The 56233-nt window shown below is 73.2% G+C and carries 49 protein-coding genes and 2 tRNA genes (2 of these 51 cut by a window edge); 30 read left to right on the top strand and 21 right to left on the bottom strand.

What is annotated here, in order from left to right; genetic code table 11:
* Nucleotides 1-164 carry the 5' end (the start) of a hypothetical protein gene (locus AB0A65_RS05085; RefSeq protein WP_359946461.1) on the bottom strand. Its footprint begins 433 nt before the window's first position, so the window shows 164 of its 597 coding nt (coding positions 1-164); it begins with the start codon at nucleotides 162-164; its stop codon lies off the left edge, out of view.
* Between the two features lie 200 nt (nucleotides 165-364).
* On the opposite strand from AB0A65_RS05085, the gene AB0A65_RS05080 reads away from it, so the two are divergent.
* The gene (locus AB0A65_RS05080; protein WP_359946458.1) at nucleotides 365-3166 is read left to right on the top strand and encodes an AAA family ATPase; all 2802 of its coding nucleotides are present in this window, start codon (nucleotides 365-367) and stop codon (nucleotides 3164-3166) included.
* On the opposite strand, the gene AB0A65_RS05075 is transcribed toward AB0A65_RS05080, so the two are convergent.
* On the bottom strand, nucleotides 3163-4536 hold the full coding sequence (locus tag AB0A65_RS05075) for an MFS transporter (protein WP_359946455.1): 1374 nt from the start codon (nucleotides 4534-4536) through the stop codon (nucleotides 3163-3165). The genes AB0A65_RS05080 and AB0A65_RS05075 overlap by 4 nt on opposite strands.
* 227 nt (nucleotides 4537-4763) lie before the next feature.
* Between AB0A65_RS05075 and AB0A65_RS05070 the strand changes: the two genes are divergently transcribed.
* Nucleotides 4764-5366, top strand: coding sequence for an NAD(P)H-dependent oxidoreductase (locus AB0A65_RS05070; RefSeq protein ID WP_359946453.1), 603 nt, complete (start codon nucleotides 4764-4766; stop codon nucleotides 5364-5366).
* Between the two features lie 74 nt (nucleotides 5367-5440).
* Nucleotides 5441-8176, top strand: coding sequence for an AAA family ATPase (locus AB0A65_RS05065; protein WP_359946450.1), 2736 nt, complete (start codon nucleotides 5441-5443; stop codon nucleotides 8174-8176).
* 13 nt (nucleotides 8177-8189) lie between these two features.
* On the opposite strand, the gene AB0A65_RS05060 is transcribed toward AB0A65_RS05065, so the two are convergent.
* Entirely contained in the window at nucleotides 8190-8957 is a 768-nt protein-coding gene (locus AB0A65_RS05060) for an alpha/beta fold hydrolase (RefSeq protein WP_359946447.1), read from the bottom strand.
* Between the two features lie 60 nt (nucleotides 8958-9017).
* Between AB0A65_RS05060 and AB0A65_RS05055 the strand changes: the two genes are divergently transcribed.
* Nucleotides 9018-9383, top strand: a complete 366-nt coding sequence (locus AB0A65_RS05055) for a MerR family transcriptional regulator (RefSeq protein ID WP_359947186.1) — start codon at nucleotides 9018-9020, stop codon at nucleotides 9381-9383.
* On the opposite strand, the gene radA is transcribed toward AB0A65_RS05055, so the two are convergent.
* On the bottom strand, nucleotides 9380-10780 hold the full coding sequence (radA, locus tag AB0A65_RS05050) for a DNA repair protein RadA (protein ID WP_359946444.1): 1401 nt from the start codon (nucleotides 10778-10780) through the stop codon (nucleotides 9380-9382). The two genes, AB0A65_RS05055 and radA, sit on opposite strands and share 4 nt — an antisense overlap.
* 205 nt (nucleotides 10781-10985) lie before the next feature.
* On the opposite strand from radA, the gene AB0A65_RS05045 reads away from it, so the two are divergent.
* The 4 genes from AB0A65_RS05045 (at nucleotide 10986) to AB0A65_RS05030 (ending at nucleotide 14789) form a co-directional block, all read left to right on the top strand.
* Nucleotides 10986-11852, top strand: coding sequence for an HAD-IB family hydrolase (locus AB0A65_RS05045; protein WP_359946441.1), 867 nt, complete (start codon nucleotides 10986-10988; stop codon nucleotides 11850-11852).
* Nucleotides 11853-11886: 34 nt separating this feature from the next.
* Nucleotides 11887-12906 carry a LacI family DNA-binding transcriptional regulator gene (locus AB0A65_RS05040; protein ID WP_359946438.1) on the top strand — a complete coding sequence of 340 codons (1020 nt, stop codon included), beginning with the start codon at nucleotides 11887-11889 and terminating at the stop codon, nucleotides 12904-12906.
* A gap of 525 nt (nucleotides 12907-13431) precedes the next feature.
* Entirely contained in the window at nucleotides 13432-13791 is a 360-nt protein-coding gene (locus AB0A65_RS05035) for a metalloregulator ArsR/SmtB family transcription factor (protein ID WP_091033022.1), read from the top strand.
* Nucleotides 13792-13946: 155 nt separating this feature from the next.
* Entirely contained in the window at nucleotides 13947-14789 is an 843-nt protein-coding gene (locus AB0A65_RS05030; protein WP_359946436.1) for a hypothetical protein, read from the top strand.
* On the opposite strand, the gene AB0A65_RS05025 is transcribed toward AB0A65_RS05030, so the two are convergent.
* Nucleotides 14786-15967, bottom strand: a complete 1182-nt coding sequence (locus tag AB0A65_RS05025) for a hypothetical protein (protein ID WP_359946433.1) — start codon at nucleotides 15965-15967, stop codon at nucleotides 14786-14788. The genes AB0A65_RS05030 and AB0A65_RS05025 overlap by 4 nt on opposite strands.
* 224 nt (nucleotides 15968-16191) lie before the next feature.
* On the opposite strand from AB0A65_RS05025, the gene AB0A65_RS05020 reads away from it, so the two are divergent.
* From AB0A65_RS05020 to AB0A65_RS05010, 3 genes are all read left to right on the top strand, one after another.
* A complete protein-coding gene (locus tag AB0A65_RS05020) occupies nucleotides 16192-16938 on the top strand; it encodes a DedA family protein (protein ID WP_359947183.1) in 747 nt (248 codons plus the stop codon).
* 439 nt (nucleotides 16939-17377) lie between these two features.
* Nucleotides 17378-17803 carry a hypothetical protein gene (locus tag AB0A65_RS05015; RefSeq protein WP_359946430.1) on the top strand — a complete coding sequence of 142 codons (426 nt, stop codon included), beginning with the start codon at nucleotides 17378-17380 and terminating at the stop codon, nucleotides 17801-17803.
* Between the two features lie 310 nt (nucleotides 17804-18113).
* Nucleotides 18114-19109, top strand: a complete 996-nt coding sequence (locus AB0A65_RS05010) for a chaplin family protein (protein WP_359946427.1) — start codon at nucleotides 18114-18116, stop codon at nucleotides 19107-19109.
* A gap of 110 nt (nucleotides 19110-19219) precedes the next feature.
* On the opposite strand, the gene AB0A65_RS05005 is transcribed toward AB0A65_RS05010, so the two are convergent.
* Both AB0A65_RS05005 and AB0A65_RS05000 read right to left on the bottom strand, forming a co-directional pair.
* Nucleotides 19220-19738, bottom strand: a complete 519-nt coding sequence (locus tag AB0A65_RS05005) for an SRPBCC domain-containing protein (RefSeq protein ID WP_359946424.1) — start codon at nucleotides 19736-19738, stop codon at nucleotides 19220-19222.
* On the bottom strand, nucleotides 19735-22248 hold the full coding sequence (locus AB0A65_RS05000; protein ID WP_359946421.1) for an Hsp70 family protein: 2514 nt from the start codon (nucleotides 22246-22248) through the stop codon (nucleotides 19735-19737). Before AB0A65_RS05000 ends, AB0A65_RS05005 begins: the two co-directional genes overlap by 4 nt.
* Before the next feature lie 118 nt (nucleotides 22249-22366).
* On the opposite strand from AB0A65_RS05000, the gene AB0A65_RS04995 reads away from it, so the two are divergent.
* A complete protein-coding gene (locus AB0A65_RS04995) occupies nucleotides 22367-25456 on the top strand; it encodes a glycoside hydrolase family 3 C-terminal domain-containing protein (RefSeq protein ID WP_359946419.1) in 3090 nt (1029 codons plus the stop codon).
* A 52-nt stretch (nucleotides 25457-25508) separates the two neighbouring features.
* Here AB0A65_RS04995 and AB0A65_RS04990 read toward each other — a convergent pair whose 3' ends face one another.
* Together AB0A65_RS04990 and AB0A65_RS04985 are read right to left on the bottom strand one after the other, a co-directional pair.
* Nucleotides 25509-26387, bottom strand: a complete 879-nt coding sequence (locus tag AB0A65_RS04990; RefSeq protein ID WP_359946417.1) for an NUDIX hydrolase — start codon at nucleotides 26385-26387, stop codon at nucleotides 25509-25511.
* Nucleotides 26387-28435, bottom strand: coding sequence for an RNA degradosome polyphosphate kinase (locus AB0A65_RS04985; RefSeq protein ID WP_359946414.1), 2049 nt, complete (start codon nucleotides 28433-28435; stop codon nucleotides 26387-26389). The genes AB0A65_RS04990 and AB0A65_RS04985 overlap by 1 nt, the downstream gene beginning before the upstream one ends.
* 187 nt (nucleotides 28436-28622) lie before the next feature.
* On the opposite strand from AB0A65_RS04985, the gene AB0A65_RS04980 reads away from it, so the two are divergent.
* Complete coding sequence (locus AB0A65_RS04980; RefSeq protein WP_359946411.1) at nucleotides 28623-28889, top strand: hypothetical protein; 267 nt, start codon at nucleotides 28623-28625, stop codon at nucleotides 28887-28889.
* A 47-nt stretch (nucleotides 28890-28936) separates the two neighbouring features.
* On the opposite strand, the gene AB0A65_RS04975 is transcribed toward AB0A65_RS04980, so the two are convergent.
* Together AB0A65_RS04975 and AB0A65_RS04970 are read right to left on the bottom strand one after the other, a co-directional pair.
* Nucleotides 28937-29011: transfer RNA gene (locus AB0A65_RS04975), tRNA-Asp, on the bottom strand.
* A gap of 87 nt (nucleotides 29012-29098) precedes the next feature.
* Nucleotides 29099-29171: transfer RNA gene (locus AB0A65_RS04970), tRNA-Glu, on the bottom strand.
* Nucleotides 29172-29371: 200 nt separating this feature from the next.
* On the opposite strand from AB0A65_RS04970, the gene pheA reads away from it, so the two are divergent.
* The 4 genes from pheA (at nucleotide 29372) to AB0A65_RS04950 (ending at nucleotide 33210) form a co-directional block, all read left to right on the top strand.
* Nucleotides 29372-30289 carry a prephenate dehydratase gene (pheA, locus tag AB0A65_RS04965; protein WP_359946408.1) on the top strand — a complete coding sequence of 306 codons (918 nt, stop codon included), beginning with the start codon at nucleotides 29372-29374 and terminating at the stop codon, nucleotides 30287-30289.
* A gap of 59 nt (nucleotides 30290-30348) precedes the next feature.
* Complete coding sequence (locus tag AB0A65_RS04960; RefSeq protein ID WP_359946405.1) at nucleotides 30349-30987, top strand: GPP34 family phosphoprotein; 639 nt, start codon at nucleotides 30349-30351, stop codon at nucleotides 30985-30987.
* Nucleotides 30988-31229: 242 nt separating this feature from the next.
* On the top strand, nucleotides 31230-31787 hold the full coding sequence (locus tag AB0A65_RS04955; RefSeq protein ID WP_359946402.1) for a helix-turn-helix domain-containing protein: 558 nt from the start codon (nucleotides 31230-31232) through the stop codon (nucleotides 31785-31787).
* A 121-nt stretch (nucleotides 31788-31908) separates the two neighbouring features.
* On the top strand, nucleotides 31909-33210 hold the full coding sequence (locus tag AB0A65_RS04950) for an MFS transporter (protein ID WP_359946399.1): 1302 nt from the start codon (nucleotides 31909-31911) through the stop codon (nucleotides 33208-33210).
* 65 nt (nucleotides 33211-33275) lie between these two features.
* Here AB0A65_RS04950 and AB0A65_RS04945 read toward each other — a convergent pair whose 3' ends face one another.
* The 5 genes from AB0A65_RS04945 to AB0A65_RS04925 form a co-directional block, all read right to left on the bottom strand.
* Nucleotides 33276-34334, bottom strand: coding sequence for an ABC transporter ATP-binding protein (locus AB0A65_RS04945; protein WP_359946396.1), 1059 nt, complete (start codon nucleotides 34332-34334; stop codon nucleotides 33276-33278).
* A complete protein-coding gene (locus AB0A65_RS04940) occupies nucleotides 34331-35134 on the bottom strand; it encodes an ABC transporter permease (protein ID WP_359946393.1) in 804 nt (267 codons plus the stop codon). The genes AB0A65_RS04945 and AB0A65_RS04940 overlap by 4 nt, the downstream gene beginning before the upstream one ends.
* Before the next feature lie 22 nt (nucleotides 35135-35156).
* The gene (gene modA / locus AB0A65_RS04935; RefSeq protein ID WP_359946390.1) at nucleotides 35157-35927 is read right to left on the bottom strand and encodes a molybdate ABC transporter substrate-binding protein; all 771 of its coding nucleotides are present in this window, start codon (nucleotides 35925-35927) and stop codon (nucleotides 35157-35159) included.
* Between the two features lie 24 nt (nucleotides 35928-35951).
* Nucleotides 35952-36335: a TOBE domain-containing protein gene (locus tag AB0A65_RS04930; protein WP_359946387.1), complete on the bottom strand. Its 384-nt coding sequence runs from the start codon at nucleotides 36333-36335 to the stop codon at nucleotides 35952-35954.
* A 94-nt stretch (nucleotides 36336-36429) separates the two neighbouring features.
* A complete protein-coding gene (locus AB0A65_RS04925) occupies nucleotides 36430-36771 on the bottom strand; it encodes a metallopeptidase family protein (protein ID WP_359947180.1) in 342 nt (113 codons plus the stop codon).
* A gap of 65 nt (nucleotides 36772-36836) precedes the next feature.
* Here AB0A65_RS04925 and serS point away from each other — a divergent pair, with 65 nt between their 5' ends.
* A complete protein-coding gene (gene serS, locus AB0A65_RS04920; RefSeq protein WP_359946384.1) occupies nucleotides 36837-38096 on the top strand; it encodes a serine--tRNA ligase in 1260 nt (419 codons plus the stop codon).
* A gap of 66 nt (nucleotides 38097-38162) precedes the next feature.
* Here the strand turns inward: serS and AB0A65_RS04915 are convergent, their stop codons facing one another.
* On the bottom strand, nucleotides 38163-38528 hold the full coding sequence (locus AB0A65_RS04915) for a DUF488 family protein (RefSeq protein WP_359946381.1): 366 nt from the start codon (nucleotides 38526-38528) through the stop codon (nucleotides 38163-38165).
* Nucleotides 38529-38657: 129 nt separating this feature from the next.
* On the opposite strand from AB0A65_RS04915, the gene AB0A65_RS04910 reads away from it, so the two are divergent.
* Entirely contained in the window at nucleotides 38658-39512 is an 855-nt protein-coding gene (locus AB0A65_RS04910) for an HAD family hydrolase (protein WP_359946378.1), read from the top strand.
* An 80-nt stretch (nucleotides 39513-39592) separates the two neighbouring features.
* Nucleotides 39593-40420 (top strand): HAD family hydrolase, encoded by an 828-nt coding sequence (locus tag AB0A65_RS04905; RefSeq protein WP_359946375.1) that lies wholly within the window; start codon nucleotides 39593-39595, stop codon nucleotides 40418-40420.
* 216 nt (nucleotides 40421-40636) lie between these two features.
* Here AB0A65_RS04905 and AB0A65_RS04900 read toward each other — a convergent pair whose 3' ends face one another.
* Nucleotides 40637-42274: an ATP-binding cassette domain-containing protein gene (locus AB0A65_RS04900; protein ID WP_359946372.1), complete on the bottom strand. Its 1638-nt coding sequence runs from the start codon at nucleotides 42272-42274 to the stop codon at nucleotides 40637-40639.
* Nucleotides 42275-42359: 85 nt separating this feature from the next.
* On the opposite strand from AB0A65_RS04900, the gene AB0A65_RS04895 reads away from it, so the two are divergent.
* The gene (locus AB0A65_RS04895) at nucleotides 42360-42515 is read left to right on the top strand and encodes a hypothetical protein (RefSeq protein ID WP_359946369.1); all 156 of its coding nucleotides are present in this window, start codon (nucleotides 42360-42362) and stop codon (nucleotides 42513-42515) included.
* Nucleotides 42516-42544: 29 nt separating this feature from the next.
* Nucleotides 42545-43465, top strand: coding sequence for an AraC family transcriptional regulator (locus AB0A65_RS04890; protein WP_359946366.1), 921 nt, complete (start codon nucleotides 42545-42547; stop codon nucleotides 43463-43465).
* A gap of 1 nt (nucleotide 43466) precedes the next feature.
* Here the strand turns inward: AB0A65_RS04890 and AB0A65_RS04885 are convergent, their stop codons facing one another.
* Entirely contained in the window at nucleotides 43467-44393 is a 927-nt protein-coding gene (locus AB0A65_RS04885; RefSeq protein WP_359946363.1) for an SAM-dependent methyltransferase, read from the bottom strand.
* Nucleotides 44394-44520: 127 nt separating this feature from the next.
* Between AB0A65_RS04885 and AB0A65_RS04880 the strand changes: the two genes are divergently transcribed.
* From AB0A65_RS04880 to AB0A65_RS04845, 8 genes are all read left to right on the top strand, one after another.
* Nucleotides 44521-45423: a DUF2520 domain-containing protein gene (locus tag AB0A65_RS04880; protein ID WP_359946360.1), complete on the top strand. Its 903-nt coding sequence runs from the start codon at nucleotides 44521-44523 to the stop codon at nucleotides 45421-45423.
* The gene (gene panC, locus AB0A65_RS04875; protein ID WP_359946357.1) at nucleotides 45420-46262 is read left to right on the top strand and encodes a pantoate--beta-alanine ligase; all 843 of its coding nucleotides are present in this window, start codon (nucleotides 45420-45422) and stop codon (nucleotides 46260-46262) included. The genes AB0A65_RS04880 and panC overlap by 4 nt, the downstream gene beginning before the upstream one ends.
* Entirely contained in the window at nucleotides 46259-46681 is a 423-nt protein-coding gene (gene panD / locus AB0A65_RS04870) for an aspartate 1-decarboxylase (protein WP_359946354.1), read from the top strand. Before panC ends, panD begins: the two co-directional genes overlap by 4 nt.
* 11 nt (nucleotides 46682-46692) lie before the next feature.
* A complete protein-coding gene (locus tag AB0A65_RS04865) occupies nucleotides 46693-48168 on the top strand; it encodes a peptidase S10 (RefSeq protein ID WP_359946351.1) in 1476 nt (491 codons plus the stop codon).
* A 435-nt stretch (nucleotides 48169-48603) separates the two neighbouring features.
* Nucleotides 48604-50418: an L-aspartate oxidase gene (locus AB0A65_RS04860; RefSeq protein ID WP_359946348.1), complete on the top strand. Its 1815-nt coding sequence runs from the start codon at nucleotides 48604-48606 to the stop codon at nucleotides 50416-50418.
* Nucleotides 50415-51314 carry a carboxylating nicotinate-nucleotide diphosphorylase gene (gene nadC / locus AB0A65_RS04855; RefSeq protein WP_359946345.1) on the top strand — a complete coding sequence of 300 codons (900 nt, stop codon included), beginning with the start codon at nucleotides 50415-50417 and terminating at the stop codon, nucleotides 51312-51314. Before AB0A65_RS04860 ends, nadC begins: the two co-directional genes overlap by 4 nt.
* 4 nt (nucleotides 51315-51318) lie before the next feature.
* A complete protein-coding gene (locus tag AB0A65_RS04850; protein ID WP_359946342.1) occupies nucleotides 51319-52080 on the top strand; it encodes a type III pantothenate kinase in 762 nt (253 codons plus the stop codon).
* A gap of 72 nt (nucleotides 52081-52152) precedes the next feature.
* Nucleotides 52153-52527, top strand: coding sequence for a hypothetical protein (locus AB0A65_RS04845; RefSeq protein WP_359946339.1), 375 nt, complete (start codon nucleotides 52153-52155; stop codon nucleotides 52525-52527).
* Nucleotides 52528-52680: 153 nt separating this feature from the next.
* On the opposite strand, the gene AB0A65_RS04840 is transcribed toward AB0A65_RS04845, so the two are convergent.
* Both AB0A65_RS04840 and AB0A65_RS04835 read right to left on the bottom strand, forming a co-directional pair.
* Nucleotides 52681-55416 carry a BTAD domain-containing putative transcriptional regulator gene (locus AB0A65_RS04840; RefSeq protein ID WP_359946336.1) on the bottom strand — a complete coding sequence of 912 codons (2736 nt, stop codon included), beginning with the start codon at nucleotides 55414-55416 and terminating at the stop codon, nucleotides 52681-52683.
* Nucleotides 55417-55633: 217 nt separating this feature from the next.
* Nucleotides 55634-56233: the 3' portion of a 4-(cytidine 5'-diphospho)-2-C-methyl-D-erythritol kinase gene (locus AB0A65_RS04835; protein WP_359946333.1), read on the bottom strand. The gene runs 333 nt beyond the window's last position; 600 of the gene's 933 nt are visible here — the last part of the coding sequence; its start codon lies off the right edge, out of view; it ends in the stop codon at nucleotides 55634-55636.

Below are 56233 nucleotides of genomic sequence, written 5' to 3'. Positions count from 1 at the left end.
GACGCGGTGTGGAACTCCGCGGCGGCGTCGGCGGCGAGGAACGCGGTCACCGCACCCGACCCGAACGCGACGGCCTGGGCGTACGCCGCCCACAGCGCGGTCGCCCAGCGCCGGGGTGCTGAGCGGCGCCGGGCCGGTGCGGGGGTTTCGACGGTTGCGGTCATGGTTCGACCGTAGGCGCGCGAACGCGCTTGCGCCCCAGTCGATCGACCGGGCCGGGCGACCGGTGTCCGGACCCGGTCGGACCGGTCGCCGCCCCAGGTCGCGCGGGGCGACCCCCACCCCAGTCGAATGACAGATGCGACCGGGGCGCGGGCGCGGATACGCTGGAAGCGTCCCCGGTCGTCCTGAGGATGGAGTCGCCTTGTCGCCCGCTTATGGCCCCGCACCGCAGTCCCTGCGCGACAGCCAAGTGGCGTACGGGGAATCTCCCGCGCCCGCGCAGCGCGCCGTCCTCTACGGTCGCGACCGTGAGCTCGACTCGATCCAGGCGCTCCTGGACGGCGCCCGGGTGGGCCACGGCGGCGCGCTCGTCGTCCGCGGCGAGCCGGGCATCGGCAAGTCCGCGATCGTCGACGCCGTCATCCCCCGCGCCGAGGGCTTCACCGTCCTGCGCACCCTGGGCGTCGAGGCCGAGCACACGTGGTCCTATGCGGGGCTCCAGATGCTGCTGCACCCGCTGCTGCACCGCCTCGACCGGCTGCCCGCCGCGCAGGCCGACGCGCTGCGCACGGCCCTCGGCATGGCGGACGGCACGGGCCGGGCGCACTCGCTCCAGGTGGGGCTGGCGCTGCTGAACCTCCTCGTGGACGCGTCCGCGAAGCAGCCGGTGTACGTGGTCATCGACGACGCGCACTGGCTCGACCGCGACTCCACGAACGCGCTGCTGTTCGCCGCGCGGCGCCTCTCGACCGAGTCGATCGGGATGGTCCTGGTCGTGCGGGACGGGTTCGCGCCCGACTTCCCCGCACCCGGCATCCCGGAGCTGACGCTCGGGCCGCTCGACCTCCCTGCGTCGCAGGCGATCCTGGACATGCGCGCCGACGAGATCCCGTTCACCAGCCGCGACTGGATCCTGCGGATGTCGGAGGGGAACCCGCTGGCGCTCCTGGAGCTGCCGGCCGCCGACAACGAGGAGTCGCTGCTGCGCGCCGACACCTCCAACAGCCGGTACTCCACCACGTCGCGAATCAAGCAGGCGTTCACCGAGCGCATCATCGCGCTCCCGGACCGCACGCGCACGATCATGCTCCTCGCGGCCGCCGAGGAGACCGGCGAGACCGCGGTGATAGCGGAGGCCGCGGCCCGCATGGGCTCCAGCCTCGCCGACCTCGAACCGGCCGAAGTGGACGACCTGCTGCGGTACCACCGGGGCCGCATCGAGTTCGTGCACCCCCTGATCCGCTCCACCGCCTACCACTCGGCGCCGCGGGCCCGCCGCATCGAGGCCCACCGGGCCCTCTCGGAGGCGTTCGGCGACGGCGACATCCGCGCCGCCCGCCACCTGGCCGCCGCCACCACGGGCCTGGACGAGAAGGCCGCCGCCGCCCTCGAGGCCATCGCGTCGTACGAGGCCGAGCGCGGCGGCTGCGTCGCCGAGATGGCGGCGCTCGAACGGGCCGCGAGCTTCTCGCCCGACCCGCACCGCCGCGCCCGCCGCCTCGTCGAGGCCGCCCAGTGCGCGTACGCCGCGGGCATGACCGAGAAGGCCGTGGAGCTCGCCGAGGACGCCGAGCGGCTCACCGACGACCACCTGCTCCTCGCCCGCACCGCGCTCATCCGCGCCACGATCCACTCCTGGGCCGGCCACTCCAAGGGCTTCGACGTGTGGATGGAGTCGGCCGAGCACTACGCGGCCACCGGCCACGAGAACACCGGCTACCCCCTGCTGCGCGGCGTCTGGAACGCCTGGGAGACAGGGGACTTCGCGAAGGTGAAGTACGCGTCCGGGCTCGCCTCGAAGTACGGCGGCACCAACAACGCCTGGACGCGGCGCCTCGCCCGCGCCGCCGCCGGGCTCAACCGCCAGCCCGGCGACACCGCGGGCGAGGCGGTCGACGCGCTGCGGTCCCTCTACGACTACTACCAGCCGCTGCACGAGGACTTCAAGGCGTACGACCAGGTCCTCGCCGCGCGCTGGCGGCTCCTCGCCGGTGACGTGCACACCGCGTACCAGGCCGCCGCCGAGCAGGTCCGCGACTGCCGCGAGCGGGGCGCGCTGAGCCCCTTGGTGTGCGCGCTGCTGGTGCAGGCCCAGACGCAGCTCCACTACGGGCGGTACGCGGACGCGCAGGCGGCCGCGTCGAGCGCGATCGAGCTGGCGCACGAGCAGAACGACCGCCGCGTCCTCATGCAGGCCCGGATCTGGGTGCTGCTGCCGATCGCCGCGATCCGCGGCGAGGAGCGGCGCTGCCGCGAGCTCGTGGCCGCCGCGATCCAGGACGCCCCGGAGGACTCGGTGGTCCCCGCCGACACGGCGCTGGGCCTGATGGAGCTGGGGCTGGGCCGGTACGAGGCGGCGTTCGACCGGCTGCTGCGCATCGCCGAGGGCGTCACGCCCATGGAGGTGCTCACCCAGGTCCCGACGCTCGTGGAGGCCGCGTTCCGGGCCGGGCGGCTCGCGGAGGTCAAGGAGGCGTTCGACTGGTTCGCCGACTGGGCCGACGCGACGGGCCGCTCCTACTGGGAGGCGCTCGTGGAGCGCTGCCGGGCGCTCATGGCGACCGAGGCGGAGGCGGGGACGCACTTCGCGCGGGCCGTGGAGCTGCACCGCGCCGACGACATCGACCCGTTCGAGCGGGCCCGCACCGAGCTCGTCTACGGTGAGTGGCTGCGCCGGGTCCGCCGGATCAACGAGGCCCGCGCGCACCTGCGCGAGGCCACGGAGGTCTTCGAGCGCCTCGGCGCCGCCCCCTGGACCCAGCGGGCCCAGGGGGAGCTGCGGGCCGCGGGCGACTCGACGGCCGTCGAGTCCAAACCGGACCTCGCCGAACTGCTGACGCCGCAGGAGCTCCAGGTGGTGCGCCTCGCGGCCGACGGCCTGACGAACCGCCAGATCGGCGAGCAGCTGTTCGTCAGCCCCAGGACGGTCGGCTACCACCTGTACAACGCGTACCCGAAGCTCGGCGTCTCCTCCCGCACGGAGCTCGCCAAGCTCGACCTCTAAGCGGCCGCGGGGGTCCGCCACGGCTTCGTGGTGGCCTGGAGCAGCGCGCCGGCGACGAGCATCGCCGCGACGACCCACGCCGAGAGCCGGTAGCCGTCGACCGCGGTCGCCCCGAGGCCCCACGCGAGGGCCGCGAGGACCGGGCCCAGGGAGGACCCGATGGTGCGGGTCGTCGCCATGAACGCGCCCGCCGTGCCCGACTGCTCGGGCGGGGCCGACGCCAGCAGGTACGTGTTCATCGGGCTGTTGAACACCCCGTACGCCAGGCCCAGCAGGCCGATCCGCGAGGCGAGGCCCACGAGGCCGGAGTCCTCGCCGACCATGATGAGCGGCACGATCGCGCCGACCACGAGGACCGCGCCGACGAGCGACACCCGGCCGGGCCCGAACCGGTCGGCGAGCCAGCCCGCGACGGGCGTCATGGCCGCGACGCCGCCGATGAACGCGAGCATCACCGTCGACACCAGCTCCGGGCGCGCCCCCTGCACGTCGGTGAGCAGGTACGGGAGGCTGAAGTTGAGCAGGCCCGTCACCCCCGACAGGAGCGTGAGGCTCAGCAGGGCCCCGCCGAGCTGCGGTGACCGCAGCAGCCCCACCGTCGGCGCCGACGACGGCTGGCGCACCCACGCGGTCGCCAGGAGCACGCTGACCGCGAACGCCCCCACCGCGATCCACGGCGTGGTGTCCACGTACTCGAACGCCAGCAGGAACGACGCGATCGCGCCGCCCGAGGTCGCCGTGTCGACCAGGAGCGCCCGGTCCGGGCGCGGCAGGCCGGTCCCGTTGGAGGGCACCGCGACCGCCACCGCGGCCACCGCGGCCGCGCCCATCACGGCGAACACCCAGAACAGGCCCTGCCAGTCGAACGCGGCGACGACGAACCCGCCCGCGCCCACCATGCCCATGCCGCCCACCGTCATCATCAGCGCGATCGCCGACATGGCCCGGCCCCGGTGCTCCGGCGCCGAGGAGGTGACGACGATCCGCCCGGTCATCCCGAACAGCAGCCCGCCGAGGAGCCCGCCGACCGCGCGCGCCGCCAGCAGCAGACCGAACGAGGGCGCCAGCGCCGCCGCGACCGACGCGACGGTCAACGCCGCCATGGAGAACACGGCCACCGCGCGCAGGTCCGCGCGGTCGGCGAGGCGGCCCGCCGCGATCGCGACCGCACCCACCGGGAGGGCGTACGCGAGGAGCACCCACGCCGTGGCGGCCTCGGACACGCCGAACTCGGTGCGGATGAGCGGCAGGGCGACGGCGATGCTCGACATCGCGCCCGCGACGACGAGCTGGGAGAAGCCGACGGCGAGGATCGCCCCCCACCGGGTGGCGGTGGCGGCCTCCGGGGCCGCGTTCGTTGCAGTGGTCATGGCCGCAACCGTATTGACCGGCCGACCGGCCGGGCATCCGTCACGTGACCGGAAACGGCGCGGTCACCGCCGCACCGGGCCGGACCGGTCGCGCCCGCACGCCGTGCCCCGGTCGGCGCCGCCTTCCGTCACGTGCGGTTCCAGTCGGCGGCCAGTCGGTCGACGGATGTGGGCCCCGTCGGTCCGTCCGTAGCTTCGTCCGGGAAGCACACGAGACCGGAGGAACCGTGAACGACAAGCTGAACCTGGGCGTCATCATCGGATCGACCCGCGAGGGCCGCTGGGCCCCCGCCCCCGCCAACTGGATCGCCGGCGTCGCCGGGCAGCACGGCGGATTCGACGTGGACCTGATCGACCTGCTCGACGCCGACCTGCCGCAGCACCTCGCCGAGCACGACATGTGGTCCACCCCCAGCGACCCGTCCGCCGCCGTGGCCGCGCTCGCCGAGCGCCTCGACCGCGCCGACGCGTTCGTCGTCGTGTCGGGCGAGTACAACATGTCGATCCCCGCGGCCCTCAAGCACGCCGTGGACTACTACATGAACGAGTGGGCGGCCAAGCCCGTCGCCATGGTCACCTACGGCGGCAAGGTCACCGGCGGGCAGAACGCCGCCCAGCACCTGCGCCAGATCTTCCCCGAGCTGCGGACCATGACGATCCGCAACTCCATCGCGTTCCCGCGGTTCTACCAGCACTTCGACGAGCGCGGCGAGTTCACCAAGTTCGACGAGTCCGAGCCCGCGGCGAAGACCCTCCTCGACGAGCTGCACTGGTGGGCCCGCGCGCTCGCGAACGCCCGCGCCGCGACCCCCATGCCGAGCCCCTTCTGACCGGCGCTACCGGACATTCCCGCCCAGTGGCCGCGCCAGGGGCGAACCGGGCGGGCGGCGGTACCGTTGGAACCGTGCTGTACGGACGCGACACGGAGACCGCCGCCCTCGCCGACCGCCTCGCCCGGGCCCGCGCGGGCGGCGGATCGGCGCTGGTCGTGCGCGGCGAGGCCGGGATCGGCAAGTCGAGCCTCCTCGGCAACGCCGCGGCCGCCGCCGACTTCACCGTGCTCCGGTGCACCGGCGTCGAGTCGGAGCACTCCTGGTCCTTCGCGGGCCTCCAGGCGCTCCTGCTGCCGCTCACCGGGCACCTCGAATCGATCCCCGAGCACCACGCGTGCGTCCTCTCCCGGACCCTCGGCCTCGAAGCGGTCCCGGACAAGGCCGCGCCGCCCGGGGACCTGCGGTTCACCGTCGGCCTCGCCGCGCTGAGCCTCCTCGCCGCCGCCGCTGCGGACCGCCCGGTGCTGTGCGTCGTGGACGACGCGCACTGGCTCGACCCGGACTCCGCGGCCGTCCTGCTGTTCATCGCCAAGCGCCTCGCGGCCGAACCGGTCGCGATGGTCCTCGCCGTGCGCGAGGGCTACGCGCCCGACTTCCCCACGCCCGGCCTCGACGAGATGCGCTTGGGGCCCTTGGACGACGCGGCCGCCGGGGCCCTCGTCTCCGCGCGCCTGTCGGGCCTCCCGGCGGACGCGCGCGCCCGCGTCCTGCGCACCGCCGAGGGGAACCCGCTCGCGCTGCTGGAGCTGCCCGCGGTCGAACCCGACACGCGGTCGGCCGTCGACTGGACCGGCGCCCGGTCCACCACGACCCGGCTCACGCAGGTGTTCGGCGACCGCATCGACCGGCTCCCCGAGGCCACGCGGACGCTCCTGCTGCTCATCGCCGCCGACGAGACCGCCGACCCCGCGCTCGTGCTCGACGCCGCCGCGAAGCTCGGCGCGCAGCTCACCGACCTCGCGCCCGCCGAGGCCGACGACCTGGTCCGGTTCCAGGGCGGGCGGTTCGCGTTCGGGCACCCGCTCATCCGCTCCGCGGCCTACCAGGGCGCGCCCGTGTACCGGCGGCTCGAAGCGCACCAGGTCATGGCCGACGTCATGGACCCGACCGACCACCGGCGGCCCTTCCACCTCGCGGCGGCCGCGACCGGGCCCGACGAGGCCATCGCCGCCGCCCTCGAAGCGTCCGCCGAGTGCGCCTCCACGTGCGGCGGGCACGGCGTCGAGTACGCCACGTTCGAGCGCGCCGCCTCGTTCACTCCTGAAGGGCCCGAACGGGGCCGGAGGCTCCTGCGGGCCGCCGAGGCCGCCGCCGCGGCGGGCAACGGCCCCAAGGCCCGCGAGCTGACGTTCCAGATCTCGCGATCCACCGGGGACCGGGCGGTGCTCGCCCGCGCGACGCTCATCGCCGCGATGGTCGCCGCGTGGGACAACGACGTGCGCGAGTCCTACCGGCTCTACATGGAGGCCGCCGACCACTACACGGCCGCGCAGCCCGAGGCCGCCGGGTACCCGCTGTTCCGCGCCGTCGAACTCGCCTGGCAGGCAGGGGACTTCTCGCGCGCGGAGGTCGCCGCCGAGCACGCCGAGCGCCTCGCGATCGACCACTCCCCGTGGGTCCGCGACCTCGCCGCGGCCACCGCCGGGTTCAACCGGTCCTGCGCGGTCACCGTCACCGAAGCAGTCGCGGCCCTGCGGCGGCTCATCGCGATCCACGTCGGGTTCGGCGAGGCCGTCAACCCCGAGAACCGGGCCATGGTCGCCTGGTGGCAGACCCTCGTCGGCGACATCGCCGCCGCCGAGCAGACCGCCGCGGGGGCCGTCCGCGCCGCCCGCGAGTCCGGCGCCGCCGGGGCCCTCCCGCGGCTGCTGACCTTGAACGCGCTCACCGAGTTCCACCGCGGCCGCTGGAACGACGCCCAGGCGCTCGCCGCGAACGCCGTGGACCTCTCCGTGGAACTGGGCCAGCGCATCGGGCCGGTGAAGGCCCGCGCGTACGTCCTCGCGCCCGTCGCGGCCCTGCGCGGCGACGCCGACCTGACCCGGGACCTGGTCGAGGCCGCCGTGCGCGACTCGCCCGGGAACAACCTCGTCCCCATCGACGTCGCCACCGCGCTCCTCGACTTCTCCATGGGCCGCAACGAGGAGGCGCTCGACCGGCTCGCCGCCCACCTCGACTCCGCGGCGCCCGGCGACGCCCTCGGGTACGTGCCGGTGGCCGTCGAGGCCGCCGTCCGCGCGGGCGAGCCCGGGCGGACCGAGAAGGCGTTCGGCTGGTTCGCCGAGTGGGCCGCGGCCGACGGCCAGGACCACTTCGCGGCGCTCGTGGAGCGCTGCCTGGGCCTCCTCGCCGCGGACGCGGAGGCGGGCGCCCACTACGAGAGGGCCGCGGGCCTCCACCGCGCGGCCGAGCTCGCCGGGAACGCGTTCCCGTTCGAGACTGCCCGCACCGACCTGCTCTACGGAGAGTGGCTGCGCCGCGCCCGCCGCGTCAACGAGGCGAAGTCGCGGCTGCGTTCGGCCGCAGCGGTGTTCGAGCGCCTCGGCGCCGAGCCGTGGACCGAGCGGGTCCGCCGCGAACTGCGCGCCGCGGGCGACGCGGGCCCGGTCGAGGCGGCCCCCGACCTCGCCGGGAGGCTCACTCCGCAAGAGCTGCAAGTGGTCCGCCTCGCGGCCGCGGGCCTGAGCAACCGCGAGATCGGCGAGCACCTGTACCTGAGCCCCCGCACCGCCGGGTACCACCTGTACAAGGCGTACCCGAAGCTCGGCGTGGCGTCCCGGACGGAGCTCGCGAAGCTCGGCCTCTGAGTCGACCGGGCCGCTAGAGCCCGTGGCGGCCGAGGAAGTCGAGCACGAGCCGGTGCCACTCCTCCGGCCGCTCGGCCATGAGCACATGGCCCGACTCGACTTCGGCGTACTCGGCCCCCGGGATGCCCTCGGCGAGGGACCGGTGGTTGGCGGCGTCCACCAGGAGGTCGCCGGTCGCGGCGACGGCGAGGGTCGGGACCGCGACCCGGGCGAGGTCGGCGGTGGTGTCGACGCGCCGGATCAGGTCGAGCTGGGCGAGGGCCCCGCCGGGCTCGCGTCCGGCGATCCCGGCGACCGTCGCCGCGACCGCCTCCGGCGGGAGGCCGTTGGTGAACGCGGGGCTGAAGGCCGCGTGGAGTGCGAAGCGCGCGAACGACTCCCGGTCGTCCTGCCCCAGGAACGCGGCCCAGATGTCGAGGGCCAGGCGGGTCCGGTTGTCGGCCTTGGCGATCCCGGCGGCGAGCACGAGGCCGGCGACGCGGTCGGGGTGGCGGACGGCGGCGCGGACGGCGACGGCGGTGCCGAGGGAGAAGCCGATGAGCGTGAACCGCTCGGTGGCGGCGTCCGCGACGAGCGCGTCGGCGAGGGCGTCGAGTTCGAGGTGCGTGTCGTCGGCCGGGTAGTCGGAGCCGGTGACCGTGTGGCCCGCGGCGAGGAGCGGGATGAGCGACCCGAAGTTCGACTCGATGCTCCCGGTGCCGCCGTGGGCGAGGACGACGCCGGGACCGGTGCCGGTGACGGTGGTGGACAGGGCGATCGGGTTCGTGGAAATGTTCGTCATGTCCCGGACGTTATGGCTTCACACCAGTGTGAAGGTCCACTGAACGTGATGGAGGCCACGATGCTGATCGGCGACCTGTCGCGGCGCACCGGGGTGAGCGCCCGGCTGCTGCGCTACTACGAGGAGCAGGGGCTCCTCGTCCCGCAGCGCGACGCGAACGGCTACCGGTCCTACGCCGACGACGCCCCCGCCGCGGTCGGGCAGATCCGCGCGTTCCTTGACGCGGGCCTGACGACCCGCGCGATCCGCGAGCTCATGCCCTGCCTGTGCGAGAAGGGGATGCGCCACTGCGACCACTCCCGCGAGATCCTCGACGACGGCCTCACCCGCCTCGAAGAGCAGATCGCGGCCCTCACCGAGAAGCGCGACCTCCTCGCCGGACAGGTCGAGGACGTGGCGAGCCGCCCCTTCCGCCCCGGCCCTTAACCGCGGCGGGCCCAGGTCCGGGCGGCCGCCTGCTTGGCGTCGTTGATGGTCTCGACCTCGACGACCTCGATGCGGTGGCGCTCGGACACCGAGTTCTTCGGGACGATCGCGGTCTTGAAGCCCAGGCGCGCGGCCTCGGAGACGCGGCGGTCGGCGTTCACCGTGCGGCGCACCTGGCCCGTGAGGCTCACCTCGCCGATCGCGACCAGGTCGGCGCTCACGGCGATCTCCTGCTCGGCGCTCACCAGCGCCAGCGCGAGCGCCAGGTCCGAGGCGGGCTCGCGGACGCGGATGCCGCCGATCGTGGTCGCGTAGACCTCCCGGTCGAGCAGCCGCATGCCGCCGCGGCGGGTGAGCACCGCGAGGATCATGTTCAGGCGCGCCTGGTCGAGGCCGGAGACGGTGTGGCGCGGGATCGCGCCGTCCTTCACCGACTTCCCCACGAGCGCCTGCACTTCCACCGGTACGGCGCGGCGTCCTTCCATGGTCACGGTGACGCAGGTGCCGGGCGTGGGCTCGGCGGGCGCGTCGTCGAGGAACAGGCCGGAGGGGTCGGCGAGGGAGACGATGCCGTCCTCGGTCATCTCGAAGCAGCCGACCTCGTCGGAGGGGCCGAACCGGTTCTTGACGCCGCGCAGCAGCCGCAGCATCGAGTGCCGGTCGCCCTCGAAGTGGACGACGGTGTCGACCAGGTGCTCCAGTGCGCGCGGCCCGGCGATGCCGCCGTCCTTGGTGACGTGGCCGACGAGGATCACGGCCATGTTGCGCGCCTTGGCCTCCTGGGTGATGGCGGTGGCGACGGCCTTGACCTGGGTGACGCCGCCGGGGACGCCGTCGGTGTCGGGGGCGATGACGGTCTGCACGGAGTCGAGGACGAGGAGGCCGGGCTTGACGTCCTCGATGTGCCCGAGGACGGCGCCGAGGTCGGTCTCGGCGGCCAGGTACAGCTCCTCGGAGAGGCACCCGGTGCGGTCGGCGCGGCGGCGGACCTGGGACGCGGACTCCTCGCCGGTGGCGACGAGCGCGCGCCCGTACCCGGCTTCACCGAAGCGGTGGGCGACTTCGAGGAGGAGCGTGGACTTGCCGACGCCGGGTTCGCCGGAGATGAGGGTGACGCCGCCGGGGACGATGCCGCCGCCCATGACGCGGTCGAACTCGCCGATCCCGGTGGGCAGGCTCGCGGCCTGCTCGGCGGAGACGGTGCCGATCTTCAGCGCGGGCATCGCGGGGCGGCGCGCGGCCGACCCGGCCGCGGAGGGCCCGGCGGCCTGCCTGGGCGGCGCGGCGGTCTCCTCCATGGAGCCCCACTCGCCGCATTCGGGGCACTGCCCCACCCATTTGGGGACCCGTGCCCCGCATGCCCCGCAGGAGTAGGCGATTCGCTGGCTCTTCGGCATGGCGCCCAGCTTACGGCCCGCCCCCGACAACCCGGTGTTCGAAGCGCCACGCGACCGGTCCTGTCGGACCCGCCTGGCACGATTGCTGACCGGGGGCCCACCCCTGGGGGCCGTGCGGCTCTCGCCGTGCCCGGCGGCCGACACGTCCGCATATCGGTGCGACAAGTGGCCGAAAGGGGTTTGCCGCGCTGTCTACACTTGCGGCATGAACGCAGCGGCGCACCGCGACGGCTCACCGGCACTCGCGCTCGAACCGGCCCCGGCGCCGGCCCGGTCGCAGGGCGGCGCGGTCTTCTTCGACCTCGACAAGACGATCATCGCCAAGGCGAGCAGCCTCGCCTTCTCCCGCCCCCTCTACCAGGGCGGGCTCCTCGCGCGCCGCGACGTCCTCAAGGTCGCCTACTCGCACCTCCTCTTCCGCCTCGGCGGCTCCGCCGACGAGGCGCAGATGGCGCGCACCCGCGACTCCGTCGCCGAGCTCTCCCGCGGCTGGCCCGCCAACGAGGTCAAGGCGATCGTGGAGGAGACGCTCGACGAGCTCATCGCGCCCGCCGTGTACGCCGAGGCCGCCGCGCTCATCGAGGCGCACCGCTCCGCCGGGCGCGCGGTGGTCCTGGTCAGCGCGTCCGGGGAGGAGATGGTCGCGCCGATCGGGCGGATGCTCGGGGCCACCGACGTGATCGCCTCGCGCATGGTCGTGGGCGCCGACGGCCGGTACACCGGCGAGATCGACTTCTACGCGGCGGGCCCGGCGAAGGCCGAAGCCATGCGGCTGTTCGCGGCCGAGCGCGGGATCGACCTGGACGCGTCGTTCGCGTACTCCGACTCCATCACCGACGAGCCGATGCTCCGCGCCGTGGGCTTCCCGCGCGCCGTCAACCCCGACCGCGGGCTGCGGCGCCTCGCGCAGGAGGAGGGGTGGCCGCAGCTGACGTTCCGGCGCCCCGTGGCCCTGCGCCCGCAGCTGTCCGGGCCGAGTCCGCTGAAGGTCGCGGTCGCGGGCGTCGGTGTTGCCGCAGTTGCGTACGTGGTCTGGCGAGTGTGGAGGGACCGGCGCCTCCGGACCGCTTGAGCAGCGCTTTCCGCAGATGAGTAGCCTCAGCGAGATGGAACGCAAACAACCGGCCCGTCTGGCCGACGTCGCCCGAGCCGCCGGTGTCTCGGTGGCCACCGCCTCCCGCGTGCTCAACGGCTCCCCGCACCGGGTGAGCGACCAGCTCAGCGAGCGGGTCCGCGAGGCGGCGCGACGGTTGCGGTACGCCCCCAACGTCGGGGCGCAGGTGCTCGCGCGCGCGACCTCGCAGACCGTGGCCCTGCTGCTCCACGACGTCACCGACCCGTACTTCGGGCAGATCGCGGGCGGCGTCCTCGCCGAGGCGGCCCGCCGGAACGTGCGCGTCCTCATCGCCGACACCGGCATCGACCCCGACTCCGAGGTGCAGCACCTCGACTCGCTGCGCGGCTACCGGCCGCGCGCGGTGATCGTCGCGGGCTCGCGGACCACCGACAAGGCCGCGGAGCAGCGCCTCTCCGAACACCTGTCGGACCTGCTGGAACTGGGCGCGACGGTGGTCTCGGTGGGCCAGCCGGGCCTGCCGGGGCGGGTCGTGCGGCCCGCGAACCGCGAGGGCGCGGCCGGTCTGGCGAGGCACCTGTCGGAGCTGGGCCACCGCAGGTTCGCGGTGGTCGCCGGGCCCGAGCAGCTCCAGGTGGTGCGCGAGCGGCGCGAGGGGTTCCTGTCGGCGCTGCCCGAGGACGCCGAGGTCGTGCACGTCCCGGCCGAGTTCACCCGGGACGGCGGCTACCAGGCGGGGCGGCGGCTGCTCGACGGCGAGCGACTCCCCACCGCGGTGTTCGTGACCTCCGACGTGCAGGCGACGGGCCTGTGCACGGCGCTGCGCGAGGGCGGCGTGGCGATCCCCGAGCAGGTGTCGGTGGCCGGGTTCGACGACATCCCGATCGTGCGCGACCTCACGCCGTCGCTGACGACCGTGGCGCTGCCGCTCCACGACATGGGCGTGCGGGCCCTTGAGGCCGCGCTCGTGGAGGAAGAGGACTACCCCGAGGAGCTGTCGGTGGACGCCGAGCTCATCGAGCGCGACTCGACGGCCCCTCCGCGGGCCTGAATAGCTGCGAGCGGGGCGGGGCCGATCGGCCCCGCCCTTCGTGTTGTCCCTATATGTGGGTTTTCTCAAGTCGATGTAACCGAGTGGAAACGCAGGCGGGCCGCATTTCTTGCCGGTGCGCGCTAACATCAAGAATCAGAGCTGTTCTATATGTTGGGATGTCGATGGATCGACGGGGGTGAATCCGCTCTCACCGTGAAATCGGCAACCGCTTAAACATAGGAGGATTTAGATATAACTCCTGGTAGTGCAGCTTCAACTCAATAGCCGTCCCTGCGGCCTGCGAAATGATCAAGTGTCGGCGGTGGCCCCGCCGGCAGTGCAGGCGTAATCTCGGCGGTGGATCCGGACCGGGCCTGGTGCAGCCCGATTCGCGGTCCAGCGGAACCGAAAGCCTTTGCGAGCCGGAAGCGTCGTCGTTACCGCCCGGCCACACCGCGGAGGCATATTCAGGGTTGGAACTGGATTAATGGCAGTGCGGCCGAATCCGGTCCCGACTGGAACCAATCCGGAAGGAACACGATCATGGTGCGAGTCACCGTCGAGGCCGAGACGCCAGTCTCGCCGGTCAGCGGCGAAACGCTCTCCAAGTCCGACGCGGAGCGCATCGCGGGTGTCCTCAAAGCACTCGCCGATCCGAACCGCCTCCAGCTCATCAGCCTCATCCAAGCGGCTCCCGAGCAGGAGGCGTGCGTCGCCGAGCTGACCGAACCGCTCGGGCTCTCGCAGCCCACCGTCTCCCACCACCTGCGCATCCTCGCCGAGGCGGGGGTCGTCCAGCGCGACAAGCGCGGGGTGTGGGCCTACTTCCGCCTCGTCCCCGAGACGATGCGGATCGTCGCCGACCTGCTGACGCCGCCGAAGCGGCGCCCGCGCCGCCGGTGACCCCCAGCGGACGCTTAGGGCCGGCCGGTCCGGGGTGAACCGCCCGGAACCGGCCCGGCCCGGGGCGTCCGTGACGTGCCGTAACGCTCGGTCCCCTTGGGATAACTGAAAAACGCGACCTCGACGGCGTTTGCCCCAGGTCATACACTCGTCACATGACCGGTGTGCACCGCAAGCGAGGGCGCCTCTCGAAAGAGGGACGCCGCCTCCTCGGAGGCGCGGCGCTGCTCGCCGTCTTCGCGCCGGTGACCGTCTACACGCTGAACGCCGCCATCGCCCACGTCCAGTCCTGCGGGACGGAGGTGGAGCTCCAGGTCGCGGCCGCGCCCGAGATCGCCGCGGTCCTCGACGAGTTCATCGCCGCCGGCGGCGGCGCCCCCTCCCGCGGCTCCGACGTGTGCGCCGACATCACCGTGACCTCCGTCGCCGGGAACGCCGTGGCGGACACCGGCGCCGACGTGTGGATCCCCGAGACCGGCCTCTGGCGCAACCTCCCCGACGCAGGACTGGCGGAGCAGTGGGAGGTCCTCCAGGAGTCCACCGCCTCCAGCGCCGTCGGCCTCGCCCTCCCCGAGGGCGTCCCCACCGACCAGGTCCTCCCCGACGAGACCGAAGTGGCCCTTCAGGACCCGCGGCAGCACGCCGCGAGCCTCATGTGGATCATCATCTTCGGCGTCGACGAGTACACCGCCGAAGGCGGCGACGGCGCGACCGTCATGTCCGCCCCCGAGGTGGCCGCCCACAACGCGGGCGGCGCCGACCAGCTCCAGGCGCCCACCGGCGCCACGCAGATCGCCCAGTTCGAGTACCCCATGTACGTCGCCGCCGGGACCGGCGAGGACGAGCGCGAGGCCGCCCAGAACCTCCTGCGGTCCTACAGCAGCCAGCAGTACGCGGACCTGCTCGCGCAGCACGGGCTCACGCCCGGCATCCCGCAGCCCTCGCCGACGTCCACGGACATCATCACCGCGGCCCTCACGGCCTGGGACCAGCGCTAGACGGCCTTCGCCGCCGCCTGGTTCAGCACGTCGTTGAACACCTGCCAGCACTCGTCGGAGCGGAAGTCCGCCACGTCCACGCTCGACCACGCGTGGAACACCCCGTCCTCGGCCTCGGTGAACACGCTCAGCGCGCCCCGCCACCGGCCCGACACCTGCGTCCGCTCGGACACCCCGATGTCGCCGTTCTGGAACTCCTGCAACGGCTGGTACGGCAGCGCCTCGCGCATCGCGTCGCGCGCCGCCGTCGGGCAGTTCCCCGCGCACGCCTCCCAGCCCACGGTGATCTTCGAGTCCCCGGCGTCCGCCGTGCACACCGCGGTCTGACCGACCTCGCTGCACGAGAAGCCGTCAGGGACGCGGAACGCGAACGGCCAGCCCGCGTACGCCACCGTCCGGGTCTCCTGGCCCTCCTCGAACAGCGTGCCGCCCACGCGCTCCTGCGGCGCTTCGGGGTCCCACTGCGGCACCTCGTTCTCCGGCGCCCCGTCCTCGGCCGCTTCCGAAGGCGCCTCGGTCGCGCCGCCCGCCGCCGTGGTGTCCGAGGGCTCGGCGGACGAGTCCGCCGGGTCGTCCCCGCCCGACAGGAGCACCCACACGCCGATGACGAGCGCGAGGATCACCACCACCGACCCGATCCCCACCAGGATCGGCACGAGCTGCGAGCGCTTCTTCGGCGGCGCGATGATGACCACGGGCGGCGACATCGGCGGCGGCGAGCCCGCGAAGTTCGCGGCCCCGCGGGGGCTCCCCGACGCGGGCCCGGCGGGCGAGGCCGGGGCGGCCGAGCGCTGCGCCGCCGCCAGCTGGTGCGCGGCCCGCTGCGCGGCGGCCGCGGGCCCCACCGGGAGCGGCCCCGTGGCGGGCCCCAGCGCGAGCAGGCGGTCCATGATCCGGTCGGCGCCGCGCAGCCGCGGGTCCTTCAGGACCACCACGTACGGCTGCTCGGCTTCGAGGTCGGCCACGAGGATCGGGGCGTCCTCGGGCCCGGCGGTCGCGTACGCCCAGGCCACGGTGTCGGAGAGGAGACCGCGGCGGGCCGGGTCCTTGGAGGAGGTGGAGCCGAGGGTGAGGATCTGGACGGGGCGGCCGCCCTCGTCGCTGCCCTCGCACAGCTCGTAGGCCCCTTCGACGCGCGCGGTCGCGACGTCGCTGTACGGCCCGACCGTGCGACTCATCGAAGCCCCCTCAACCTGCGATAGCCGAGCGCTGTCCGGGGCGGAGAGCCGTAAGAAGCGCGGAATTACCACTAAGTATGGCCCGGCCCCGCACGCCGTGCGACACCTGGCCGAACGCCGCTCACGGAACGCCCCGCCGGGGTCGGCCGCGCGGCCCCCGGGCCTCGGTCCGATGACCGAGGCGGGCTCGAACGCGAGCCGGTTACGCTGGCGGCGTGACCAACATGCTCAGCGAAACACTGGCACTGGCCGCCTCCACGGGAGACGTCACCCACGCCGACGAGTACGACGGCGTCATCGGGTGGGTGCTCGACCTGATCACCAGGTTCGGTGAGGTGGGCGTGGGGCTCGCGCTCGCCATCGAGTCCGTCTTCCCCCCGATCCCCTCCGAGCTGATCCTCCCGGTGGCGGGCTTCCTCGCCTACCAGGGGCACATGAACTTCTGGCTCGCCATGTTCTTCGCCGCGCTCGGCTCCATGGCCGGCGCCTACATCCTCTACTACGTCGGCTACTTCTTCGGGCGCGAGCGCACGCGCTGGCTGTTCGAGAAGCTGCCGCTCCTGGAGCTCAAGGACTTCGAGCGCTCAGAGAAGGTCTTCGCCAGATGGGGCGGGGTCGCGGTGCTGGCCGGGCGCTGCCTCCCCCTGGTGCGCAGCGCGATCTCGGTCCCGGCGGGCATCGAGAAGATGCCGTTCTGGAAGTTCACGGGGTACACGCTCATCGGCTCGGTGGTGTGGAACGGGATCTGGATCGGGCTGGGTTTCGCGTTCGGCCCCGCGATCGAGCCGATCCTCGCCGAGTACTCGGGCCTGCTGAGCAAGATCGTGGTCGGCATCATCGGGGTCCTGTTCCTGTGGTTCGTGGTCTCGCGCAGCATCAAGCTGATCCGCAGGAAGCGGGGCGGCGGCGGCGAGGACCAGAACAACGGCGGCGGGCACTCCGACACGATGATCCTGCGCCGGGTGCAGTAGCGAGGATCACCTCTTTTCCTTTGCGGCCCTTCACCTTCGGGTGGAGGGCCGTTCCGCGTCCCTAGCGGCGCGCCGAGTCGGGCATATGCGGCATCCTCATATTCCGGGGGCGCAACATCGCATCTTTTTTGAATTTCTTCGCGTCTGGGCGTAACCGCGCCCCCGTCTCTCCAGTTATGCAGGGTGGCCGCACGCGATGCGGCCGGGCCGGAGTGTCACCGGCCCTTGGACAGCGAGCGCGGTCCCCGATCCGCCGGAGATCCAGCCGGTGCGGTCGCGGCTGGGGGTCGCATGAGCGGGCGCCGCAACCGGCGCCGCCGCCATCAGCCGCTGGTGAACCGACAATTCAGCGATCTTGCACCGCTCCGCGGTCCGTCCGTGCTGCTTCCCCAGCCGCCGGGCCAGGGCGGTACGAAGAAAGGCAAACAAGCAGATGAAGATGCGCACTGTGCGTACGGCGGGCCTCGTCGGGGGCCTCGCCACGGGGGCTCTGCTGCTCGCGGGAACGGCCGCTCAGGCCGCCGACAACGGCGTCGAGGAGTCCGCTGGCGACCTCGTCGCGGCGACTCCGGAAGCCCTCGGGGGGCTCCCGGTCTCTCCCGACCAGGTCACCGGCATGGCCTCGGGCGTGACCCAGCAGGTTCCGGGTCTGTCCGCGGTCAGCGCGGTCCCCGGCCTCAACATGCTGGTGCCCTCGGGCCCCGACGCCGAGGCGAAGACCGACCAGCCCGCCGAGAACCCGGCCAAGGGCGACCAGGACCAGAAGAAGGACGAGGAGCCCCAGGGCGGTCCGCTCGACGCACTGCCGGTCGACGACCTGCTCGGCGGCCTCGGCGGCGGCCTCCCGGTCCCGCTGCCCTTCTAGGGCACCGCAACACGACGGCCAGGCGCCCGCCGCGCCCGGCCCGACCCGGACGACGGGCCCGTCCGGCCCGCGGAAGTCCGCGAAGCAAGTGAACGCGCTGAGGCGGTGCACCGCCGAGGCCGCGCGAGCCTGCCCGCGGACCGCCGCACCGGACGGCCCGCCGACCGCACAACTCTCCCGGTTTCGATAGCACCCCGTTCACAGGTGGGACCCAGCCCGCCTTTGAACACGCACAAGCCATCGGAGCCACGGAGCTTCACGGGGGACGTGATGAGACAGCAACAACCATTTCCCTGAAAGGTGAGACTTCGTGACTAACTCATGGGCTCGCAAGACCGCGCAGACCGGACTCGTCGCCGTCGGGGCGGTCCTCGTCGCCGGGGCCGGCACCGCGCACGCCACCGGGCCTGACACGACCACGCAAGGCAACGTCGGGGCCGTCTCCGGCAACCAGGTCGTGGCCCCGATCCAGGTGCCCGTCAACATCTGCGGCGTCGCCGCGGCCGTCCTCGGCACCGCCGACGCCGGCTGCGAGGGCGGCGCGGACGCCGAGTTCGGCGGCGCGGGCAACCTGACCACCCAGAACAACACCGGTCTGGCGAACGGCAACCAGGCGTTCGCCCCCGTCCAGGTCCCGGTCGACGTCAGCGGCATCGCCGCCGCGGTCGGCGGGCACTCGGGCGCCGGGTCCGACGGGGGCTCCAGCGCCGTCGTCGCCGAGTCGGGGCACGCGACCGAGTCGGGCAACACCACCACCCAGCGCAACTGGGGCGCCCTCTCGGGCAACCAGCTGCTCGCGCCGATCCAGGCCCCGATCAACGCCTGCGGCAACGCGGTCGCCATCGGCGGCGTGTCGAACGCGGGCTGCGAGGGCGGCGCCGACGCCGACTACTCCGGCGCGGGCCACCTGACCACCCAGGACAACGTGGGCCTCGGCAACGGGAACCAGGTGTTCGCGCCGATCCAGGCGCCGGTCAACGTGTGTGGCAACGCGATCGCGATCCTCGGTGTGGCCACCGCCTCGTGCGACGGCGGCTCCGAGGCCGAGATCCCCGGCGGGCACGACGGCCACGACAGCCACAAGGGCCTGGACCAGGGCGACATGGAGGCCGCGGACGTGGACCTCAACGAAGAGGCCCTCCCCGTCCCCGGTCTCGACATGGTCGGCGGCGTCGTCAGCGGCGCCCCGGTCGTGGGCGGCCTCACCGGCGGCCTGGTCGGCAACACCACCTCCGAAGGTGTTGCGGACACGGCCTCCGACGCGGTCTCCGGCGTGACCGAGCTGGCCGGCGCGGGCGTCCTCTAGGACCCCGCACCGCAGGGGACGCACCGGCCAGGAGCGGCCCCGACACTGAACACACGACTCGCGCCGCGGTCCACCAGGGCCGCGGCGCGAAGCTCTGCCCGCGAACGGGTCTAGTCCCGGTCCTCGGGCTTCTCCAGGAGGCGGGCGGCGAGCGCCTCGTTCATCGACGTGAAGCCGCGTTCGGTGTCGCCGAGGGTGCCCGCCATGAGCGGCACCAGGATGCCGGTGAACCGCTCGCCGTGGGTGAAGACCGTGGTCCCGTCCTGCTGCGGTTCGAGCACGAGGTAGTGCTCGCCGTCGAACAGGCCGCCGGGGCCGAGCCTCCCGAGCCAGCGGATCTGGCGGGCGGGGGAGACGCGCAGCACGCGCGGCCGGAACACCATGGGCTTCCCGTTGCCCTGCATGAAGGTCGCTTCGAGGCGCTCGTCCTCGGCGAGGAGGCCGGAGATCGCGGTGATGAACGGGTTCCACTCGCCGTAGGCGGGGAAGTCGGTGAGGACCGCCCACACCTCGTTCGCGCGCGCGTCGAGGTGCGCGGTCGTCTCGATCCGGTGCTCCTTGCCCCCGGCCCAGATGGCGTATGCGGTTGCTGCGGCGACGATGACGGCCGCGACGACCAGGATGATCACAGTCCCAGACTCCAGAATTGAATGTTGCCTTGGTCGTCGCCGGTGACGGCGTACTGCACGCCGTCCACGGTGACGTCCACGAGTTTCAGGGGCGTGCCGGCGTCGGCGGACTGGAAGTCGACGGTGTCGCCGGTGCCGATCGCGATCGCTCGGGCGTCGCCGCCCTCGGTCAGGCACAGCAGCGACTGCTCGAAGTCGCCGTCCGGGCCGTCCAGCGCCAGGTCCACCATCTCGTTGTGGTACTCGTCGTCGATGCTGCCGTAGGCGAGCGGGGAGAGCGCGGGCGTCTGGCCTTCGAGGTCCCAGAAGTGGAGGAGGCCGTCGTCGCCGTAGAGCATCGCGTACGGGGTGAAGAAGTCGTAGACGACGCCGAACGCCTTGGTGACGACGCCGTCCATGGAGGCGTCGGTCATGTTCAGGCCCATGGGCTCACCGGTGCCGCCGTCGATCACGTCGACGGTCTGGTCGCCGGTGACGGCGACGATGTTCATCGAGATCTCGTCGAGGGTGGTGTAGAACCGCGGGTAGCCGTACCCGTCGGGGAGGTCGAAGCGCGAGCGCGTGATCTGATCCTGGAGGTCGAACAGCTCGTACTCGTCGTCGTTGAGCATGCCGAGCGTGGGGTGGTACTCGACGGTTCCGACGCGGTTGTACAGGTTGTCGGCGCCTTCGGCGACCATCGCCGGAAGGGCCGTCTCGGTGAACTCGCCGGTCTCGGGCGTCCACACGTAGGGGACGGTCCCGGTGCCGACGGCGACCACGATCTCGTCGCCGTTCGCGGTGAACACGGGCCACAGCGCCTGGACGCCGGTGCCGATGTCGTAGTCGTCGAGCATCTCGCCGGACGTCAGGTCCCACTGGCGGATCACGCCGTCGTCGCCCGCGGAGAACAGCGAGGTGCCGCCGTCGTTCTCGGCGGCGGCCAGTGACTGGACCCGGTCGGCGTGGGCGCCGGTGATCTGCGCGAGGAGGGTGCCCGCCTCCTGGGGCTCCCAGTAGGGGTCGAAGGAGGCGGCGTCTCCTCCGGCGTCGAAGCCGCCGTCGTCCAGGCCGTCGTCGCGGTTGAAGTACCAGGCGAGCCCGGCGACGATGAGCAGGTCCACGGCGATGAACCCGGCGAGGAGGCGGCGGCCGATCTTCTTGCGGCGCATCCGGTCCGCGTCGGTCTCGGGCGGCTCGGGCTCGCTGCCGGACACCGACATCGGCGGCGTGACGGGCTGGGCGGTGCGCGGCGGGAGCGCCTGCACCGACGGGGACTGCGCTTGAGGGGACTGCGCCGGGGGCGACTGCGGGACCGGGCGCGTCTGCGGCGGGCTGTCCTGGCGGTAGGAGTGCGGGGTGTGCGGCGCGAACGAGACGGCCGTCTGGGGCGTCAGCGGGGCCGGGGCGGCCTGCGCCGGGGGCGTGTAGGGGCGCTGGAGCGACAGGGTCGAGGTGTCGGGGCCCGACCACAGGACCGAGCCCTCGGCGACCACGACCTCCGGCTGGTCGAGGACCGTGGGGGCCACGCCGAGCTCGCGGTGGAGCATGGTCGCGACCAGGGGCATGCGGCTCGCGCCGCCGACGAGGAACACGCCCGCCGCGTCGGCGAGGTTCAGGCCCGCGGCCCGGACCACGGCCTGCGTCACGCGGATCGTCTGCTCCAGGTGCGGGCGGGCCAGCTGCTCCAGCTCGGTGCGCGTCAGGTGCGCCTCGACGTCGAGCAGGGGGATCGCGATGTCCGACTGCTGGTGGCGCGAGAGGCGCTCCTTCGCGCCGCGCACCTCCTCCTGGAACTCGCGGAAGTGGCGGCGCTCCTCGATCGTGGTGGGGTTCACGAGGCGCTTCCAGCCGTCGCGGTCGCCGTAGACCGAGCCGAGGTGCTCGATGAGCGCGGCGTCGATGTCGAGGCCGCCCAGATCGCCGCGGCCGTCCAGGGCGACCGTCTCGAACCCGGTCTCGGTGCGGCGCACCACGCTCGCGTCGAACGTGCCCGCGCCGAGGTCGTAGACGACGACCGAGGAGCCCACAGCGGCCCGGTGCTTCAGGGCCTCCGCGTAGTAGGTCGCCGCGGCCACCGGCTCGGGCACCATGCGGACCCGGCCGAGCCCCGAGCGGGCGGCCGCGTCCTCCAGGACCTGGCGGCGGGCCGGGCCCCACTCGGCGGGGAACGTCAGGGTCACCTGGGCGGGGCGGCCGACGACCCGGCGGCACTCGTCGGCCACCGCGTCGAGGACGGCCGCGATGAGGTCGGCGACCGGGAACTCCCGCTCGCCGAGGAGCGTCGAGGGCAGGTCGATGAGCCGCTTCGGGTTCGGCTCGAAGCGCTCGGGGTGCCTGCGGCCCGCGTGGACGGCGTCCTTCCCGACGAGCAGCCCGCCGTCGCCGTCGGCGCACACCGCCGAGGGCATCAGCGGCGCGCCGTCGAACAGCAGCGGGCGCACACTCCCGTCGGCGCGGCGCACCACCGCGATGGTGTGCGAGGTGCCGAAGTCGACGCCGAGCGAGGTTCCTTGGGGGCCGGGGCTCATGACAGGAATCGTAACGAATCGAACGGACCCGGAACGGTCCGCGCTCGCAAACCGCTTGGATTTGTTCGGTCGTCCGTCGTAATGTCGTGGGGAACAGACGCCGACCGATCGGACCCGCATGAGCGCTCCCGCCCACCTCGACCCGACCAGGCCCGTCGCCGAGCGCGTCGAAGCCCTCCTCGCCCTCCTGAGCGACGAGCAGAAGCTCGCCTGCCTCAACGGCATCCCCGAGACCGTCCTCGCCGACGGCACCGTCCTCCCCGCGCTGAAGAACCAGTTCAACGAGGTCCTCCACGGCTCCGGCCACCACGCCGACGCCACCCTCTTCCCCCAGGCCATCGGCCTCGGCGCCACCTGGGACACCGACCTCATGGAGCGCATCGGCGAGGTCGTCTCCCACGAGACCCGCGCCCGCGACACCGACGTCTACGCCGGGTTCGGCCCCGTCGCCGACATCCGCTCCAACCCCCTCGCCGGCCGCTTCGAGGAGGGCTTCGGCGAGGACCCCCTCCACGCCGCCGCCATGGTCACCGCCTACGCGTGGGGCCTGCGCGGCCGCCACCCCGAGTACGTGCGGATGCTCCCGCAGATGAAGCACTACCTGGGCTACGACCACGAGTGGCACCGCCACCGCGGCTCCGCGTCCATGAGCGTTCGGGCGCTGCGCGAGTACCAGGAGGTGCCCTACCGCAAGCCTGTCGCCGCGGGCGCGGTCCACGGCGCCATGACCTCCTACAACCTCGTCAACGGCGTCCCGTCCGTGATCGCCCCGATCATGGCCGAGCTGCGCGCCGAACGCGAGGACGGCCGCTTCTTCTTCCTCCCCGACGGCTGGGACGGCGTCAACCTCCACACCACCAAGGGCGCCGTCTGGGACACCTGGGAGGCCCCCGAGGGCGGCGACGTCCCCTACCCGCGGGCGCTCGCCGCGGAAGAGGGCCGCGACATCGAGATGGGCGAGGACGGCACCGGCGACATCGGCGTCTACGCCTCCGCCCTGTTCCTCCTCGCCGGGCAGACGAACTTCCACGACGGCTCCGAACTCCCCTTCGTCGCCAACGCCGCCGAAGCGGTCCGCCGCGGCCTCTTCGGCCTCACCATGGACCACGTCGACCGGGTCGTGCGCGACTGGCTCGACTTCCTCGTCCGGACAGGGAAACTCGACGGCGACGCCTGCGAGTACAACCGCATCCCGGCCGACCCGCACCCGCAGGACCGGCCCGAGGCGATCGCGCTGGCCCTCCAGGCCGCCCGCGAGCAGCTCGTGCTCCTCAAGAACACGGATGCGGCGCTGCCGCTCGACCCGGCCGCGCGCGTCGCCGTCATCGGCCCGCTCGCCGACCTCAACCTGCGCGACTACTACAGCCCGCTCGTCCCCGCCGACCGCCGCACCACCCCCCTGGACGCGATCCGGGAGCGGTTCGCGGACACCGTGTTCCACCGCGGCAACGACACGATCGCGTGGAACGCGGGCGGCAAGTACGTCAACGTCGCCGACGACGGCGCGCTTCTCGCCCGCGCCGAGACCGTCGGCGACACGGAGGCGTTCGAGGTCTACGACTGGGCGCACGAGCAGCACATGTTCCGCCACAACGCCACGGGCAGGTTCGTCATGGCGAACCTCCTGGAGCAGGCCGACGGCCCCGCGTCCTTCGCCAACCAGGCGGGCGCCAGCGGGAACGGCGGGCCGCGCCTGGTCGCGAACGACACCGAGATGGAGGACGCGAACGCCTGGTTCACGCACCAGAACCTCCACTACGTGCGCGGGGAGGACGGCGTCGAGCTGTTCGGCGTCAACCACGTGCCGTCCGAGCCCGACGGGCCGTTCCACGTGCGCCTCGCCGGAGACGGATCGCTCCCGCTCGCCAAGGGCCCCAGCGAGTCCGTGCTCACCGAGACGCTCGTCGAGGACGGCCCCGCCGCGGCCGCGCGGGTCGCCGCCGACGCGGACTGGGCCGTCGTGTTCGTCGGCAACCACCCGCTCGTGAACGCCCGCGAGTGCTTCGACCGGCCCGGCCTCGACCTCGCGCCCCGCCAGGCGGACCTGGTCCGCGAGGTCGCCGCCGCCAAGCCCGGCCGCACCGTCGTGGTCGTCGTCTCCGCGTACCCGCTGGCCGTCGGCGCCATCGCGGACGACCCGAACGTCGCCGCGATCCTGTACAGCTCCCACGCCGGGCAGGCCGCCGGGACCGCGCTCGCGGAGGCCCTCGCCGGGGACTACGCGCCCGCGGGCCGCCTGACCTCGACCTGGCTCGCCGACACCGCCTCGCTGCCCAAGCCCGGCCCGCGCGCCGAGGCGTACCGGGTCTCGGACGTCGACATGCTCGAATACGACGTCATCAGCGCCGGGCTCACCTACCGGTACTCCTCCGCGGACTCCGTGTACCCCTTCGGGCACGGCCTCACCTACACGTCGTTCGCCTACGGCGCCTTGGAGGTCCCGGCCGAGGTCGAGGCCGACGCGCCGTTCACTGTGGCGTTCGACCTGACCAACACCGGCGAGCGCACCAGCGACGAGGTCGCGATCGTCTACGCCGCGTCCACCCAGTCCGCCTACGGCCTGCGCGTCCCCGGCATCCAGCTCGCGGGCTTCCAGCGCGTCAAGGACGTCGCCCCCGGCGAGACCCGCCGCGTCGCGGTCGAGGTCGACCCGCAGGACCTGTTCGTGTGGGACGTGGTGAGCGGCAGGCGGATCGTCGAGTCCGGCGAGTACCAGGTGTTCGTGGGCAACGACTCCGACCTGCCCGAGGCCGCGGTCCGCATCCGCGGCGAGGTCATCGCGCCGCTCGACCTCTCGCGGGGCGCGAACGTGTGGGAGAAGGCCACCATCGCGCAGGGCGTCACGTACTGGGAGGTCTCCAAGCTCAACACGCTCAAGCGCGAGGGCGGGTACCACTCCACGGCCTCGCGCCGGCCCGGCGACCACGTCGGGTTCACCCGGGTGGACCTGAACGGCGCGAAGCGGATCGAGCTGCGCACCGCCACCACGGCCGCCGACTGGGCCGACCTCGCCGACCCCGTGATCGAGGTCCGCGCCGGGGAGGCGGACGGGCCGCTCCTCGCCGAGGTCCACGTCCCGAAGACCACCGGGCTCCAGGACTTCGCCGACACGGCCGCCGACCTCGAAGGCGCCGAAGGCATCCAGGACGTGTACCTGGTGTTCCGCGCCGGAGGCGTCTACGTCGACACGATCCGCCTGGCCCGCTAAGGGAACGGCGAAGGGGCGGGACCGGACCGGTCCCGCCCCTTCATGGTGCGCTCTAGTCGTGGTGCTCGGTGGCGACGAGCCGCCCGCCCGCGGTGTGGAACACCACGAACTCGCCCTTCTCCAAGGGCCCCACGGGGACGGGGGTGCCGAGGCGCCCGCTCGTGTACGCGACCATCTCGTCGATGTGCTCGCCGTGCCCGCACACCACCGCGGGCCTCCCCGACTCGATGATCTCGTCAAGGCGCGCGGTGGCCTTGGCGGGCTTGAGGGTCCCGATGGTGAACTCGGGCAGGCCGGTGACGGCGACGCCCTCGGCGGCGCAGTACGGCAGGAGCGTCTCCAGGCAGCGCGCGCTCGAAGACGAATACGCGGCGCCCGCCGGGAACGCGGCGAGCAGCACTTCGAGCTGCTGGGCGCGCTCGCGGCCGCGCTGGTTCAGGGGCCGCAGCTCGTCCTGGTCGAACCAGTCGGCCTTGGAGAGAGCCACGGCGTGGCGCACGAACACGATCGGGACGGTCTCGCGCGCGATCTCGCGGGAGAAGTCCTCCAGCACCGGCCGGTCGCGCTCGTAGGTGAGGCGGTCGGCGACGCGGTCGAGCGGGATCCACTCCAGGTCGTCCACCTCGCGCGGGTCCACGGCCTCGTCCACGGCCTCTGCGGCTGCGGGCGTCGCGCACCAGTAGTCGACGCGCTTGAGCTTGCCCTCCTTGTCGTAGAAGGAGGGCGCGAGCGGGCGGCCGAGGACCGGGCGGATGCCGGTCTCCTCGAAGACCTCGCGCTGGGCGGCGGCGAGGAGGTGCTCGCCGCGCTTGAGCTTGCCCTTCGGGAACGTCCAGTCGCCGTACTTGGGACGGTGGATGAGGGCCAGCTCCGGGCCGTCCTCGCCCTGGCGCCAGAGCACGGCGCCTGCCGCGAGGATCTCGGGTTGCATCAACGGTGCTCCTGCATGAGTTGTTCCTGGAGGTCCGCGCCGCCCCTCTGGCGGGACCACAGGCCGAGCGGGCCGAGCTTCCAGGTCCGCGTCCCGTCGTCCATGCCGCGGTCGAGCAGCGAGGTCAGCTGCGCGCGATGGGCGTCGCCCTGGACCCGCACCAGGACCTCGACCCTGCGGTCGAGGTTGCGGTGCATGAGGTCGGCGCTGCCCAACCATACTTCCGGGTCGCCGCCGTTCTCGAACACGTACACCCGGGAGTGTTCGAGGAAACGGCCGAGCACGCTGCGGACGCGGATGTTCTCGGACAGGCCGGGCACGCCGGGGCGGAGCACGCAGATGCCGCGCAGGAGCAGGTCGACGGGGACGCCCGCCTGGGACGCCCGGTACAGCGCGTCCACGATGCCCTCGTCGGTGAGGGAGTTGCACTTGAACCGCAGGCGCGCGGGCAGGCCCGCCTTGTGGTTCTCGATCTCGCGCTCGATGCGCTCGATGAGGCCGGGGCGCAGGGAGTGCGGGGCGGCGAGGAGCCGGTGGTAGTCGACGTCGCGGGAGTAGCCGGTGAGGTGGTTGAACACGGCGTTGACGTCCTCGCCGACCTCGGGGTCGGTGGTGAGGAGCCCGAAGTCCTCGTAGAGGCGGGCCGTGGTCGGGTGGTAGTTGCCGGTGCCCACGTGCGTGTACCGCAGGAGCGTCCCGTCGGCCTCCTGGCGGACCACGAGCGAGAGCTTGCAGTGCGTCTTGAGGCCCACTATCCCGTACATGACGTGGCAGCCCGCGCGCTCCAGCTTCTGCGCCCAGTCGATGTTGGCCTGCTCGTCGAAGCGGGCCTTGATCTCCACGACGACCACGACCTGCTTCCCGGCGTCGGCGGCGCTGATGAGCGCGTCCACGATGGGGGACTTGCCGGAGGTGCGGTAGAGGGTCTGCTTGATGGCGAGGACCTTCGGGTCGGCCGCGGCCTCCTCGATGAGCCGCTCGACCGAGGCGGTGAACGAGTCGTAGGGGTGGTGCAGGAGCACGTCGCGGTCGCGCATCACGGCGAACAGGTCGGCCTCGGGCGGGAGGACCTGCTCGGAGGGGCGGAACCGCGGGTACTTCAGGTCGGCCCGGTCGATGTTCGCGATGGCGTCGAGCCCGGCGAGGTCGAGCGGCCCGGGGAGGCGGTAGACGACCTCCTCGTCGACGCCGAGCTCCGCGGTGAGCCGGTCGAGCACGCGCGGGTCGATCGTGTCCTCCACTTCGAGGCGCACGACGGGGCCGAAGCGGCGGCGCAGCAGCTCGCGCTCCAGGGTCTGGAGGAGGTTCTCGGTGATGTCCTCGTCGATCTCCAGGTCCTGGTTGCGGGTGACCCGGAACGTGTGGTGGGCGAGGACGTCCATGCCGGGGAACAGCTGCGCGAGGTTCGCCGCGATGACGTCCTCAAGGGGGGCGAACCGGCCGGGGGCGACGGCGATGAACCGGGGCAGCAGCGGCGGGACCTTCACGCGCGCGAACCGGGTGGTGCCGTTGCGCGGGTCGCGGACCTGCACGGCGAGGTTGAGGGACTGCCCGGAGATGTACGGGAAGGGGTGCGCGGGGTCGACGACGAGGGGCGTGAGCACCGGGTACACGCGGGTGCGGAACAGCTCCTGCATGCGGGCGCGCTCGACGTCCTCCAGGTCGGCCCAGCGGACGATCGCGATGTCCTCCTTGGCGAGGAGCGGCGCGATCTCGTCCCGGAAGTACTCGGCGTGCTCGATGCTCAGCTGGTGCGCGAGCCCGGCGATGCGGCTCAGCAGCGCGTGCGGGGAGCGGCCCGAGGAGGTGCGCACGGGCAGGCCGGTGGCGAGGCGGCGCATGAGCCCGGCGACGCGGACCATGAAGAACTCGTCGAGGTTGTTGGAGAAGATCGAGAGGAACCGGACCCGTTCGAGCAGGGGCAGCTCGGGCGACTGCGCCAGGCGCAGGACCCGGCCGTTGAACCGCAGCCAGCTCTCCTCGCGGTCGAGGAACCGGTCGGGCGGCAAACCGGCGTCAACGAGGGGAACAGGGTCACTATTCGTCATACATCACAAGGTTAACGAAGAAAATGAACTCGCGGTGAACGTGCTTTGAAATCCACTCATGATCACGGGATCACGGTCCGTGACCACTGAGGAGTCCCGCTGGCAGCGCGTCCGCGGCGGACTCCGGGGAACCCGTGCACGCGAGCGCTTCCGGGGGAACACTGGGCGCCAGAGCGAAGGAGGCGCCGTGAGCGACGACAACGACCCGTACGGCTACATCGACGACGGCGAGGAGGAGGGCGAGGAGGTCGAGGAGGACATCCTCGACGCCCGCGACTACAGCGAGGCCGACCGGTGGGGCATGACCGCCGACGAGGAGCGCCGCGGCGCCCCGCTCGCCGAGGAGCTGGCCGCGGAGGAGCCCGACACCGGTGCGGGCGAGGACGACGACCGGCCGCGCCCCGGCGACCCGGTCCCGGACGAGTACCTCCCGGAGGACCCGCCCACGTACTGAGGACATGAAGAAGGCCCGCTGGCGAACCAGCGGGCCTTCACGTTCTGCGGTCCCGACGGGATTTGAACCCGCGACCTCCACCTTGACAGGGTGGCGAGCACTCCTAGCTGCTCTACGGGACCTTGGTCGACTCTTCCGAGTCTGCAAGGTCGCAAGACCTCTTCATTTATACCATCCGCGTCCGGGTGACCGGCGCCGCGTCTGGGCTGTACCCCCAACGGGATTCGAACCCGTGTTACCGCCTTGAAAGGGCGGCGTCCTAGGCCACTAGACGATGGGGGCGCACGTCGATCCTTGCATGAGGCAACGAATGCCGCACTCCGGTTTCTCTGGCTCACCACCGCGGAATTCCGCTTGGGCTCGACAAGCATACGTGACACCGGAGGGCCCCCGGGAGGAGGGTGGCCGTTGAGACCGCGGTCTCAGGAAGGACCGACACGCCGCCCCGGACGCGCTGCTCGCGGCCGCGATAGCGTTGGCCCATGGAGTTCGCCTATCTGGGACCGCGCGGGACCTTCACCGAAGCCGCGCTCCGCCGGCTGCCCGCCGCCAAGGGCGCGGCCACCGTGCCGATGCCCTCGATCCCCGAGATCCTCGACGCGGTCCGCCGCGGCGACGTCGGCGCCGGGTTCGTGCCGATCGAGAACTCCCAGGAGGGCACCGTCACCCTCACCGTCGACGAGCTCGTCGGCGGCGACCCGCTCGTCATCGCCGGGGAGGTCGTCCTCCCCGTGACGTTCGTGCTCGCCTCCGCGAAGCCCCTCGCCGAGATCGCCACCGTCGCCTCGCACCCGCACGCCATCGCGCAGACCCGCGGGTACCTGCGCCGCGAGCTCCCGGACGCCGTCGTCCACCAGGCGCTCTCGACCGCCCAGGCCGCCCAGCGCGTCGCCGACGGCGAGTTCGACGCCTGCGTGTGCGCGCCCTTCACCGCCGAGGCCGCCGGACTCCCCGTGCAGGCGTTCGACATCGGCGACAGCTCCGGCGCCGAGACGCGCTTCGTGCACGTCGTGCGGCCCGCCGCCCCGCCCGAGCCCACCGGCAACGACATCACCTCCCTCGTCGTGTACATCGACCACGACCGGGTCGGCGCGCTCCTGGCCGTCCTCACCGAACTCGCGATCCGCGGGATCAACCTCACCCGGATCGAGTCGCGCCCCACCGGCGAGGGCCTGGGCCGGTACGCGTTCTTCCTCGACTGCACCGGCCACCTCGCCGACGCCCGCATGGGCGAGGCCCTCACCGGCCTGCGCCGCATCTGCGCCGACGTCAGGTACCTCGGGTCCTACCCGCGGGACCACTCCGACCGGCCCGTCCCGCACCCCGAGGGCCTCTCGGACGCCGACTTCGCCGACGCCGCGGCCTGGCTGGAGCGCCTCCGCGGTGGCGGCGCCGCCTGAGGCCCGCGCCCGAGGTCCTGCGAACCCCGCGCCTGGGCCCGCGCGCCTAGTCTGGGGGCATGGCCTCACTGCCCGAGGAGCTCGCGCTCCTCGCCCACGACGACACCACCGGCCGCGACCGGTCCGGCGGCCACCTCGAACTCGGACTCGCCGGCGCGGTCCTCTACGAGCTCGCGCTCGCCGGACGCGTCGGCGTCGAGGGCGGCAAGGTCCGCGTCCTCGACCCCGCCCCCACCGGCGACCCCCTCGCGGACGCCGGGCTCGCCGCGATCGGCGCCGACAAGCCCCGCATCGCCCGCGTCGCGGTCGAGCGGACCGCCAAGGGCCTCAAGCGGACCGTCCTCGACGGCCTCGTCGCCCGCGGCGCCCTGCGCCACGAGCGCGACAAGGCCCTCGGCCTGTTCCCCCTCAACCGGTACCTCCCGCAGGACCCGAACGCGAAGGCCGACGCCCGCACCCGCATCAATGCCGCGGCCCGCACCGGCCGCGCCTTCGACGACCGCACCAAGGCCCTCCTGTCCCTGGTCAGCGCCATCCGCATCGACGCCGCGGCGTACCCCGACCGCGCGTCCCGGCCCTCCCGCAAGGAGCTCAAGGCCATGGGCGGCGACTCGTGGGTCGGCGAGGCCGTGCGCAAGGCCGTCAGCCACAAGGACGCCGCGTCCGCGGCCGCCGCGAGCTCCGGCGGCGGGGGCTGACGGCGCGGCCCCGCGGCGGGTCCTGAGCGGTCCTGGGTGCGGCCGCCGCCGCGGCGTGGTTGACTTGAGGCATGTCTGAAACATCTCCTTCGCATCGCGACGGGGGGCCGCCGCTGGTCCCGACCCCTCCGGCGATACCCGTCCCGCCCGGGATACCGGTGCCGCCCGTGCCGCCTCCGCCGCCGGACCCGGCGCGGGGGAAGCGGTTCCCGAACCAGGTGCGGATCAGCGACCCCGAGCGCATGAAGGCACTTGCCCACCCCGCCCGCATGGCCGTGTTCGACTTCCTCGGCACCCGCCGCGTCGAGGGTTTCGACGGTGCCACCGCAACGGAGATCGCCGAGGTCGCCGGGATGACCCCGAGCGCCATGAGCTACCACCTGCGGACCCTCGCGAAGGCCGGGTTCATCGAGGAGGCGCCCAGCCGCGGCGACGCCCGCGAGCGGGTCTGGCGGCTCGCGCTCGACAGCTTCTCGATCTCGGCCGAGGACGACGCCTCGCCCGCCGACCGCGTCGTCGAGCGGACCATGGGCCAGATGTTCACCGACCGCCAGGAGCAGAACTACGAGCGCTGGCTGGACCGGCGCCTGGACGCGAGCCGGGAGATGCGGGACGCCACGGTCGCCTCCCAGGGGCGCCTGCGCCTCACCCTGGAGGAGGCCAAGGAGTACATCCAGCGCTTCCACGACCTCGAAGGCGAGTACGCGGAGCGGTCGCGCAAGCGCTCGGAGAAGGGGCCCGACCCGGACGACGGCACGGTCGTCTTCAACTACCTGTTCCGCGTCTTCCCGCAGTCCTGACCGGCGGCCGGGCGGTCCCCGCCGCCCGGCGGCGGGCCTTCACCGAAAGTTATGAAAGAACTACTTCGAAAAATCTGAAAAACCTCTTTCGCAATCAGGTGTGAAAGTGTATCTTCGAAATATGTCTTTCACATCCTTCACCGACGGGACCCGCTGGTCCGACGTCTACACCTCCGCCGCCTGCGCCTTCCTCGCCGGCACGGCCATGTTCACGGCCGACTTCGCCCTCACCCTCCGCCTCCAGACCGACGGCTACGGCGGCATGGCCATCGCCGCCCTCATCATCTGCGCGACCCTCCCCCTCGTGGTCCTCTCGCCCGTCTCCGGCCGCCTCGCCGACCGCTTCGACTCGCGGACCCTCATGGCGCTCTCCGGCCTCCTCCAGGCCGCCGCGATCGTCCCGATGGCCTTCACCGACAACCTGATCGCCCTGTACGGGCTCGTGATCCTGAACGCCTGCGGCACCGCGATCAACCAGCCGGTGGTCAGCGCCCTGGTCCCCGTGATGGCCAAGCCGAAGGACCTCCCGCACGCCGTCGCCATGGTCCAGACCGGCACCCTCACCGGGCTCGCCGCCGGGCCGGCCCTCGCCGGGTTCGTCATCGGCGCCCACTCCGCGGGGGCGGCCCTCCTTCTCGCGGCCGGGTTCGCGGTCCTGCGCGTCCTGTTCTGCCTCGACATCCGCACCCGCCGCGGCGGCCTGCGCCGCGACCTCGCCGTCCACGCCGCGACCGCCGCCGCCCCGTGGCGCCTCGGCGGCGACCGGCTGCTGACCGCGATGGTCCTCGGCCTGAGCGCCGTGATCGCCGCGATGTGCGCCGTCAACGTCCTCAGCGTCTTCCTGGTCCGCGAGGTCTACGACGCCACCGAGTCCATGTACGGCCTCATCAAGTCCTGCTGGACCCTCGGCATGGTCGCGGGCGCCTGGCTCGCCGCCGCCCTGATCCGCCGCCTCGACCGCGACGTGCAGCTCGCCTGGATGCTCATGGCCTGCCTCGCCGGGGTCGGCCTGGTCTGCATCGGCCAGGGCGTCCCGCTCGCCACGGTCCTGCTCATGGTGCCGCTCAACCTCATCGGCGGCGTCTTCAACGCCGGGGAGAACTCGGCCCTGGGCATCGCGATCGCCCGCCGCGTCCCGGAGGCGTTCCGAGGCCGCGCCAACGCCGCCGTGAACGGCCGCGTCAACGCCGCCCAGCTCATCGGCTTCCTCCTCGGCGGCGCGATGTCCACCTTCATGGACGTGCAGACCGCGTTCGTCGCCGTCGGCCTGGTCTCCATCGCGATCGTCCTCGCCTGCCTCCCCGTCATCCGCCGCGCCTCCCGCGACGACGACACCGCCGCCCCCGCCGAGGCGGCCCCGGCGCCCGAACGCGCCCTGGCGGGCGCGGCCGCCTTAGCGCCGCACCCCTCGCGGGGGTGGTGAAGACCTTCAGGGAAACGGGAGACAGAGGGCCGGAGGCAGTGCGTGCCTCCGGCCCTCGCCCTCGTTCAGGCGGGGTAGGCGCGGATCTCCGTGGCCTTGACCGCGGCCCAGACCTCTTGGCCCGGTTCGAGGTGGAGTTGGGCGGCGGCGGCCGGGGTGACGTCGGCGGCGGCGCGGAGGGGGCCGTCGAGCTGGACGCGGAGGTGGTCGCCGTGGCGGTGGACCCCGGCGACGACCGCGCGCCAGGTGTTGCGCGGGCTGCCGTCGGGCCGGGAGCGGAAGAGGGCGACCGCGCTCGGGGGGAACGCGGCGAACGCGTCGCCGTCGAGGGGTTCGGCGGTGGCGAGCGATTCGCCGGTGGCGAGGGTGACGGTCCGCCCGGCGGCGTTGCCGCGGTAGAGGTTCAGGCCGACGAGGCGCGCGATGTAGTCGGTGCGGGGGCGGGCCGTGATCGACTCGCCGTCGCCTTCCTGGACGGCGCGGCCGTCCTCGACGACGACGAGGCGGTCGGCGAGCATGAGCGCGTCCACCGGGTCGTGCGTGACGAGGACCGCGGGGCCCGCGAGGCCGCCGAGGTGGCGGTGGAGTTCGGCGCGCGTGTCGAGGCGGGTGCGGGCGTCGAGGGCTGCGAGGGGCTCGTCCAGGAGCAGCAGCGCCGGGTTGGTGGCGAGGGCCCGCGCGAGGGCGACGCGCTGCGCCTGGCCGCCCGAGAGCTGCCCGGGGCGGCGCTTCCCGAAGTCCCCCAGGCCGACCCGATCGAGCCAGTCCGCGGCGATCTGGCGGGCCTCGGTGCGGCCGAGGCCGCGGCGGCGCGGGCCGAACGCGATGTTGTCGGCCGCGCTCAGGTGCGGGAACAGCAGGTAGTCCTGGAAGACGACGCCGATGCGGCGGTGCTCGGGCGGGACCCAGCGCGCGGCCCCGGCGGGGTCGTCCAGGCGCGTCCCGTCGAGGTCGATGTGCCCCTCGGAGAGCGCCTCCAGTCCCGCGAGGGCGCGCAGCGCGGTGGTCTTCCCGGCGCCGTTGGGGCCGAGGAGGGCGACGGTCTCGCCGGGGGCGGCCGTCAGGTGCAGGTCGAGGCGGAAGGTCCCGCGGTCTACGACCAGGTGCGCGTCGAGGCCGCTCATGCGACGGCCGTCCAGCGGTCGCGCAGCGACGCGAGCACCGCCACGGACACCGCGAGCAGGATCAGGCTGAGCACGATCGCGGCCTCCAGGTCCGATTGCAGCGCGAGGTAGACCGCGAGGGGCATGGTCTGGGTGCGGCCGGGGAAGTTCCCGGCGAACGTGATGGTCGCGCCGAACTCGCCGAGGGCGCGGGCCCAGCACAGGACGGCTCCGGCGAGGACGCCCGGGGCGATCATCGGGAGCGTCACGTGCGTGAACACGGTCCACCGGCCCGCGCCGAGGGTCGCGGCGGCCTCCTCGAAGCGCACGTCGGCGCCGCGGAGCGCGCCCTCGACGGAGACCACGAGGAACGGCATGGACACGAACGTCATGGCGAGGACGACCGCGGTGGTGGAGAACGGGATCGTGATGTCGAAGCGCTCGTGCAGCCAGGACCCGATGACCCCGCTGCGCCCGAACACGAGCAGCAGCGCGACGCCGCCGACGACCGGCGGGAGCACGAGCGGGACGGTCACGAGCGCGCGCAGGAGGCTGCGGCCGGGGAACTCGCCGCGGGCGAGGAGCCACGCGATGGGGACGCCGAACAGGAGCGACAGGGCGGTGGCGAGGGTGGCGGTGACCAGGGACAGCCGGAGGGCGTCGAGCATCTCGGGTTCGGCGAGGCGCGCGGGCAGCTCGGTCCACGGGGCGCGGGCGAGGAGGCCCGCGAGGGGGAGGATGAGGAACGCCAGGCCGACCGCGGCGGGCGCGAGGAGCGCGGCCGGGACGCGGCGGCGCCTGCGGGTGCGCTTGGCGGGCATGGCGTTCCCCATCGTCAGGTGCTTACGGCCGCTGGAATCCGGCGGCTTCGAGGACGGCCCAGGCGTCGTCGCCGAGGACGTACTCGGTGAACTCGCCGGCGAGGTCGGCTTCGGGGGCGTCGGTGAGGGCGGTGATCGGGTAGGAGTTCACGGCCTCGGCGGACTCGGGGAACTCGATCGCGTCGACCTCGTCGTCGGCGGCGATGGCGTCGGTGCGGTAGACGAGCGCGGCGTCCACCTCGCCGAGGGTGAGCTTCTGGAGGGTGGACTTGACGTCGGCCTCGAAGGTCACGGGGGTGAGGTCGGTGCCGGAGGCGGCGATGGCGGTCTGGGCGGCGGCGCCGCAGGGGACCTCCTCGGCGCAGGCGGCGAAGTCGAGGCCCGCGAGGTCGGCGAGGCCGGTGACGCCCTCGGGGTTGCCCTCGGGGACGGCGATGACGAGCTGGTTGAGGGCGAACACCTGCGGGTCGACCGCGGCGTCGGCGTCGATCACCTTGTCCATGTTCTTCTGGTCGGCGGAGGCGAACACGTCGGCGGGCGCGCCCTCGGTGATCTGCGCGGCGAGGTCGGAGGAGGCGGCGAAGCTGAACTCGACGGTGACGCCGTCGTGCTCGGCCTCGAACTGCTCCCCGATCTCGGTGAACGCCTCGGTGAGGGAGGCGGCGGCGAGGACGGTGAGGGTGGTCGGCTCGGCTTCGGTGCCGGTGTCCGCGTCGTCGCCGCTGCCGCAGGCGGCGAGGGCGGCGAGCGCGAGGGCGGCGGTGAGGGCGAGGGCGGGTCTGGTGCGGCGCATCGAGTGCTCCCGGTGTTCGGCGCGTCAGGCTTCGACGACGACGTTGGTGGACTTGACGACCGCGGTCGCGAGGGAGCCGACTTCGAGGCCGAGGTCGTCGACGGCCTCGCGGCTCATGAGGGACACGACCCGGAACGGTCCGACCTGGAGGTCGACCTGGGCCATGACCTGGTCCTTGACGATCGCGGTGACGATGCCGCGCAGCCGGTTCCGGGCCGAGGAGGTCCCGTTGCCGTCGGGGGCGGCGGCCCGGTCGCGCGCGAACGCGGCCAGGTCGGCCCCGGTGATCACCCGGTGCCCGTGGTCGTCGCGGTCGGCGGCGAGCCGCCCGGCGTCGATCCAGCGGCGGAGGGTGTCGGCGGAGACCCCGAGCAGTTCGGCGGCCTCGCCGATGCGAAACGTCGTCACCGTCCGAGCATAGCCTCGCGGATGCGACGCCTGTGTTGACAAACGCTCGCATTTGCGAACCCGTGATGGTGAAGTGCCCGCGGATGCGGGAGGGTCAGCCCCAGCCGAGCTCGTGGAGGCGGTGCTCCTCGATGCCGAAGTGGTGGGCGATCTCGTGGACCACCGTGACCGCGACCTCGTCCACGACCTCCTCCGGCGTGGAGCACATCCGCAGGGTGGGGCCGCGGTAGATGGTGATCGTGTCGGGGAGGACCCCGCCGTACTCCCAACCGCGGTCGGTCAGGGCCGTGCCCTGGTAGAGGCCGAGCAGCTCCTTGTCGGTGCCCTCGGGCTCGTCGTCCACCAGGATCACCACGTTGTCGAGCATCGCCATCAGCTCGGCGGGGACCGCGTCGAGCGCGTCCGACACCGCCGCCTCGAAGTCCGCCTCGTCCATATCTACCGCCACACGCCCACAATATGCGCTGGGGAGGCCCGCGGACCGGCCGGTAATCTGTGGACGTGATTGATCTGCGAGCACTGCGAGAGCACCCTGACGCCTACCGCGACAGCCAGCACAAGCGGGGCGCGTCCCCGGACGCGGTCGACGCCCTGCTCTCCGCCGACTCCGAGCACCGCAGTGCGCTCCAGTCCTTCGAGACGCTCCGCGCCGACCAGAAGGGCCTGGGGAAGCGGATCGCGAGCGCCGCCGCCGACGAGAAGCAGGCGCTCCTGGAGCGCACGAAGTCCCTGGCCGCGGAGGTCAAGGAGGCCGAGGCGCGCGTGACGGAGACGGCCGCGGCGTTCGACGCGGCCGGGAAGGCCATCCCGAACCTGGTCGCGGAGGCGGCGCCGCCCGGCGGCGAGGACGACTACGTGGTGCTGCGCGAGGTCGGCGAGCGCACGGAGATCGAGGACCCGAAGGACCACCTGGAGATCGGGACGGCGCTGGGCCTGCTCGACACGGAGCGGGGCGCGAAGGTCTCGGGTTCGCGGTTCTACTACCTGACCGGCGACGGGGCGCTGCTCCAGCTGGCGATGCTGAACCTGGCGATGGCGCAGGCGGTGGAGACGGGCTTCACGCCGATGATCCCGCCGGTGCTGGTGCGCCCGGACGCCATGGAGGGCACGGGTTTCCTCGGCGAGCACGCCGACGAGATCTACTACCTGGAGCGCGACGAGCAGTACCTCGTGGGCACTTCGGAGGTGCCGCTGGCGGCGTACCACTCGGGGGAGAACCTGGGCGAGCTGACGCGGCCGATGCGGTACGCGGGCTGGTCGTCGTGCTTCCGGCGCGAGGCGGGCTCGTACGGGAAGGACACGCGGGGGATCATCCGGGTCCACCAGTTCGACAAGGTCGAGATGTTCTCGTACTGCCGGCCGGAGGACGCGGCGGCGGAGCACGAGAAGCTCCTGTCGTACGAGGAGGCGATGCTCCAGAAGATGGAGCTGCCGTACCGCGTGATCGACGTGGCCGCGGGGGACCTGGGGACGTCGGCGTCGCGGAAGTTCGACTGCGAGGCGTGGGTGCCCACTCAGGGCCGGTACCGGGAGCTGACGTCGACGTCGAACTGCACGACGTTCCAGGCGCGGCGCCTGAACGTGAAGTACCGGGACGAGCAGGGCCGCAACGCGGTCGCGGCGACGTTGAACGGGACGCTGGCGACGACGCGGTGGATCGTGGCGATCCTGGAGAACCACCAGCTGCCTGACGGGTCGGTGTCGGTGCCGAAGGCGCTGCGGCCGTTCCTGGGCAAGGACGTCATCGAGCCGAAGAAGTAGCCCGGGGCGAGCAGTCCCAGGGCGTGGAGCGGCCCGCCGACCTGATGGTCGGCGGGCCGTCTCCGTTCACGCCTCGACTTGCTCGTCGAGCCAGGATTTGAGGACGAGGGCGTGGTTGACCTCGGGGTCCTTGGCGGCGTAGAGGAGTGTGACGGGTCCTTGGCGGGCGGCGTCGAGGAGCGGCTGCGCCCGCTCGGGGTGGCCGTCGAGCTCGCTGCGGTAGCGGCCGGTGAACTCCGTGAAGCGGTCGGCCATGTGGCCGAACCAGATGCGGAGGTTCGGGGAGGGCGCGGCGTCCTGGGCCCACTCGACGCCGTCGAGGTCCTCCTTGCTGACCCCGCGCGGCCACAGCCGGTCGACCAGGAACACCGTCCCGGCCCGCTGCGGGTCCCGGCGGTAGTCGTAGACGCGTTCGATCGTGATGTCGGACATGTACGCACGGTATGCCCCTTCCGCCAGTGATGAGGGTGTTTGGTGTGATTGCAGCTTTCATGAGGGCGGCCACGTGAGTTCAGCCGCTCGACACCCCGCCGTTCACCCGGGTGGGGCTACCGTTGAGGCGTGTCAGACAACGCCCCGGACCCTTCGCGAAGAGAACAGCCCCCGAAGCTCGTCGCCGTGGACCTCGACGGCACGGTCGTCGACTACCACGACGAGCAGCTCACGACCCCGTCCCGCGCGGTGATCGACGCGATCGGGCGGGTCAGGGCGGCGGGTGTGCCGGTCGCGGTGGTCACCGGCCGGGCCCTGTGGGGCACGGTCCGCACCGCCACGGACCTCGGCCTGGACGAGGGGTTCGCGTCCGCGAACCACGGCGCCGCCGAGTTCGACCTGGGCCGCGGCGAGGTCTCCTACGAGGCGGTCGTCGACGTGCGGTCCGCGGTCGAGGCGTTCCTCGCGGCCGACGGGGCCGTGGAGTTCGCGGTGGCGCACGGCCTCGACGGCTGGTGGCACACCAAGGGCTTCAAGCGCGACTTCCACGCGAAGTGGGCCGGGGTCGTCGACCTCGACGACATCCTGGACCGCCCGGCGGCCCGGATCGTCGCCCGCGTCGCCTCCGACAACAAGTACGGGGGCGCCACGCGCTGCCCGCACGCGATGCGCCTCGCCGACGGCGCCGGGCTCGACCCGCTCGCGTACCACGTGGAAGTGGGCTACAACGGCTGGGTCGACATCGGACCCCCGGGCGTGACGAAGGCGACCGGCATCGCCCGCATCGCGGAGCGCTACGGCGTATCATCGGCCGACACCGTGGTCTTCGGCGACGCCCACAACGACCTGACGATGTTCGCGTGGGCCGGTCACGCGGTCGCCATGGCGCAGGCGGACCCCGACGTGCGGGCCGCCGCGGACGAGGTCGCGCCCTCGGTGTGGGAGGACGGCGTCGCGAAGGTGCTGGCCCGCTGGTTCCCCTGAGCCCGGCGGGGCTCGACGGCACAGGGACGTTTCAGAAGCACAGGTTCGTGGCAGCGGATCGAGACTACCGAGGAGGACGCATGATCCAACTGGCCCGGCTCCCGAAGCTCGTCGCGACGGACCTCGACGGGACGGTCGTCCGCTCGGACGAGTCCGTCTCCCCCAGAACGATGTCGGCGCTCAAGCGGCTCGCCGCCTCCGGGGTGATCCTGGTGGGCGCCACCGGCCGCGGCCCGCGGCTCCTCGACATGTGCCGCAACGACGTGCCCTCCGCGGACTTCCTCGTCCTCGGCCAGGGCGCGTTCGTGTACGAGTGCCGCTACGACGACACGGTCGTGCAGCTCGCCGACCGGTCCGTGGACGGCGAGGTCCTCCACGAGGCCCTGCGGCTCATCGAGGCTGAGGTCGGGCCCGTGCGCGCGCTCGCCGAGCCCGCGGACCCGGACCGGCCGCTCACCGGCGACCCGATGCCCGACTGGCCGTGGCCCGCCGTGCGCCTGGAGACCGCGCCCCGCGACGTGGCGTTCACCGGCCCGATGGTCAAGGGCTACTTCGTGTCCGACCACCACACCGGCCCGGAGCTGCTGGTCGCCGCGCAGGACGTCATCGACGAGGACCTGGTGACGGTGACCGAGTCCGGCGTGGGGATGCTCGAAGTGTGCCCCGTGGGGGTCACGAAGGCCGCCGGGATCCAGGTGGTGCTCGACAAGTTCGGCATCGACTGGTCCGACGTGCTCGTCTTCGGCGACGCCACCAACGACCTGTCGATGATGCGCGCCGCCGGGCACTCGGTCGCGATGCCCAACGGGCACCCGTGGGTGCAGGCCGCGGCGAGCGAGATCGCCCCGGCGGGCAACAACGACGACGGCGTCGCCCAGTACGTCGAGGCGCTCCTCGAACTGCCGTAAGCGGCCTCCCGGCCCGTTCTCCGGTCCGCGCACCGCCGGACCGGTGAACTGTCGGATCAAGGACACGGGGCCGCGATCCGTTGCGCCCCGGCGCGAACCGCCATAGGCTCCTCTCTGGTGGGGACCCCGGGCCGAGCCCGTCGCAGACGGCGCGGCCGGGACCGTCGTCCACCAGTACGATCCCGGTCGCGCCCTTTCACCGGCGGCGCAACGACTTCAGCGCACGTCCCAGACGGGCTCGTCGGACTCGACGACCTCGCCGTCGCGCTGGAACACCACGAACCGGTCGAAGCCGCGCGTGAACCACCGGTCGTGCGTCACCGCGATCACGGTGCCCTCGAAGGACTTCAGGCCCTCTTCGAGCGCCTCGGCGCTGGCGAGGTCGAGGTTGTCCGTCGGCTCGTCCAGGAGCAGGCACGTCGCGCCCGACAGCTCCAGCAGCAGCACCATGAACCGGGCCTGCTGCCCGCCCGAGAGCGTCCCGAAGTCCTGTTCGGACTGAAACGTCAGCTCGTAGCGCGACAGGGCGCTCATGGCCTTCGACCGCTCCAGCGAGGGCCGGTCCCGGTCGCCGTCCCAGAGGATCTCCCGCAGCGTGCGGCCCGTGAACTCCGGGTGCTCGTGCGTCTGCGAGAAGTGCCCCGGGTGGACGCGGGCGCCCAGTCTCGCGGTCCCGTTGTGCCGCACCGGCTCCAGCTCCGCGACCACGCCCGCTTCGGGGTCGGTGCCGCCGCGGGCGAGGAGCCGCAGGAAGTGGCTCTTGCCGGTGCCGTTGGCGCCCAGGACCGCGACGCGGTCGCCGTACCAGACCTCCAGGTCGAACGGGAACGTCAGGTCCTCCAGCTCCAGCTGCTCGCACACGACCGCCCGCTTGCCGGTGCGCCCGCCTTCGAGCTTCACGCGGATGTCCTGGTCGCGCGGCGGCTCGGGCGGCGGCCCGGCCTCCTCGAACTTCCGCAGCCGCGTCTGCGCGGCCCGGTACCGGGAGGCCATGTCGGAGTTGAACGCCGCCTTGTTCTTGTACATGAGCATCAGCTCGCGCAGCTTGTGGTGCTCCTCGTCCCAGCGGCGCCGCAGCTCCTCGAACCGCTCGTGCCGGGCCGCCCGCGCCTCGTGCCAGGTCCCGAACCCGCCGCCGTGCGTCCACGCCGTGCCCGCTTCGAGGGTCACGATCCGGTCGGCGGCGTTCGCGAGGACCTCCCGGTCGTGCGAGACGAACAGGATCGACTTCTCGGACTCCCGGATCGCCTGCTCCAGTTCGCGTTTCGCGGGCACGTCGAGGAAGTTGTCCGGCTCGTCGAGCACGAGCACCTCGTCGCGGCCCTGGAGAAGCAGGTGCAGCGCGAACCGCTTCTGCTCGCCGCCCGAGAGCGTGCGCAGCGGCCGCCCCTCGACCTCCGTCCACGGCAGACCGAGCACCGACACGGCGACCGTGTCGCACACGACCTCGAACTCGTACCCGCCCGCCTCGCCCCAGTCGGCGAGGGCCTGCGCGTACGCGAGCTGGTCCTTCTCGCCCCCGTCCGCTATGCGCGCCTCCGCCTTCCGGCGGCGCCGCCACACGTCCCGCAGCCGCGGCGGGCCGAGCTCGGCGGCGAGGTCCCCGAGGGGCCGCTCCCCTTCGCGCATGCCCACGAGCTGGCGCATCACGCCCAGGCCGCCCGAGTGCGCCACGGTCCCGGAGTCGGCCTTGAGGTCGCCCGTGACGATCCGCAGCAGCGTCGTCTTCCCCGTGCCGTTCGCGCCGACGAGCGCCACCTTCGCGCCCTCGCCGACACGGAACGACACGTCCGTGAACAGCGTCCGCCCGTCGCCGAGCACGTATCCCACGCCTGAGAGGTCTGCGAATCCCATCCCGCGATTGTGGTCGGACGTGCTCCGCCCGTCAAAGCGTTTGCGGCGGTGGCCGCGCCCCGGAGGACCTGAATACGCTGGAGCGATGAACGACACCCCTGACCGGAACGGTCCCGAGCGGACCCCCAAGGGCTTCTGGCGGCGATTGTCCGCCAGCGACTGGGTCGAGCTGGCCATCTACGTCGCGTTCGGACTGATCGCGCTCATCGCCGGGATCGGATGGCTGCTCGCTCGGGTGTGATCCCCCGGAACCCCTCCTACCATTGCGGGATGGACCCGCTCAGCGAACTCCTCGGCGGCATCCGCGCCGAGGGCGCGATCCTCGGCGACGCGCTCCTCAAGGCCCCCTGGGTGGTCCGGTTCGACGACCGGGCCCCGCTCACCATGGTCACCGTCGCCCGCGGCGGCGGCGTGCTCCTCCTCGCCGACGGCACCAGTGTCCCGGTCAAGGAGGGCCAGACCGCGATCGTGCGCGGCCACGAGCCGTTCCGCATGGCCGACGCCGCCGCGTCCGTCGAGCGCCCGCACCTCGACTACTGGCTCACCTGCTTCGACCCCGAGGCGTGCGCCGTGGAGGCCACCGCGCCGCCCGCCGGGGACGGCCCCGCGACCGACCTGTTCGTGGGCGCCTACCGGGCCACCGGCCGCCGCCACGAGCGGCTCCTGCGCGCCCTCCCGCCGGTGATCGTCGTCGACGACGACGCCGAGACCGCCGGGCTCCTCGCCGTCTGCGCGAACGACCTCGCGTCCCGCAAGCCCGGCACGCAGGCGTACATCGACCGCCTCTTCGACTGGGGCCTGGTCTGCACCCTCCGCACCTGGTTCGACGAGCAGGCCGAACGCGCCCCCGGCTGGTACCGCGGCTTCGCCGACCCCGTCGCCGGGCCCGCCCTGGAGGCCATCCACACCCGCCCCGCCGCGCCGTGGACCGTCGCCGGGCTCGCCCTCCAGGCGGGCGTCTCCCGGGCGCTCCTCGCCAAGCGGTTCACCGAGGTCATGGGCGCCCCGCCCCTCACGTACCTGACGGAGCGGCGCATGGAGCTCGCCGAAGAGCTCCTCGCCGACCCCGACCTCACCGTCGCCCAGATCGCCCGCACCGTCGGCTACGCCGACCAGTTCGGCTTCAGCAACGCCTTCAAGCGCCGCAAGGGCAAGAGCCCCACCGCCTACCGGACCGCCGCGCCCGTCTGAGTCACTTCTCCGTCCGCATCCACCAGTGCGCGCCCAGGCCCGCCGGGTCGGTGAGGCGCGCCGACTCGCCCGCCAGCGCGAGCGCCGTCGCGTACTCCACGGGGGCGCGGCGGGCGAGGTCCAGGGGCGGTCGGGCGGCGGTGACGCCGAGGCCGCGGAGGGCGTCGCGCTGGCGCTCGCACCGGTCGGCGCCGATCGCGTCGACGGCGACGTGGGCGGTGAGGTCGCAGGTGCCGTCGGGGACGGGCGCGGTGTCGCGGCCGTCCTTGAAACCGGTGAGCGTGCCCGCGGGCGGGCGGCGGTCGCCGGTGTGGCCGTAGTCGACCGCGAGGGCGGTGCCGCGGTCGAGGCGCGCAGTGAGGGCCCGCCACGCCTCGTCGCGGGGGCGGCCGATCTCGGCCCGGTCGCCGGGCGCCTTGACCGGCCACCACCGGTCGAGCCACGCGGCGTCGCCGGGTGCGAGCGGCCCTCCGGGCCTGGTGGCGCCGGACGGGTCGACCTCCTCGTACCGGCGCTCGCCCGCCTCGTCCACCAGCGCTATGTCGCAGGGGACGTTGTCGAGCAGTTCGCAGGCGACGAGGAGGCCGGTGAACCGTGCGGGGGGTTCGGGGAGCCACGCGACGCGGTCGGGGAGGCCGCCGGGGCGGGGGCGCAGTTCCACGGCGGTGAGCGCGATCCGGTCGGGCAGGAGCGCGGCGAGGTGCGCGAGGAGGTCGCCGCCGCCCGCGCCGACGTCGACGACGGTGAATGCGTCAGGGCGTCCGAGGCGCTCGAAGGTCCGGGCCGCGAGCCGTGCGACGGCGGCGGCGAACGCGCGGGTCTGGGCGCTGGTGGAGAAGTGGTGGCCGGGGAGTTCGCGCCGGTAGAACCCGCCGGGGCCGTAGAGGGCGCGCTCCATCGCGGCACTCCAGCGCTCGAATCCGGGCATGCTCTTGACCCTAGGCCCGCAGTGAGAATGGCCACTCGGGGGCTCCCGGACTGGCGTTGCCGATCTGGAGACGCACAATTAACGCGTAAGCAATGACCGGTACCTTCAGAAGGACTGGATCAGCATCATGGATCAGCAGCGCAGCGGCGCGTCGCAGCGACCGGCCTCACGGCTCGCGGTCGGCGTCGTCTCCGCAGGCCGGGTCGGCTCCGTCGTCGGAGCGGCCCTCAACCGCGCCGGCCACCGCGTGGTGGCCGCCTCCGCCGTATCCGACGACTCCCTCGCACGCGCCGCGCGCCATCTGCCGGGCGCCGAGATCCTCCCTCCCCCCGACGTGGCCTCCGCCGCCGACCTCCTGCTCGTCGCCGTCCCCGACGACGCCATCGCGCCGCTCGTCGCCTCCCTGCCGGTCCGGCCGGGCCAGATCTGGGTCCACACGTCGGGCGCGCTGGGCGCCGAGGCCCTGCGGCCCGCCCGCGACGCGGGGGCGCTCACCATCGCGCTGGCCCCGGCGATGACGTTCACGGGCCGCGACGAGGACCTGGAGCGCCTGAACGGGACCTCCTGGGCCGTCACGGGCGAGGCCGAGGCCCGCTTCGTGGGCGAGGCCCTGGTCCTGGAGATGGGCGGGGAGCCCGAGCACGTGGACGAGGCGGACCGGCCCCGGTACCACGCGGCGCTCGTGTACGCCGCGAACCACCTGATGACGCTCGTGAACGACGCCGCGGACCAGTTGCGCGCCATCGGCGTCGCGAACCCGGAGCGGCTCATGTCGCCGCTCGTGTCGGCGTCCCTCGACAACGCCCTGCGCCACGGCGACGCGGCCCTGACCGGGCCGGTGTCGCGCGGCGACGCGGGGACGGTCGCCCGGCACCTGAAGGCCCTCGCTGGCACCGACATCGCCGAGACCTACCGGGCCATGGCCCGGCGCACCGCCGAGCGCGCCCTCGACTCGGGGCGCTTGAAGAGCGCCGACGCCGAGGGCCTGCTCGACGTGCTCGCCCACCCCGACACCGAGGAGACGCAGTGACACTGCACGATCTTCCAAAGCTCTGTCACACGAAGGCCGACCTGGCGAAGGCCCGCGCCGCCCTGCCCGGGCGCGTCGCGGTCGTCCCCACGATGGGCGCCCTGCACGAGGGCCACCGCGCGAACTTCAAGCGCGCCAAAGAGATCGCCGACTCGGTGATCGTGACGGTCTTCGTGAACCCGCTCCAGTTCCGCCCGAGCGAGGACCTCGACAAGTACCCGCGGACCCTCGACGCCGACCTGGCGATCTGCGAGGCCGACGGCGTGGACGTCGTGTTCGCGCCGGGCGTCGCCGAGATGTACCCGGAGGGCCGCGAGGGCCTGACGACGGTGCACGCGGGGCCGGATGGGGAGCTGCTCGAAGGGGCGTCCCGGCCCGGGTTCTTCACCGGCGTGCTCACCGTCGTCTCGAAGCTGTTCCACTTGACGCGGCCCGATGCGGCCCTGTTCGGGGAGAAGGACTTCCAGCAGCTCGCGATGGTCCGGCGCATGGTGCGCGACCTCGACATGGGCATCGACGTGGTCGCCGTCCCGACCGACCGCGAGGCCGACGGCCTGGCCCGGTCGAGCCGCAACGTGTTCCTGTCGGAGGCCGAGCGCGCCGCCGCGCTCGCGATCCCCCGCGCGATCGGGGCCGCCCAGGGCTCCCCCGACCCGCTCGCCGCCGCCCTCGCGGTCCTGGCGGCCGAGCCCGGCCTGGACGTCGACTACGTCGCCGTCCGGGCGAACGACCTCGGCGAGGCCCCCGACCGGGGCCCGGCGAGGATCCTCATCGCCGCGAAGGCGGGCACGACCCGCCTGATCGACAACGCCCCCGTGGAAATAGGAGACGCCCGATGATCCGCACCATGTTCAAGTCGAAGATCCACCGCGCCACGGTCACCCAGGCCGACCTGCACTACGTCGGGTCGGTCACGGTGGACGCGGACCTGCTGGACGCCGCCGACATCCTCGACGGCGAGATGGTCGCCATCGTCGACATCACGAACGGCGCGCGCCTGGAGACCTACACGATCGCGGGCGAGCGCGGCTCGGGCGTGATCGGCATCAACGGCGCGGCCGCCCGCCTCGTCGCCCCCGGAGACCTTGTGATCCTCATCTCATACGCGCAGCTGGAGGACGCGGAGGCGCGGGCCTTCACGCCCACGGTCGTTCACGTCAACGAGCGCAACGAGATCATCGAGGTCAACGCCGACAAGGCCCACCCGGCGCCGGGAACCGCGGGCGACGTGGTGGCGTCGCCACTAGCCGGGCGGTAAGTTACAGACTCATGAGCGAAGAACCGAAGAAAGAGACCGCGCCCGCCGACGAGGACAAGAAGGCCGACAAGCCCGACCCCGTCGACGACCTGAAGACCACCCGCCACACCCTGGGCGACCTCGCGTACACGGCGACCACCGGCCGCATCGTGTTCCACGAGGAGGTCACCGAGGACGACAAGTTCAACGGCCGCAAGCCCAAGGCCGAGGTCTCCATCACGTACTACACCCTCGACGACGCCGACGTCACCGAGCGGCCGGTCACCTTCGCCTTCAACGGCGGCCCCGGTTCCTCCTCGATCTGGCTGCACATGGGCCTCCTCGGCCCGCGCCGCGTCGACTCCGGCGACGCCGGGAACCTCACCCCGCCCCCGTACGGCCTCCTCGACAACGAGGAGACCCTCCTGCGCCACACCGACCTGGTGTTCATCGACCCGATCTCCACCGGCTGGTCGCGCGCCGTCGAGGGCGGCAACCCCCGCGACTACCACGGGTTCACCAAGGACATCGAGTCCGTCAGCGAGATCATCCGCCTCTGGACCACGCGGAACAACCGCTGGCTCTCGCCGAAGTTCCTCATCGGCGAGTCCTACGGCGGCACCCGCGGCGCGGGCATCGCCGAGTACCTGCTGACCCGGTTCGGCCTGGCGCTCAACGGCGTCATGTTCATCGCCCCGGCGTTCAACATGGAGACGCTGTTCCACACCAGCCGCTCCGACCTGCCGGGCCCGCTGTTCCTCCCGATGTACGCGGCCACCGCGCACTACCACGGGCTGCACCCGGACCGCGAGCTCGACGACCTGGTCGCCGAGGCCCGCGCCTACGCCGACGAGTACCGCGCCGTCCTCGCCAAGGGCCAGAACCTCGACCCGGACGTGCGCGCCGCCGCCGTCGCCAAGGTCGCCTCGCTCACCGGCGTCTCCGAGGACTACGTCGACGCCGCGAACCTGCGCCTGGAGCACACCCGCTTCTACGCGGAGCTGCTGCGCCACAAGCGACTCGTCACCGGCCGCCTCGACACCCGCTTCACCGGGCCCGCCGACCACTACACGTACGAGCGGATGCCGTACGACCCGTTCCTCATCGGCACCGACGGGCCGTACACGGCCGCGCTCCAGCACTACGTGCGCACCGAGCTCGAATACGAGAACGAGCACGTCTACGAGCGCCTCTCCCGCGCGGTCCACCCGTGGTCGTACAAGGAGTTCGAGGGCGAGGCCGTCGACGTCATCGGCAAGCTCGGCAACGCCATGCGCCTCAACCCGAACATGAAGGTCCACGTCGCCATGGGCCGCTACGACGGCGGCGTCCCCGTCGAGGCCATCGAGTACACCCTCGACCACCTGGAGATCCCGCTCGACGCCCGCGCGAACGTCGAGACGAAGACCTACCCGGCCGGCCACATGATGTACGTCCACGAGCCCTCCCGCCTGGCCCAGTCGGCCGACCTCGCCGACTTCGTCCAGCGCGCCTCGGCCCGCGGCTGACCTCCCACCCGTGACCACGACGAACCCGGGCCCGGCCTGCACCGCACACAGCGGTCCAGTCCGGGCCCGGCCCCGTCCCCCCGCCACCCGACCCTCGCCCCGACACCGCTGTCGCACCCTGCGGGCACGCTTGAAAGCGGGGGAGCCAACGAACCCGCGAACCCCTCACATTCACGCCCGCCGCACGCCCGCGCCCGACCCCGGGCCGCCGGCGCGGCCCCGCTGTCGCACCCACCGGGCACGCTTGAAAGCGGGGGCGACCGTGAACCTGCGCATCCTTCACGTTCCGGGGCCTCCGTGTGACGCGATCGTCACGTCTGCTGGCGCGGAGGCGCCCGGTGAGGGCACAGTTGATCCGAACCGCGCGCCGGTCGGCGCGCACACCGAGCGGGTCCCCGGGCGACCGGGGCGACCCGGCTAGAAGGGCGACGGCACGTGCCACCCGTGTTCACAGGGCCGGAGGCCGGGGCGCTCCCGCACCTGCCCCGCCTGCCGCGGCGGCTCCGCGCCGCCGCGCCGTCCTGGACCGAGACCACCGACGTGTGCGTCATCGGCTCCGGCGTCGCCGGACTCACCTGCGCGCTCAACCTGCGCCGGGCCGGATTCCACGTCACCGTCGTCACCAAGGTCCACATCGACGACGGCTCCACCCGCTGGGCGCAGGGCGGCGTCGCCGCCGTGCTCGACCCGCACGACACCCCCGCCGCGCACGCCCGCGACACCCAGATCGCCGGCGTCGGCCTCTGCGACCCCGCGGCCGTGGACGTCACCGTCACCGAAGGCCCCGAACGCATCGCCGACCTCATCCACCTCGGCACCGAGTTCGACCGCGACCCCGACGGCTCACTCCAGCTCGCCCGCGAGGGCGGCCACCGCGCCCGCCGCATCGTCCACGCCGGCGGCGACGCCACCGGCGCCGAGATCCAGCGCGCACTCCACGCCGCGGTCCTGCGCGACCCGTGGATCCGCATCATCGAGAACGCCATGGTCCTCGACCTGCTCACCGACGCCCGCGGCCACGCGGCCGGGGTGAGCCTCCACGTCCTCGGCGAGGGCGTCGAGCACGGCGTCGGCGGCGTCGAGGCCCGCGCGGTCGTGCTCGCCACCGGCGGCCTCGGTCAGATCTTCCAGTCGACCACCAACCCCTCCGTGTCCATCGGCGACGGCGTGGCGCTGGCGCTGCGGGCCGGTGCGACCGTGACCGACCTGGAGTTCGTCCAGTTCCACCCGACGTCCCTGTACGTCGCAGGCGTCGCGGGCGACGGCCTGCGCGGTCTGCCCGGCGCCTCCGGCCCCGGCGGCGGCACCGCGGCCGGAGGCTCCGAACCCGGGTCCGACGGTATCCCCGGGGACCGACAGTCCGGTCCGGCCGCAGGCCGGGGCCCGAACGGGGTCAGCGCGGACCAGCAGCCGCTCATCTCCGAGGCGCTGCGCGGCGAGGGCGCGTACCTCCGCGACTTCACCGGCGACCGGTTCATGGTGGGCCGCCACGAGCTCGCCGAGCTCGCGCCCCGCGACGTCGTCGCCAAGGCCATCACCAACCGCATGATCGCCGAGGGCAAGCCGCACATGTGGCTTGACGCCCGCCACCTCGGCCGCGACATGCTGGAGCACCGCTTCCCGACGATCACCGCCTCGTGCCGCGCGATCGGCGTCGACCCCGTGGCCGACCTGATCCCCGTCGCGCCCGCCGCCCACTACTCCTCAGGCGGCGTGCGCACCGACCTGCACGGGCGCACCAGCGTCCCCGGCCTGTACGCCGCCGGGGAGGCCGCCTGCACCGGCCTGCACGGCGCCAACCGCCTCGCCTCCAACTCGCTGCTCGAAGCGCTCGTGTTCGCGCAGCGCATCGCCGACGACCTCGCCGAGCGCAAGCCGAGCCCCGGCGTCCCGGAGCTCCCCGAGGGCGAGGGCACCGTGTGCTCCACGACCTCCCGTGCGCCCCTCCAGGAAGCGATGACGAAGGGCGCGGGCGTGCTCCGCTCCGAGTCGTCACTGGAGGCCACCGCGGCGTCGCTCACCGCACTGGGGGACAATGTGTCCGGACGTCCGCGACCGGCCACATGGGAGGCCACGAACCTCTTGACCGTGGCGGCCGCCGTCACGGCCGCGGCGCACCGGCGCCGCGAGACCCGGGGCAGCCACTGGCGCGAGGACCACCCCGACGCCGCCGACGCCTGGCTCGGCCACCTGTGCCTGTCCATCAGCTCCGACGGGGAGCTCGAAACCACCTGGGAGCCCATCAGATGAGCAGATTCGCCGAAGTCCCCGGCGGGGCCGGACTGGACGAGCGGCTGCTCGCCTGCCGCCTCGACCCCGAGGACGTGTACGTCGCCGTCCAGGACTACCTGGACGAGGACCTCTCCCACGAACGCCGCGACGTCACCTCCGAGTCGATCTTCGGCCCGGGGCACACCTCCACCGTCGCCGTCACCGCCCGCGCCGACGGGCTCCTCGCGGGCCTCCCGGTCGCCCACGCGGTCTTCCACGCCATGCCCGGGGACGTCGGGTTCCAGTACCTCGCAAAGGAAGGCGCGCGCATCCGCGCCGGGCAGGTCCTCGCCCGCGTCACCGGCCCCACCCGCTCGCTCCTCGCCGCCGAGCGCACCGCCCTGAACCTGCTGTGCCGCATCAGCGGCGTCGCCACCCACACCCGCCGCTTCGCCGACGTCCTCGCCGACTGGCACACCACCGTCCTCGACACCCGCAAGACCACGCCGGGCCTGCGCGCGTTCGAGAAGTATGCGGTGCGCGCCGGGGGCGGCGACAACAAGCGCATGGGCCTGTACGACGTCGCCATGATCAAGGACAACCACAAGGAGGCCGCGGGCTCGATCACCGAGGCGTTCAACGCGGTCCGCTCCGCCGAGCCCGATGTGGACGTCCAGGTGGAGGTCGAGACCATCGAGGAGGCCCTCGAAGCGGTCGCCGCCGGGGCCGTGTTCCTCCTGTGCGACAACATGAGCCCCAAGGAGCTCACCGAGGTCGTCGAGGCCGTCGGCGAGCGCGCCGAGCTGGAGGCGACGGGCACCATCACCCTCGACACCGCGGTCGACTACGCCGCCACCGGCGTCGACTACATCTCCGTGGGCGCGCTGACGCATTCGTCGCCCATTCTGGACATCGGCCTGGACTTCGAGGAGTAGACGCGTGCTGCTGTGCGTGGACATCGGGAACACGAACACGGTGCTCGCCGTGTTCGACGGGGAGACCCTGAAGCACTCGTGGCGGATCCGCACCGACCCGCACGCCACCGCCGACGAGCTGGGCCTGACGTTCCGGGCCCTCCTCGACGGCGACGGCGTGGACCTCTCGGGCATCGCGCTGTCCTCCACCGTGCCCCAGCAGGGCGCGGAGGTCGCGAAGATGGCGCAGCGGTACTACCCGCACGCGCGCCTCGTGCAGATCGCGCCGGGCGTCAAGACCGGTGTGCGCCTGAGCATCGACAACCCGCGCGAGGCCGGGCCCGACCGCATCGCGAACACGTACGCGGCGTTCCACCTCTACGGCGGGCCGTGCATCACCGTCGACTTCGGAACGTCCACGAACATCGACGTGATCTCCGAGACCGGCGACTTCCTGGGCGGCGCTTTCGCACCGGGCATCGAGATCTCCATCGACGCGCTCGCCTCGCGGGCCGCGAACCTGCTGAAGATCCCGCTCGTGAAGCCGCGCAGCGTCATCGGCAAGAACACCGTCGAGTGCCTCCAGTCCGGCATGGTCTACGGCACGGCCGCGCAGGTCGACGGCCTGGTCCGCCGCATCACCGCCGAGCTCGGCGGCGAGGTCGCGGCGGTCGTCGCCACCGGCGGCCTCGCGCCGGTCGTCATCGAGCAGTGCGAGACCATCACCCACTACGAGCCGAACCTCACCTTGCACGGCCTCAGGATGATCTGGGACCGCAACGCCTGACGTGCGCGGGGCGTGCGCCGCGCGTGCGCGCGATGTGAGGGCCGCGTGAGCGCTGGTCCGTACGTTGGGCGCATGGCACAGCAGACGACCAGAACCCCGCTGCGGCGCACCGCCGCCGCGCTCGCACGCACCGCCGCCGCCGCCGTCTCGGCGGGGGCACTCGCGGTGGCCGCCTTCGCGGCCCCCGCCCAGGCCAGCACCGACTGGACCCTCAGCGACAGCGTCCGGATCACCGGGGAGGACGGTTTCACCCCGCCGTACGCCAGTGTCCGGATCACCGGCGACGACGGCTTCACCCCGCCGTACGCCAGTGTCCGGATCACTGGGGACGGCGGCTACGGCTACCGCCTGAACGGCACGGACAACACCATCTACCTCGTCCCGGTCGACGCCGACAACCGCGACTTCAGCGTCCGGATCACCGACGCCGACAACCGCGACTTCTAGGACTCGTCTCCGGCGCCGGCGGCGGGCAAGTCCCGTCGGCGCCAGGGTGGGGCGTGGGAAACAGGGCGCCCGGCATGCCGCCGGGCGCCCTGGCCGCGTCCGCAGGAGAGCGGAAGCGCCTCAAGGCGTCCGGTACGGATGCGCTGTCCCCGTTCAGGATCCGGTCTCGCCGAGCAGCGCCCGGATCTCGTCGGCGCGCGGGTCGCCCAGGGCCGCAGCGAGGTCCAGGGCCCGCTCCAGGACCGGGGCGGCCTCGCCGGGCCGGCCGTCGTCGCGCAGCGCCCGGCCCAGGGCCGTCAGGCACAGGGACTCGTGCAGCCGGTCCCCGATCTCCGCGAACACCTCGGCGGCGTCGCGCAGCCACGCCGCCGCGTCCGCGTGCGCGCCGTCCTGCGCGTGGGCGAGCCCGATCGCCTCCATCGCCCGGCCCTGGCCGCGCCGGTGCCCGAGCCCGCGCAGCAGCTCCAGGGAGCGCCCCGCGGCCGCGACCGCCTCGGCCGCCCGTCCGGCGTCTATATAGGACCGTGCGAGGTTGAACAGCGACACGGCGAGGTCGCCCGGATCCCCGGCCTCCTCGTCGAGCGCCGCGCACCGCCGCAGGTGGTCGATGGCCTCCTCGTGCCTTCCCATGCTGCGGAAGATCATCCCGAGGTTGTTGAGCACCACGGCCTGCCCGCCCGCGTTCCCCAGCCCGCGGTACAGCTCCAGTGCGGCGCGCTGCGAGGCGATGGCCTCCTCGTACCGCTCCAGGTGCCGCAGGGACGCCCGCATGGTGAGCATCTCGGCCTCCCCGAACCGGTCGCCCGCGCGCCGGGCCGCGGCCAGGCCGGTCTCGGCGAGCGCGGCGATCTCCGGCCAGGCGCGGCACCGGTCCAGGTGCGCCCACAGCAGGTGCACGAGCCGCCAGCAGTGCCGGTCCAGGCCGTGGGCTTCGGCGGCGGCGACGGCCGCGAGGAGGTTGTCGTGCTCGGTCTCGAACCACTCGATGGCCTGCTCGGAGCCGTCGAACTCCAGCGGGACCGCCCCGGCGGGCGGCGCCAGGGACGGGTCCACGGACGCGGGCTGCACGTGGGCGCTCGCGGCGAGCCCGGTGGCGGTGTACCAGTCGAGGAGCCGGGCGAGGGCCTCGGGCCCTTCGCCTGCGGCCGTGGCGAGTTCGGCGGCGTACACGCGCAGCAGGTCGTGCAGTTCGTACCGGCCGGGACGGGGGCGGCGAAGCAGGTTGTGGTCGACGAGGGACTCCAGGAGCCGCTGCGTCCCTTGCGATCCGGTGAGTGCGGCCGCGGCGGCCGTGCCGAGGTCCGCGCCGGGCGCGGTGCCGAGGGCCCGGAACAGGGCGGCCTCCCGTTCGGGGAGGGCCCGGTAGGACCAGGCGAAGACGCCGCGCACGTCGTCGGCGCCGTCGCCGAGGGCGTCGAGCCGGGCGGCGCCGTCGCGGGCCTCCTCGACCAGGTCCGGCAGCGGCATCCCGGTGTCGCGGACCCGTTCTGCGGCAAGGGCGACGGCCAGCGGCAGGTGCCCGCACAGGCCCGCGAGCTCGGCGATGGCCGCGGGGTGGTCCTGCGATCCGGGGACGCCGGAGAGGAGCGCCGCGGACTCGTCGGGGCTGAACGGTTCGAGCTCGACCAGGTGCGCGCCTTCGCGGCGGCGCAGGCTCCGGAGCCGATTGCGGCTGGTGACGAGGACGAGGCTGCCGGTGCCGGGCAGGAGCGGGCGCACCTGGTCGGCGTCGGCGGCGTTGTCGAGGAGCATGAGGACGCGGCGGCCCGCGAGCGCGGAGCGGAGGGTCGCCGAGCGGCCGTCGCGGTCGGGCGGGATGCGCTCGGGCGGGGTGCCGAGGGACAGCAGGAGGGTCATGAGTGCGGCGTCGCCCGCGGGCCCGCCGGGCCAGTGGCCGGAGAGGTTGAGGTGGAGCTGCCCGTCGGGGAACCGGTCGGCGACGCGGTGGGCCCAGTGGAGGGCGAGGGTGGTCTTGCCGACGCCGCCGGGGCCGCTGACGACGGCGATGTTCCCGTTGCCGGCGTGGAGGAACCGGTCGAGGTCGGCGAGGGGCTCGGCGCGTCCGGTGAAGGACGCGATGTCGGCGGCGAGCTGCCGGGGGACGTCGGCCGCGGGCGGGGCCGTGGCTTGCGGGACTGGTGTAGCGCCGAGGACGGTGCGGTGGGCGCGCTGGAGCTCCTCGCCGGGGTCGACGCCGAGCCGGTCGGCGAGGAGCGTGCGGACCCGCTGGTAGGCGCCGAGCGCCTCGGCCTGGCGGCCGGACCGGTGGAGGGCGAGCATGAGGCGCGACCACAGGAACTCGCGGAGCGGGTGCCTGGTGGTGAGGTCGGCGAGTCCGGCGATGAGCTCGGCGTGGCCTCCGGCGTCGAGGACGAGGTCGGTGCGGCGTTCGACGGCGCGGAGCCGCTCCTCGGCGAGCGCGGGCGCGTGGGCGAGGACGAGGGTCTCGGCGTCCACGTCCACGAGTGGGTCGCCGCGCCACAGCGCGAGCGCTTCGTCGAGGAGCGCGAGTTCGGCGGCGCCGCCGGTGCGCTGCGACTGTGCGGTGAGGGTGCGGAAGCGGTGCACGTCGACCGCGTCCCGGTCGAGGTCCAGTGTGTACTCGCCGACGGCGGCGGTGATCGCGTCGGCGCCGAGGGCCTGGCGCAGGCGGCCCACGACGGCGTGGAGGCGGTGCCGGGCCTCTGGGGTGTCCTCGCCCCACACGAGCGCGGCGAGTCCGCTGCTGCGCACGGGTTTCCCGGCGGCGAGGGCGAGCGCGGCGAGGACCGCCCGCTGCCGGCCTCCGGCGACGGGCGCGGGCGTGCCGCCAGCGGTCACTCGGAACGGGCCGAGCAGGCCGATGCGCAGCGGCCCGGCCGGGGGCGGCACCGCCCCTTCATATTCCATTGAGGACGATGCCGCGGGAAGCGGCGGAATATTGTGCGGCAGTGTCTGGTGCGGCTCTGTCATGGTGCGGCGGCTCGCAAGGTCGCGGGGCGCCGGTCCGCAGGGGGCGGAGCGGTCGCGCCGGACGACGCGCCCCGGTCGCGATGCGCCGGCCGGGTCGTCCGGCGACCACCCTAGCGAGTGCCGACCACAGTGCCCGGTCGTGCCGGACCCCGCGTCAGGCCGCCGGGCCCGCCACCGGGCCGTGGGCGAGGTGGACGCTGCGGGCGCCGCCGCGCATCCTGATGCGCCGGGCCAGGGCCACGGCGTGCTTCACGTCCTCGGCGAGGAACAGGATCGTGGGCCCGGAGCCGGAGACGTGGGCCGTCAGGGCGCCCTCTTCGAGGCCGCCGTGCATGAGCGAGGCGAGCTGCGGGCGCAGGCTCACCGCCGCGGCCTCCATGTCGTTGACGAGCAGGCGCGCCAGCGAATCGGCGTCGGCGCCGGACTCGAAGGCCCGCACGATCTGGTCCACATCGGAGGAGAAGCGGCCGATGCCGTCCTCGCGGAGCCGGTCGACCTCCTTGTAGCACTCGGGGGTCGAGATCTGCGTGTCTGTGGTCGCCACGACCCAGTGCCAGGTCCCCTTCGCCTGCACCGGGGTCAGCTCCTCCCCGCGGCCCTTGCCGATCGCCGTGCCGCCCTTGAGGCAGAACGGGACGTCGGAGCCGAGGCCCGCGGCGAGGCGGTGCAGCTCGGCGTCGCCGATCGGCACGTCCCACAGCCGCGAGCAGGCGATCAGCGCACCGGCCGCGTCCGCGGAGCCCCCCGCGAGGCC

This window comes from Glycomyces sp. NPDC047010 (assembly GCF_040644205.1).
Classification (GTDB): domain Bacteria; phylum Actinomycetota; class Actinomycetes; order Mycobacteriales; family Micromonosporaceae; genus Glycomyces.
This window is presented reverse-complemented; position numbering and strand designations above follow the sequence as displayed.

Bases quoted from the DNA above. Each gene is read 5' to 3' on its own strand.
- AB0A65_RS04900 (WP_359946372.1), bottom strand. From the start codon at position 42,274: ATGGGATTCGCAGACCTCTCAGGCGTGGGATACGTGCTCGGCGACGGG.
- AB0A65_RS04885 (WP_359946363.1), bottom strand. From the start codon at position 44,393: ATGCCCGGATTCGAGCGCTGGAGTGCCGCGATGGAGCGCGCCCTCTAC.
- AB0A65_RS04880 (WP_359946360.1), top strand. From the start codon at position 44,521: ATGGATCAGCAGCGCAGCGGCGCGTCGCAGCGACCGGCCTCACGGCTC.
- modA (WP_359946390.1), bottom strand. From the start codon at position 35,927: ATGCGCCGCACCAGACCCGCCCTCGCCCTCACCGCCGCCCTCGCGCTC.
- pheA (WP_359946408.1), top strand. From the start codon at position 29,372: ATGGAGTTCGCCTATCTGGGACCGCGCGGGACCTTCACCGAAGCCGCG.
- AB0A65_RS05030 (WP_359946436.1), top strand. From the start codon at position 13,947: ATGACCGGTGTGCACCGCAAGCGAGGGCGCCTCTCGAAAGAGGGACGC.
- AB0A65_RS04890 (WP_359946366.1), top strand. From the start codon at position 42,545: ATGGACCCGCTCAGCGAACTCCTCGGCGGCATCCGCGCCGAGGGCGCG.
- AB0A65_RS04895 (WP_359946369.1), top strand. From the start codon at position 42,360: ATGAACGACACCCCTGACCGGAACGGTCCCGAGCGGACCCCCAAGGGC.
- panD (WP_359946354.1), top strand. From the start codon at position 46,259: ATGATCCGCACCATGTTCAAGTCGAAGATCCACCGCGCCACGGTCACC.
- nadC (WP_359946345.1), top strand. From the start codon at position 50,415: ATGAGCAGATTCGCCGAAGTCCCCGGCGGGGCCGGACTGGACGAGCGG.
- AB0A65_RS04925 (WP_359947180.1), bottom strand. From the start codon at position 36,771: ATGGACGAGGCGGACTTCGAGGCGGCGGTGTCGGACGCGCTCGACGCG.
- AB0A65_RS04985 (WP_359946414.1), bottom strand. From the start codon at position 28,435: ATGACGAATAGTGACCCTGTTCCCCTCGTTGACGCCGGTTTGCCGCCC.
- AB0A65_RS05020 (WP_359947183.1), top strand. From the start codon at position 16,192: ATGCTCAGCGAAACACTGGCACTGGCCGCCTCCACGGGAGACGTCACC.
- AB0A65_RS05025 (WP_359946433.1), bottom strand. From the start codon at position 15,967: ATGAGTCGCACGGTCGGGCCGTACAGCGACGTCGCGACCGCGCGCGTC.
- AB0A65_RS04865 (WP_359946351.1), top strand. From the start codon at position 46,693: ATGAGCGAAGAACCGAAGAAAGAGACCGCGCCCGCCGACGAGGACAAG.
- AB0A65_RS05075 (WP_359946455.1), bottom strand. From the start codon at position 4,536: ATGACCACTGCAACGAACGCGGCCCCGGAGGCCGCCACCGCCACCCGG.
- AB0A65_RS04840 (WP_359946336.1), bottom strand. From the start codon at position 55,416: ATGGAATATGAAGGGGCGGTGCCGCCCCCGGCCGGGCCGCTGCGCATC.
- AB0A65_RS04845 (WP_359946339.1), top strand. From the start codon at position 52,153: ATGGCACAGCAGACGACCAGAACCCCGCTGCGGCGCACCGCCGCCGCG.
- AB0A65_RS05015 (WP_359946430.1), top strand. From the start codon at position 17,378: ATGCGCACTGTGCGTACGGCGGGCCTCGTCGGGGGCCTCGCCACGGGG.
- AB0A65_RS04915 (WP_359946381.1), bottom strand. From the start codon at position 38,528: ATGTCCGACATCACGATCGAACGCGTCTACGACTACCGCCGGGACCCG.
- AB0A65_RS05000 (WP_359946421.1), bottom strand. From the start codon at position 22,248: ATGAGCCCCGGCCCCCAAGGAACCTCGCTCGGCGTCGACTTCGGCACC.
- AB0A65_RS04950 (WP_359946399.1), top strand. From the start codon at position 31,909: ATGTCTTTCACATCCTTCACCGACGGGACCCGCTGGTCCGACGTCTAC.
- AB0A65_RS05060 (WP_359946447.1), bottom strand. From the start codon at position 8,957: ATGACGAACATTTCCACGAACCCGATCGCCCTGTCCACCACCGTCACC.
- AB0A65_RS04905 (WP_359946375.1), top strand. From the start codon at position 39,593: ATGATCCAACTGGCCCGGCTCCCGAAGCTCGTCGCGACGGACCTCGAC.
- AB0A65_RS05055 (WP_359947186.1), top strand. From the start codon at position 9,018: ATGCTGATCGGCGACCTGTCGCGGCGCACCGGGGTGAGCGCCCGGCTG.
- AB0A65_RS05035 (WP_091033022.1), top strand. From the start codon at position 13,432: ATGGTGCGAGTCACCGTCGAGGCCGAGACGCCAGTCTCGCCGGTCAGC.
- AB0A65_RS04995 (WP_359946419.1), top strand. From the start codon at position 22,367: ATGAGCGCTCCCGCCCACCTCGACCCGACCAGGCCCGTCGCCGAGCGC.
- AB0A65_RS04960 (WP_359946405.1), top strand. From the start codon at position 30,349: ATGGCCTCACTGCCCGAGGAGCTCGCGCTCCTCGCCCACGACGACACC.
- AB0A65_RS04990 (WP_359946417.1), bottom strand. From the start codon at position 26,387: ATGCAACCCGAGATCCTCGCGGCAGGCGCCGTGCTCTGGCGCCAGGGC.
- radA (WP_359946444.1), bottom strand. From the start codon at position 10,780: ATGCCGAAGAGCCAGCGAATCGCCTACTCCTGCGGGGCATGCGGGGCA.
- AB0A65_RS04945 (WP_359946396.1), bottom strand. From the start codon at position 34,334: ATGAGCGGCCTCGACGCGCACCTGGTCGTAGACCGCGGGACCTTCCGC.
- AB0A65_RS04940 (WP_359946393.1), bottom strand. From the start codon at position 35,134: ATGCCCGCCAAGCGCACCCGCAGGCGCCGCCGCGTCCCGGCCGCGCTC.
- AB0A65_RS05040 (WP_359946438.1), top strand. From the start codon at position 11,887: ATGGAACGCAAACAACCGGCCCGTCTGGCCGACGTCGCCCGAGCCGCC.
- AB0A65_RS05045 (WP_359946441.1), top strand. From the start codon at position 10,986: ATGAACGCAGCGGCGCACCGCGACGGCTCACCGGCACTCGCGCTCGAA.
- AB0A65_RS04955 (WP_359946402.1), top strand. From the start codon at position 31,230: ATGAAGGCACTTGCCCACCCCGCCCGCATGGCCGTGTTCGACTTCCTC.